Consider the following 56,167-nt stretch of genomic DNA (forward strand, 5'->3'; position numbering starts at 1 on the left):
CAGAACTGGCTCAAGCACACGCTGTTCTACAGCGAAGGCAACCGCCTCGACTACAAGCCGGTGAAGATGGAACCGCTGACGGTGGAAAGCGTGCCGCCGAAGGCCCGTACCTTCTGAGCACCGCATCGTAGAGAAAACAGGACCCACAGAAATGAAGCGTATTTTCGAAGTCTACCGCTACGATCCGGACAAGGATGCGGCGCCGCGCATGCAGACCTACGAGGTCGAGCTCGACGGCCACGAGCGCATGCTGCTGGACGCGCTGGTCAAGCTCAAGAAGCTGGACGAGACCATCTCGTTCCGCCGTTCGTGCCGCGAAGGCGTGTGCGGCTCGGACGCGATGAACATCAACGGCAAGAACGGCCTGGCCTGCCTGACCAACATGCGCGAGCTGCCGGACCGCATCGTGCTGCGTCCGCTGCCCGGGCTGCCGGTGGTGCGCGACCTGATCGTCGACATGACGCAGTTCTTCAAGCAGTACAACTCGATCAAGCCGTTCCTGATCAACGACGAGCCGCCGCCCGAGAAAGAGCGCCTGCAGTCGCCGGAAGAGCGCGACGAGCTGGATGGCCTGTACGAGTGCATCCTGTGCGCCAGCCCGAGAAAGAGCGCCTGCAGTCGCCGGAAGAGCGCGACGAGCTGGATGGCCTGTACGAGTGCATCCTGTGCGCCAGCTGCTCGACGTCGTGCCCGTCGTTCTGGTGGAACCCGGACAAGTTCGTCGGCCCGGCCGGCCTGCTGCAGGCTTACCGCTTCATCGCGGACAGCCGCGACCAGGCCACCAATGAGCGCCTGGACAACCTGAACGACCCGTACCGCCTGTTCCGCTGCCACAGCATCATGAACTGCGTCGACGTGTGCCCGAAGGGTCTGAACCCGACCAAGGCCATCGGCAAGATCAAGGAACTGATGGTTCGCCGCGCGGTGTGATCCTGCGGCTGTCTAAGTAGTAAGCGGTGCGTCAGCCAGAGCGGCTATATCTGGCGGGCGCACCGAAAGTAGGAAGCCATGACCGAGAGTCCTGCCACCACCTTCTCCCATCAGGCCGATCCGCACAAGCGCGCACGGTTGCGCTGGCGCGCCCGCCGCGGCCTCCTGGAGAACGACATCATCGTCGAACGTTTTTTCAACCGTTACGAGGAGAGCCTGTCCGACGAGGATGTGGCTGCGCTGAGCCAGCTGTTCGAGCTCAGCGACAACGAGTTGATGGACCTGCTCCTTGCCCGCAAGGAACTGGACGGTGAGCTCGACACGCCCCCGATGCAGCGCGTAGTGAACCTGCTGCGTTCGGTCTGAGTTTTGGTCAACATTATTATTCACAGCATTTGAAGGATCCGACATGACGCCGTCCGATGTGAAAGCCACGCTATCGTTCTCCGATGGTTCCCCCAGCGTTGAGCTGCCGATTTATACGGGCACCGTTGGCCCGGACGTGATCGACATTCGCAAGCTGTACGGACAAACCGGTAAGTTCACCTACGACCCCGGTTTCATGTCGACGGCTTCGTGTAATTCCAAGATCACCTATATCGACGGTGACAAGGGCGAGCTGCTGTATCGCGGCTACCCGATCGAGCAGCTGGCGCAGAAGTGCGACCACCTCGAGACCAGCTACCTGCTGCTCAAGGGTGAACTGCCCAACGCCAAGCAGAAGGAAGAATTCGTCGGCCACGTGATGAACCACACGATGGTCCACGAGCAGCTGCAGTTCTTCATGCGCGGTTTCCGCCGCGATGCCCACCCGATGGCAGTCCTGACCGGCCTGGTGGGTGCCATGAGCGCGTTCTACCACGACGCGATGGACATCGATGATCCGCACCAGCGCGAGATCTCGGCCATCCGCCTGATCGCCAAGATGCCGACCATGGTCGCCATGGCGTACAAGTACAACATCGGCCAGCCGTACATCTATCCGCAGAACGACCTGTCCTACTCGGGCAACTTCCTGCGCATGCTGTTCGCCACGCCGTGCGCCCCGTACACCGTGAACCCGGTGCTGGAGCGCGCGCTGGACCGCATCTTCATCCTGCACGCCGACCACGAGCAGAACGCGTCGACCTCGACCGTGCGCCTGGCCGGCTCGTCGGGCACCAACCCGTTTGCAGCTATCGCCGCGGGCGTGGCCTGCCTGTGGGGCCCGGCCCACGGCGGCGCCAACGAAGCCGCGCTGAAGATGCTGGAAGAGATCGGCAGCGTCGACAACATCCCCGAGTTCATCAAGCAGGTCAAGGACAAGAACTCGGGCGTGCGCCTGATGGGCTTTGGCCACCGCGTGTACAAGAACTACGATCCGCGCGCCAAGCTGATGCGCGAAACCTGCCATGAGGTGCTGAACGAGCTGGGCCTGCACAACGACCCGCTGTTCAAGCTGGCCATGGAGCTGGAAAAGATCGCGCTGGAAGACGAGTACTTCGTCAGCCGCAAGCTGTACCCGAACGTCGACTTCTACTCGGGCATCGTCCAGCGCGCGCTGGGCATCCCGACCTCGCTGTTCACCTGCATCTTCGCGCTGGCCCGCACCCCGGGCTGGATCTCGCAGTGGGAAGAGATGATCACCGATCCGGAATACAAGATCGGCCGTCCGCGCCAGCTGTTTGTCGGCGCCGCCACCCGCGACGTGCCGGACGTGTCCAAGCGCTGAGCGCAAGCTCATCCGATTCGCTGCGCAGTGCAGCAATTGCAAACGCCCCGGCCCGCCGGGGCGTTTGTCTTTTCTGGGGCGGCTCGCGTTGTGCGGTGCAGCGCGGGAAAGGGCAGGAAATCGCACCTCGAATGGTCCGGAGGGCAATTCGTGGAAAATTGTGTCGCGTTTTCCCAATGTGGTTCCGCATTTATTGTGCGATTGTCGCGTAGCGCAGGAAATTTGACCCTATAATGCGGGCTGCTTTGCCGACGGCAGCCGGGCCATCCCTCCGGCATGCGGTGCGGCAAGCGGGGCAGGCGAATCGCTTGCGCAATAGAGAACGCATCAAACGTTGTCTTTCCGAACCTTGGTCCCACACCACAGCGGGACTGACACATGCCGGGCCCCGCATCTCTTGAGCTTTTCCGCAGGCCCGTCTTCCGCGTCTCGGGCCGCTTTTCTGCCGTTCCGATCTCTGTAGTCCGCGGGTGTTGTTCGATTGCGCAGGTCATTCCGCTTCTGCCCGGATGACCCAAACATAAATCGAGGAGCTCCTGATGACGCTGTCCCGTCTTACCACCATTTCGCTGGCTGCCATGCTGGCCACCTTTGGCGCCGCCGCCAACGCCGAAACCGTGAAGATCGCCATTGCCGGCCCGATGAGCGGCTCGGTGGCGCAGTACGGTGACATGGTCAAGGCCGGTGCGCTGACCGCCGTCGAACAGATCAACGCAGCCGGCGGCGCCGGCGGCAACAAGTTGGAAGTGGTGATGATGGACGACGCCTGCGAACCGAAGCAGGCCGTCGCGGTGGCTAACAAGGTCGTCAGCCAGAACATCAAGTACGTGATCGGCCACGTGTGCTCGGGCTCGACCATCCCGGCCTCGGACATCTACGAGAACGAAGGCATCGTGATGGTCACGCCGTCGGCCACCGCGCCGCAGCTGACCGAGACCAGGAAGCGCAAGTTCATCTTCCGCACCATCGGCCGCGACGACCAGCAGGGCCCGGCCGCCGCCCAGTACATCATCGGCAAGGTCAAGCCGAAGAAGGTCGCCGTGCTGCACGACAAGCAGTCGTATGGCCAGGGCATCGCCAGCTCGGTGAAGAAGGACCTGGAAGCGGCCAAGATCCCGGTCGCCGTGTTCGAGGGCATCAACGCCGGCGATTCGGACTACTCCGCCGTCATCACCAAGCTGAAGTCGCAGGGCGTGGACTTCGTCTACTTCGGCGGCTACCACCCGGAAATGGGCCTGCTGCTGCGCCAGGCGCGCGAGCAGGGCGTGAAGGCCACCTTCATGGGCCCCGAGGGCGTGGGCAACAAGGACGTGACCGCGATCGCCGGCCCGTCGTCGGAAGGCATGCTGGTGACGCTGCCGGCCGACTTCTCGGCCGACCCGGCCAACGCGGGCCTGGTGAAGGCATTCGCCGACAAGAAGCGTGACGCCAACGGTCCGTTCCAGATGCCGTCCTACGCCGCCGTCAAGATCATCGGCGACGCCATCGCCGGCGCCAAGAGCACCGATCCGGCCAAGGTCGCGGCGTACATGCACAAGAACGCCTTCACCACCCCGATCGGCAAGGTCGAGTACGACGACAAGGGCGACCTGAAGTCCTTCAAGTTCGTGGTCTACACCTGGCACAAGGACGCCAGCAAGACCGCCGCAAACTAAGCAGGCGCTCCTTCCCGCACACGCCCCGCCCGGCCTCCGGGCGGGGCGTTCTGGTATCGGGCTTCAAGTTCCTGAGGCTTCCCCTATGAATGAATTCCTTCCACAGTTCACCCAGCAGCTGGTCAACGGCCTGACGCTGGGTGCGATCTATGCGCTGATCGCCATCGGCTACACAATGGTCTACGGCATCATCGGCATGATCAATTTCGCGCACGGCGAGATTTACATGATCGGTGCCTACGTCGGCCTGGTCACGCTCACCGCGATCGGCGCCCAGGCAGGCTACCCCCTGCCGCTGGTGCTGGGCGCCGCCCTGCTGGTCTCGGTGCTGGTCACCGGCGTCTACGGCTTTGCGGTCGAGCGGGTGGCATACCGGCCCCTGCGCGGCGGTCCGCGGCTGGTGCCGCTGATCTCCGCCATCGGCATGTCGATCTTCCTGCAGAACTATGTCCAGATCGGGCAGGGCGCGCGCGACGTGTCCGTGCCGGTGCTGATCTCGGGCGCCATCGAGTTCCAGATGGGCGGCGATTTCACCGTGACCGTGCCGTATTCGCGCCTGCTGATCGTCGGCGTAACGCTGGTGATGATGATCGCGCTGACGCTGTTCATCGGCCGCTCGCGCATGGGCCGTGCCTGCCGCGCCTGCGCCGAAGACATGCGCATGGCCAATCTGCTCGGCATCGACACCAACAAGGTAATCTCGTTCACCTTCGTGCTGGGCGCGATGCTGGCCGCCGTCGGCGGCGTGCTGATCGGGCTGAGCATCGGCAAGCTCAATCCCTTTATCGGCTTTATCGCCGGCATCAAGGCCTTTACCGCGGCGGTGCTGGGCGGCATCGGCAGCATCCCGGGCGCAATGCTCGGCGGCGTGCTGCTGGGCCTGGCGGAAACCTTCGCCTCGGGCTACATGCCGGCGGAATACAAGGACGTGGTCGCATTCAGCCTGCTGGTGCTGGTGCTGCTGTTCCGTCCGACCGGGCTGCTGGGCAAGCCTGATGTCGAGAAGGTGTGAGGGAGGGCGAGACAATGACTAACCAAACTTTCGCAATGTCCGCCGGGCAGGTAGCGCGCGGCGGCGCCACGCCGGGCCAGTCGCTCAAGAACGCGATCACGGCGGCCGTGATGACGGCAATCCTGACCATTCCCATCCTGGGCCTGCAGCTCAGGCTGGAAGGCTACAAGGTGGTGCTCGAGCCGCACTGGCGTCCGGTATGGATTGCCGTGGCGGCAGTGTTCCTGTTCCAGCTGTTCAAGCCGTTGCTGTCGCGTGCCGGCAGTGCCGTGCGCCTGCCGTCGGTGCCGCAGCTCGGCGCGCGCCAGCAGCGCGTGGCGATATGGGTGCTGCTGGCGGTCGGGCTGGTGTGGCCATTCTTCGGCTCGCGCGGCGCGGTCGACGTGGCCACGCTGGCGCTGATCTACGTGATCCTGGGGCTGGGCCTGAATATCGTGGTGGGCTATGCCGGCCTGCTCGACCTGGGCTACGTCGGCTTCTATGCGATCGGCGGCTATACCTATGCGCTGCTGAACCAGCACTTCGGGCTAGGCTTCTGGGAATGCCTGCCGATCGCCGCGGCGATGTCGGCAACCTTCGGCTTCCTGCTCGGCTTCCCGGTGCTGCGGCTGCGCGGCGACTACCTCGCCATCGTGACGCTGGGCTTCGGCGAGATCATCCGCCTGCTGGCCAACAACCTGACCAGCCTGACCGGCGGCCCGGATGGTGTCTCGGGCATTCCCAAGCCGTCCGTATTCGGCATCGAAATGGCGCGCAGCGCCAGCGTGGAGGGCACGAAGACCTTCCATGACCTGATCGGCCTGGACTACAGCGGCCAGCACATGGTGATCTTCCTGTACCTGCTGGCGCTGCTGCTGGTGGGCTTCACGCTGTTCGTCACCAGCCGCCTGATCCGCATGCCGATGGGCCGTGCCTGGGAAGCGCTGCGCGACGACGAGATCGCGTGCCGCTCGCTGGGCCTGAACCCGACCCGCATCAAGCTGTCGGCGTTCACGCTGGGCGCATCGTTCGCCGGCATCGGCGGCGCGTTCTTCGCGGCGCGCCAGGGGCTGGTCAATCCGGAATCGTTCACCTTCATCGAGTCGGCGCTGATCCTTGCCGTGGTGGTGCTGGGCGGCATGGGTTCGCAGCTGGGCGTGATCCTGGCGGCGATCCTGTTGACGGTGCTGCCTGAAGTGGCGCGCGGCTTTGCCGAATATCGCATGCTGATCTTCGGCCTGGTGATGGTGCTGATGATGATGTGGCGTCCGCAGGGCCTGCTGCCCGCGAGCCGTCCGCACGTGGAGCTTCCCCGATGAACGCGCCGATGACTAGTTTGCAACAAGCCGAATTGTTGAAAGTATCCGGCCTGCAGATGCGCTTCGGCGGCCTGCTCGCCGTGGACGGCATCGATTTCGATGTCCGCAAGGATGAGGTCTTCGCCATCATCGGCCCCAACGGCGCCGGCAAGACCACGGTGTTCAACTGCGTCGGCGGCTTCTACAAGCCGACCGCGGGCGAGGTCACGCTGGATGGCCACGACATCGCCGGCCTGCCCAGCCACAAGGTGGCGCGCCAGGGCCTGGTGCGGACCTTCCAGAACATCCGCCTGTTCAAGTCGCTGACGGTGGTGGAAAACCTGCTGGTGGCGCAACACCTGCAGGTGCAGTCCGGCATCCTGCGCGGCCTGTTTGCCACCCCGGCCTATCGCCGTGCCGAGCGCGAGGCGCTGGAACGCGCCGCGGTCTGGCTGGAGCGGATGGGCCTGACCAAGGTGGCCAACCGCGAGGCCGGCACGCTGTCGTACGGCCACCAGCGCCGGCTGGAGATCGCACGCTGCATGATCACCAAGCCGCGCCTGCTGATGCTGGACGAGCCCGCCGCAGGCCTGAACCCGCAGGAGAAGGTCGAGCTGCAGCAGCTGATCGACCAACTGCGCCGCGAATTCGGCATTGCCGTGCTGCTGATCGAGCACGACATGAGCCTGGTGATGGGCGTGTCCGACCGCATCCTGGTGATGGAGCACGGCAAGCCTATCGTGATCGGCAAGCCCGACGAAGTGCGCAATGACCCGCGCGTGATCAAGGCCTACCTGGGAGAGGACTGATGCTGAAGCTGGAACAGGTCCATACCCACTACGGCGCCGTCGAGGCGCTGTCGGGCGTATCGATCGAAGTCAACAAGGGGGAGATCGTCACCCTGATCGGCAGCAACGGTGCCGGCAAGACGACGCTGATGATGACCGTGTGCGGCACGCCGCGTGCGTCCAGAGGGCGCGTGCTGTTCGAGGGCGAGGACATCACCAACCGCTCGACGCACGAGATCATGCGGTTGGGGCTCGCGATCTCGCCCGAGGGCCGGCGCGTGTTCCCGAGCCTGACCGTGCTGGAAAACCTGAAGATGGGCGGCTTCTTTGCCAGGCGCGACGAGATCGAGGCCGGCATCGAGCACGTGTTCAAGCTGTTCCCGCGGCTGAACCAGCGCGCCAGCCAGCGTGCCGGCACCATGTCGGGCGGCGAGCAGCAGATGCTGGCGATCGGCCGCGCGCTGATGAGCCGGCCCCGGCTGCTGCTGCTGGACGAGCCCACGCTCGGCCTCGCGCCGCTGATCATCGCGCAGATCTTCGACATCATCCGGACCATTCGTGACGAGGGCGTCACCGTGTTCCTGGTCGAGCAGAACGCCAACAAGGCGCTGCAGGTCGCGGACCGGGGCTATGTGCTGGAGACCGGCAAGGTGGTGCTGGCCGATACCGGTGCTAACCTGCTGGCCAATGACCGGATCAAGGCTGCCTACCTGGGCGGCTGATGCCGGCGGCCGTCGCCCTGCAACGGGGCGACGGCTCTTTACCGATTCGTTTTCGTGATCGGCGAAAGCCCCCTTTCGCCAATCACATTACATTCCAGGCGCCGTCCCGGCCGGGCAGGGCGCTGATCCCCATATCCCCTGTGGCATAATCGATTGCCAAGTCAAGCATTGCAGCAACGCTTGAAATAACGCTCGCTTCAGGCGGCTTCCGGCGCGATCATCGCAATCACGCTATCGACGCCCGTGTTCGCCACCGCGACCGAAGCGAACAAAAACCCCTGCAAACTACTGCGCGGTCACCGCGGCCTCTCCTGCAAGGGAGCGGTCATTCGGTCCGCCATCGCATCATGGCCAAGACGCTCTACGACAAACTCTGGGATGACCACACCGTCCACGTCGAGGAAGACGGCACCACGCTGCTCTACATCGACCGCCACCTGCTGCATGAAGTGACCAGCCCGCAGGCGTTCGAAGGCCTGAAGATGGCGGAGCGTCCGGTATGGCGCATCAGCGCGAACCTGGCCGTCTCGGACCATAACGTGCCGACCACCGACCGCAGCCAGGGGATCGCCGACCCGGTGTCGAAGCTGCAGGTCGATACGCTGGATGCCAACTGCGACAGCTTCGGCATCACCCAGTTCAAGATGACCGACCACCGCCAGGGCATCGTGCACGTGATCGGGCCGGAGCAGGGCGCGACGCTGCCGGGCATGACGGTGGTGTGCGGCGACTCGCATACCAGCACGCACGGCGCCTTCGGCGCGCTGGCGCACGGCATCGGCACCTCTGAAGTCGAGCACGTGCTGGCCACGCAGACGCTGCTGGGCAAGAAGGCAAAGAACATGCTGGTCAGGGTGGAAGGCAAGCTGCCGCGCGGCTGCACCGCCAAGGACATCGTGCTCGCCATCATCGGCAAGATCGGTACCGCCGGCGGCACCGGCTACACCATCGAGTTTGCCGGCTCGGCCATCCGCGACCTGACCATGGAAGGCCGCATGACGGTCTGCAACATGGCCATCGAAGCGGGCGCGCGCGCCGGCCTGGTGGCGGTGGACGACGTCACGCTGGAATACGTCAAGGGCCGCCCGTACGCGCCGCAGGGTGTGGAGTGGGAGCAGGCCGTGGCCTACTGGCGCACGCTGCATTCGGATGCGGGCGCCAAATTCGACCAGGTGGTCGAGCTGCGTGCCGAAGAGATCCGCCCGCAGGTGACCTGGGGCACCTCGCCGGAAATGGTCATCAGCATCGAAGACCGCGTGCCGGATCCCGAGAAGGAAAAGGACTCGACCAAGCGCAACGCCATGGAGCGCGCGCTGGAATACATGGGCCTGCAGCCCAACGTGCCGGTGGAGAGCATCAGTATCGACAAGGTCTTCATCGGCTCGTGCACCAACAGCCGTATCGAAGACATGCGCGCCGCCGCGTGGGTGGTGCAGAAGCTGGGCCGCAAGATCGCATCCAACGTCAAGCTGGCGCTGGTGGTGCCGGGTTCGGGCCTGGTCAAGGAACAGGCCGAGCGCGAAGGCCTGGACAAGATCTTCAAGGCCGCCGGCTTTGAATGGCGCGAGCCGGGCTGCTCGATGTGCCTGGCCATGAACGCCGACCGCCTTGATCCGGGCGAGCGCTGCGCGTCGACCTCGAACCGCAACTTCGAAGGCCGTCAGGGCGCCGGTGGCCGTACCCACCTGGTGAGCCCGGCGATGGCAGCGGCTGCCGCCATCGAAGGCCATTTCGTCGACATCCGCAAGCTGGGCTGAGCGGAGCGCGGCAGATGAAAAGGACCCTGATCGCATGGCTGGCATGCCTGGGCATGCTGCAGCTGGCTGGCTGCAACACCATGGCCGGCCTGGGCAAGGACACGCAGGCCGCCGGCAGCTCGCTCGAGCGCGCGGCCAAGAAGTAAGGAAAGAGACATGGACAAGTTCACTGTACACAGCGGCCTCGTGGCTCCGCTCGACCGCGAGAACGTCGACACCGACGCCATCATCCCGAAGCAGTTCCTGAAGTCGATCAAGCGCACCGGCTTTGGTCCCAACCTGTTCGACGAGTGGCGCTACAAGGATGTCGGCGAGCCCGGCATGGACAACAGCAAGCGTCCGCTGAACCCGGATTTCGTGCTGAACCAGCAGCGCTACCAGGGCGCATCGATCCTGCTGGCGCGCCGCAACTTCGGCTGCGGCAGTTCGCGCGAGCACGCGCCGTGGGCGCTGACGCAATACGGCTTCCGCGCCGTGATCGCGCCCAGCTTTGCCGATATCTTCTTCAACAACTGCTACAAGAACGGCTTGCTGCCGGTGGTGTTGAGCGAGCAGCAGGTCGACCACCTGTTCAACGAGACCAACGCGTTCAACGGCTACCAGCTGACCATCGACCTGGACAAGCAGGCCGTGATCACACCGTCGGGCCAGGGCTATGAATTCGACATCGCCCCGTTCCGCAAGTACTGCATGCTGAATGGCTTCGACGATATCGGCCTGACCCTGCGCCATGCCGACAAGATCAAGGCCTACGAGGCCGAGCGCGTGGCGAAAATGCCGTGGCTGAACAACCGCCTGGTCGGATAAGACTCAACCGAGGAAGACAACAATGAAGATCGCAGTCCTGCCGGGTGACGGCATCGGTCCCGAAATCGTTGCAGAGGCCGTCAAGGTCCTGAACGCGCTCGACGAGAAGTTCGAACTCGAAACCGCGCCCGTGGGCGGCGCCGGCTACGAGGCCGAAGGCCATCCGCTGCCGGAGAACACGCTGAAGCTGGCCAAGGAGGCCGACGCCATCCTGTTCGGCGCCGTCGGCGACTGGAAGTACGACAGCCTGGAGCGCCCGCTGCGCCCCGAGCAGGCCATCCTGGGCCTGCGCAAGCACCTGCAGCTGTTCGCCAACTTCCGTCCGGCGATCTGCTACCCGGAACTGACCGGTGCCTCGAGCCTGAAGCCCGAGCTGGTGGCCGGCCTGGACATCCTGATCGTCCGTGAGCTGAACGGCGACATCTACTTCGGCCAGCCGCGCGGCCTGCGCGAAGCGCCGGACGGCCTGTTCAAGGGCGCGCGCGAAGCCTTCGACACCATGCGCTACAGCGAGCCGGAAATCCGCCGCATCGCGCATGTGGCGTTCCAGGCCGCAGCCAAGCGCGGCAAGAAGCTGTGCAGCGTCGACAAGGCCAACGTGCTCGAGACCTTCCAGTTCTGGAAGGACATCGTGATCGATGTCAGCAAGGAATATCCGGAAGTCGAGCTGTCGCACATGTATGTCGACAACGCGGCCATGCAGCTGGTCAAGGCGCCCAAGAGCTTCGACGTGATCGTCACCGGCAACATGTTCGGCGACATCCTGTCGGACGAGGCCGCCATGCTGACCGGCTCGATCGGCATGCTGCCGTCGGCGTCGCTGGATGCGAACAACAAAGGCCTGTATGAGCCTTCGCACGGCTCGGCGCCGGACATCGCCGGCAAGGGCGTGGCCAATCCGCTGGCCACCATCCTGTCGGCGGCGATGATGCTGCGGTACTCGCTGAACCGCGCCGAGCAGGCCGACCGCATCGAGAACGCCGTCAAGAAGGTGCTGGCTCAGGGCTATCGCACCGGCGACATCCTGACGCCGGGCTGCAAGCAGGTCGGCACCCGCGAGATGGGAGAGGCCGTTCTGGCCGCACTGTAAGTCACACGCAAAAGGGCACCGCCGGCGCGGTGCCCTTTGTTTTATTTGTCCCTAATTTGCACGCTGCGGCGGCGCCGCAAAATCGTGTAGACTCTGCGAATGGCCCGATTTTCCCAGTCCACCCTGACTGCTGCTGTCGCCCTGACCGCCACCCGCGGCCCGGTCGGCACGATTTCGCTCGGCCAGACCGCAACGACGATTAAAACCATTATTAAAACCGCGATCGCCTAGATCCGTTCGTCGTGCCTGCCCGTCTTCCCCGCGCAGCCACGCCGGGCGAGGAAAATGGCGGGGAAGTAAAAATCACATCCGAGGTAAATCATGATTGTAGGTCTCGTCGGTTGGCGGGGTATGGTCGGCAGCGTCCTGATGCAGCGCATGCAGGAAGAGCGTGATTTCGACCACATCGAGCCCGTCTTCTTCAGCACGTCCAACGCCGGCGGCAAGGCGCCCGCCATGGCCAAGAACGAAACCACGCTCAAGGATGCCAACGACATCGAGGCACTGAAGAAGTGCGACGTGGTGCTGACCGCCCAGGGCGGCGACTACACCAACGAGGTCTTCCCCAAGCTGCGCGCGGCTGGCTGGAAGGGCTACTGGATCGACGCGGCCTCGTCGCTGCGCATGAAGGACGATGCCATCATCGTGCTGGATCCGGTCAACCAGGGTGTGATCAAGGACGCGCTGTCCAAGGGCGTCAAGAATTTCATCGGCGGCAACTGCACGGTCAGCTGCATGCTGATTGGCCTGGGCGGCCTGTTCCAGGCCGACATGGTCGAATGGATGACCTCGATGACCTACCAGGCCGCTTCGGGCGGCGGCGCCCAGCACATGCGCGAGTTGCTGACGCAGTTCGGCACGCTGAACGCGTCGGTCAAGCCGCTGCTGGATGACCCGGCGTCGGCCATCCTGGAAATCGACCGCCAGATCCTGGCGACCCAGCATGGCCTGTCCGCCGAGGAAACCAAGCAGTTCGGCGTGCCGCTGGCCGGCAACCTGATCCCCTGGATCGACAAGGACCTGGGCAACGGCCAGTCCAAGGAAGAATGGAAGGGCGGCGCCGAGACCAACAAGATCCTGGGCCGTGGCGAGGGCTTCCTGGGTGCGACCGGCGCCACGCCGATCGCCGTCGACGGCCTGTGCGTCCGCATCGGCGCGATGCGCTGCCACTCGCAGGCGCTGACCATCAAGCTGCGCCGCGACGTGCCGCTGGACGAGATCGAAGGCATGCTGGCGGCCCACAACCAGTGGGCCAAGGTGGTGCCAAACACGCGTGAAGCCAGCATGACCGACCTGACCCCGGCGGCCGTGACCGGCACGCTGACGATCCCGGTCGGCCGCCTGCGCAAGATGCAGATGGGCGGCGAGTACCTGTCGGCCTTCACGGTCGGCGACCAGCTGCTGTGGGGCGCGGCCGAGCCGCTGCGCCGCATGCTGCGTATCCTGATCGAATCCTGATGGGTGGCTGATAGCTGCGTGCCTGGTTGCGTCCGTTGCAGCGAGGCAACAGAAAAGACCGCTTTGCCGACAACGCCGCGCCCACGCGCGGCGTTGTTGTATCCAGACGCCTATTTTCCCGGGCGATGCGTCACAATACGGCGGCATGCGCCCCGGCCCGCAGGGGTCGGCGCCTGTTGGTCAAGGGGTGCAATCAGAATGCCCCGCCAGCTTGACGGACCTGTCTATGGGGTCGGTTTGTCGATGTATATCGCTACTAAAACATAACGGAGCATAAGGTGAGTGTGAGCCAACATCGCCGGAAAGATGCGCCTACTGCCCGTCAGCGCTGGTCAACGCTGGCCGTCACGGCACTGGGTCTGCTGCTTGCGCAGCCGGCCGCATATGCCGCGGGGTTCGGGCAATTGCGGGTTCAGTCGAATCTGGGGCAGCCGCTGCAGGCTGAGATCGACATCAGCGGGGTCACACCCGATGAGGCCGCCGCGCTGAACGTCAAGCTGGCGTCGCCTGGGGCGTACGCCGCGGCCGGGCTGATCTACCAGCCCGCGGTCAGCACGCTGCGGCTGGAGATCGAGCGCCGCCCGAACGGCAGCTATGTCGCCAAGGTCCGTTCGACGCAGCCGATCAGCGAGCCGTTCGTCGATATCCTGGTCGACATGAGCTGGGCCAGCGGCAAGGTTTCGCGCGCCTACACATTCCTGCTTGATCCCGCCGGGGTCAAGCCTTCCAACGAGAGCTATTCGCCTTCGACGGTGGTGCAGGCTGCAACGCCCGACGCTTCGCCCGCCACCGCGCAACAGCCCGCGGCTGCGGCGGCGCCGCAGGCGGCCGCACCGGGAGCCGCACAGGGGGCCGCGCCCGCCGCAGAATCCGCCCGTCCGGCAGCGCCGGTGCGTCCCGCACGGCAGGCCAGGCGCGCGCCGTCCGCGCCCGCCGCCAGCGCCGACACGGCGCCGGGCAGTGGCTATACCGTCAAGCGCGGCGATACGCTGTACGGGATTGCCGGCGAAGCCGTACAGGGCGCCGAATCGGTGTCGCTGGACCAGATGCTGGTCGCGCTCTACCGCAACAATCCCAACGCCTTTATCGGCGGCAACATGAACCGGCTGCGCAGCGGCGCGGTGCTGCAGGTGCCGACCCAGCAACAGGCGCAGTCCGTCACGCCGAAGGAGGCGCGCCGCGAGGTGGTGGCGCGCACGCAGGGCTTCGACGCCTATCGCAGCCGCCTGGCGAGTGCCGCCGCGGCCAAGTCGGTCGTACCCGACAGCGGCCGCCAGCAGTCCGGCAACGTGACGGCGCGCGTGCAGGAACAGGCCGCCCCGACCGATGGCCCACGCGACGAGCTGAAGCTGAGCAAGGGCGAGCGGGGCGCGCAGGCCGATGCTGCCGCCAAGGCCGAAGCCAACGTCGCGCGCGAGCGCCAGGTCAAGGAAGCCGAGGCGCGCCTGGCGCAGCTGGAAAAGAATATCGGCGACATGCAGAAGCTGCTCGAGCTGAAGAACGCCGAGATCGCCAAGCTGAGCCAGACCAACCAGGCTGCGCTGGCTGACAAGGAAAAGGAGAAGGAAAAGGCGGCCGCGGTGGCCAAGCCGGAAGCAGCCGCACCGAACGTGGTGGCTGCCCAGGCGCCAAAGGCCGATGCCGCTGAACCGGCAGCGGCAGCGGCAGCAGCCACTGCCGCCGCCGTGCCGGATGCCGCCGCCAGTGCCGCTGCTGCCGCAGCGCCGGCGGTGGCAGCCGCCGGGGCTTCGGCGCCGCAGGCCGCAGCAGCGGCTGCCGCGCCGGCATCGGCCCCGGCAGCCAAGCCGGCGCCGCCCGTGGTGGCCCCGCCCGCACCGGTGCAGGAGCCGTCGTTCCTTGACGGCCTGCTGGCCAACCCGCTGCTGCTGCCCGGCGGCGGCCTGGTGGTGGCGCTGCTCGGCGTCTACGCGATCTATCGCCGCCGCCGCCAGCAGAAGGAAGGCGAGGCGACCGGCTTCGGCGACAGCATCCTGTCGCAGGAAAGCACGGTGATGGCCGGCACCAATTCGCTGTTCGGTGCCGCCGGCGGCCAGAGTGTCGATACCTCGCAGCACAGCGTGTTCGGTGCCGACTTCCGCATCGGCAACAACACGCCGGAAGCCAACGAGGTCGACCCGATCGCCGAGGCCGAGGTCTATATCGCCTACGGGCGCGATGTGCAGGCGGAGGAAATCCTGCGCGAAGCCCTGGAGAAAAGCCCGGAGCAGCAGTCGGTGCGGCTCAAGCTCCTGGAGATTTACAGCAACAGACAGGATGTGGAAGGTTTCCGCGTGATAGCAGAAGAAATGTTCGCCCAGACCGGCGGGCACGGTGCGGAATGGCTGAAGGCAGCGGAAATGGGGCGCGCGCTCGAGCCGGGCAACGCGATGTACCTGGCGGTGACGCCGGAGGCCGCGGGTCAGGATACGGCCTCGCCGGCGACGGACCAGTGGCGCACACAGGACCCGTCGCAGGATCCGGCTTCGATCCCGCGCCTGGAGCCCTCGCTGGGCGACCTGGCGTTGCCGCTGGACGCCTTCCCGGCGCCCGCGGCGGGCGACCCGATCGTGGCGCCGGCGTCGGCGGCAATGATGTTCGGTGCGGATTCGGACCCGACCGAGCCGGCGGTGCGCCTGGACGGCGGACTGGACCTGGACTTCCCGGCCCGTGCCAGCGACCCGCTGGCGGACGAGCACGCGCACGACGTGCCGCGCCTGGACACGCCGACGCGCTCGCGGCCGCTGGAGTTCGACATGTCGGCCCTTTCGCTGGACCTGGGCAGTGGGCCGTCGGCCAACAGTGATGCGCCGGTCGCGGCGGACGAGGCTTTCGCGCCGCTGCCAGCGACCACCCTGCTGCGCGACGGCAAGCTGGCTGCGCCGATCGACCTGTCGCGTGTACCGGACGAAACCAATCCCGACACGGCCCGCGGCGTTTCGCCCAGCACGCTGTCGACCGATGGCTTCGACGGCGGGCGCGACATGCAGATCAAGCTCGACCTGGCACGCGCCTATATCGAGATCGGCGACAAGGAAGGGGCCCGCGAGCTGCTGCAGGAAGTGGTCGAGCAGTCGCAGGACCCGCTGCAGGCCGAGGCCCGTTCGCTGCTGCTGGAAGTGGCCTGAGCTATCATTGACGGTCCGCCGCGGCACGCGCTGCCGCGGCCTGAAGCGATGCGCCGGAAGCGTCCCTTCCGGCGCATTTGCTTTTCCGGCGCGCATCGCCTGCTCGCCGCCATGCTTTTTCCCCTGACATGAACCGCATCGCACTTGGCCTGCACTACGACGGCGCCGCCTTTTCCGGGTGGCAGTCGCAGCCGCACCGCAATACCGTGCAGGATCACCTCGAAGACGCCATCGAGCGCTTTGCCGGCGTGCGCCTGCTGACCACCGTGGCGGGGCGCACCGATGCCGGCGTGCACGCGCTGGGGCAGGTGATCCACCTGGATACCGGGCTGGAACGCGAGCCCTTCTCCTGGGTGCGTGGCGTCAATGCCTTCCTGCCGCGGTCGATCGCGCTGCAGTGGGCGCTGCCGGTCGACGAAGGCTTCCATGCCCGCTTCCTGGCCTATGAGCGCATGTACTACTACGCGCTCTACACCGGTCCGCACCGGGTGCCAATGGTTCATGGCCGCGCCGGCTACCAGATGCTGCCGCCCGGACAACGCCTCGACGTGGACGCCATGCGCGAAGCCGCGGCGCACCTGATCGGCGAACACGACTTTTCCGCGTTCCGCGCCGCCGAATGCCAGGCCAAGTCGCCGGTCAAGACCATGTACGACGTCACCATCCGCGACGACGGCAACTGGGTGTTCCTGCGCTTTCGCGCCAGCGCCTTCCTGCACCATATGGTGCGCAACCTGATGGGCTGCCTGGTGGCGGTGGGCCGGCGCCGCTACCCGCCGCAGTGGCTCGCGCAGGTGCTCGCCGGGCGCGACCGCAAGCTGGCGGCGCCCACGTTCATGCCGGATGGCCTCTACCTGGTCGGGGTCAAGTATCCTGATGCTTACCCGATCCCCGCGGCCGACCCGTCCGCGAGCCTGTTCCATGGAGTGTTCGATGACGCAGCCTGAGGGCAGTGCGGCGCACCTGCCGCAGCGCACCCGCATCAAGATCTGCGGCCTGACCCGCGAAGACGACGTGCGCGCCGCCGTCGACGCCGGCGCGGACGCGATCGGGCTGGTGTTCTACCCGAAGAGCCCCCGCTACGTCGACGTGGCGCAAGCCGCGGCGCTGGCCGAGGCCGCCGGGCCGTTCGTCGCGGTGACGGGACTGTTCGTCAACGCCGAACTGGAAGACATCGCCCACGTGGCCGAGCGCGTGCCGCTGACGCTGCTGCAGCTGCACGGCGACGAAACCCCGCAGTTCTGCACCCAGGCCGCCCAGCGCTGCCGGCTGCCGTTCCTGCGCGCCGCCCGTGTCCGTCCGGGGCTCGATTTGGTAGAATTTGCCGACCAATACCGTGATGCCGCTGCCTTGCTGCTCGATGCCTTCGTCGAAGGCTACGGCGGTGGCGGCCACGTCTTCGACTGGACCCTGATTCCTCCGGCATGGCTTCCGCCCAATCCTCCGGTCCCGGCAACCGGCAACCCGAACGCAAGCGGCGCTCCTCGCATCGTTTTGAGTGGTGGGTTGAACGCGCAAAACGTCGCTGGCGCGATTGAACGCGTGCGGCCCTACGCTGTGGACGTCAGCAGCGGGGTAGAGGCCGCCAAGGGCGTGAAAGACCACGCCCGCATTGCCGAATTCGTGCGCGCTGTCCGCAGCGCCAGCGCAGGATGAGCCGGGTCGAAGCCCGATCCCTTCCCCATACCGCGCCCGCCGCTATGACCAGAACCATTGCTGGCATCGCGCACCCAGTCAACCAGGCGAGCCCTGCCGAGCGAGGCAAGGCCGCTGTTCCGAAGAGCCTAGACATGTACGACCTGCCCGATTCCCGTGGCCATTTCGGCCCCTATGGCGGCACCTTCGTTTCCGAGACGCTGGTCCACGCGCTGGACGAACTGCGCGAAGCCTATGCGCACTACCAGAAGGATCCGGAGTTCGATGCCGAATTCCGCCGCGAGCTGAAGCACTTCGTCGGCCGCCCGTCGCCGATCTACCACGCGCAGCGCTGGAGCGAGACCCTCGGCGGCGCGCAGATCTACTTCAAGCGCGAAGACCTGAACCACACCGGCGCGCACAAGATCAACAACGTCATCGGCCAGGCGCTGCTGGCCAAGCGCATGGGCAAGCCGCGCGTGATCGCCGAGACCGGGGCAGGGCAGCATGGCGTGGCCACGGCCACCATCGCCGCCCGCTTCGGCATGGAATGCGTGGTCTACATGGGCGCCGAGGACGTCAAGCGCCAGGCCGCGAACGTCTACCGCATGAAACTGCTGGGCGCGACCGTGGTGCCGGTGGAAAGCGGCTCGCGCACGCTCAAGGACGCGCTCAATGAAGCCATGCGCGACTGGGTCACCAACGTCGAGAACACCTTCTACATCATCGGCACCGTGGCCGGCCCGCACCCGTACCCGATGATGGTGCGCGACTTCCAGTGCGTGATCGGCGAGGAGGCCAAGGTGCAGATGCCCGAGCTGGCCGGCCGCCAGCCGGATGCCGTGATCGCGTGCGTGGGCGGCGGCTCCAATGCCATGGGCATCTTCTATCCGTACATCGAGCACCAGGACGTGCAGCTGATCGGCGTGGAAGCCGCCGGCGATGGCCTGGACACCGGCCGCCACGCGGCTTCGCTGACCGGCGGCACGCCTGGCGTGCTGCACGGCAACCGCACCTACCTGCTGCAGGACGACAACGGCCAGATCATCGAGACGCATTCGGTCTCGGCCGGCCTGGACTACCCCGGCGTCGGCCCCGAGCATGCCTGGCTCAAGGACAGTGGCCGCGCGCAGTACGTGCCGATCACCGACGAGGAAGCGCTCAAGGCCTTCCACGACTGCTGCCGCATCGAGGGCATCATCCCGGCGCTGGAATCGAGCCATGCGATCGCCTACGCGTGCAAGCTGGCGCCCACGCTGCCCAAGGACAAGCTGCTGCTGGTGAACCTGTCCGGACGCGGCGACAAGGACATGCATACCGTGGCCGAGCGCGCGGGGCTCAAGCTCTGATGCGCGCGCTGCCCCACCCCCAGGGCCTTGCCGTCGGCGGGCCCGACTGCTTGCCTGGCGCGATTGACGCGCCGCCGCTGCACTTGTTCAAGGAAGACATGTTCGAGGGCATTGCCCGCCTGCCGGACGGCTCGGTCGACCTGATCGTCGCCGATCCGCCGTACGGCCTGGGCAAGGACTACGGCAACGATTCCGACCTGCTGTCGGGCCAGGCCTACCTGGACTGGTCCGAGCGCTGGATGGACGCGGTCGTGCCCAAGCTCGCGCCCAAGGGCACGCTCTACCTGTTCTGCACCTGGCAGTACTCGCCGGAGCTGTTCGTGATGCTCAAGCGGCGCCTGACGATGATCAACGAGATCATCTGGGACCGCCGCGTGCCCAGCATGGGCGGCACCACGCGCAAGTTCTCGTCGGTGCACGACAACATCGGCTTCTTTGCCAAGGCGCGCGACTACTACTTCGATCTCGACCCGGTCCGCATCCCGTACGACCCCGAGACCAAGAAGGCGCGCAGCCGTCCGCGCTTCGAGGGCAAGAAGTGGCTGGAGGTGGGCTACAACCCCAAGGACCTGTGGAGCATCTCGCGCATCCACCGGCAGGACCCCGAACGCGCCAACCACCCGACGCAGAAGCCGCTGGAGATCGTCGAGCGCATGGTGCTGTCGAGTTGCCCGCCGGGCGGCCTGGTGCTGGACCCGTTCGCGGGCAGCGGCACCACCGCGGTGGCGTGCCTGCGCCACGGCCGCCGCTTTGTCGGCTACGAGATCAACCCGGAGTACGTGCAGGTGGCGTGCGGGCGCGTGGCTGCGGCCGCGCAAGCCATGCCCGCGATCGAGCCTGACGTCACCCCAACCCCGGCCGCCGCCAACGACGACGCCTCGCCGGCGCCGCGGCCTCACCTGATTCCCTGATATGTCCCGTATCCAGAAGACGTTCGCGGCACTGGCCGCGCAGCAGAAAAAGGGCCTGATTCCGTTCATCACCGCCGGCGATCCCGAGCCCGGCCTGACCGTGGCGCTGATGCACGCGCTGGTGGCGGGCGGCGCCGACGTGATCGAGCTGGGCGTGCCGTTCTCCGACCCGATGGCCGACGGCCCGGTGATCCAGCGCGCCTCCGAGCGCGCGCTGGCGCAGGGCGTGTCGCTGACCCAGGTGCTGCAGTGGGTGCGCGAGTTCCGCCAGGCCAATGCCGAGACCCCGGTGGTGCTGATGGGCTACGCCAACCCGATCGAGCGCATGGGCGAAGAGGCCTTTGCCAAGGCCGCGAGCGCGGCCGGCGTGGATGGCGTGCTGGTGGTCGACTATCCGCCCGAGGAGTGCGAGTCGTTCGCCGCGCTGATGCGCGACCATGGCATGGACCCGATCTTCCTGCTAGCGCCGACCTCCACCGATGCGCGCATCGAGGCGGTGGCCAAGGTCGCCAGCGGCTATCTTTACTATGTCTCGCTCAAGGGCGTGACCGGCTCCGCATCGATCGACCTGGACAGCGTGGCGTCACGCCTGCCGCTGATCAAGCAGCACGCCAACCTGCCGGTGGGCGTGGGCTTCGGCATCCGCGACGCGCAGACCGCGCGCGCGATCGGCAGCGTGTCCGACGCGGTGGTGATCGGCAGCCGCCTGGTGCAGTTGCTGGAAGACACGCCGCGCGAGCAGGCGGTGGCAACGCTGCAGGCGTTTATCGCGGAGATCCGCCAGGCGCTGGACGCCAAGTGACCTAATCACTGCCTGGCAGGAATCAAGAAGTGACGCAGCGTGCCCAATACGCGCGCCGCGCTTCGAGGTCACGGGCCCGCCGTGGTAAATTCGCGGGTTGATTCCCTGCCACCTGCCGAAGTTCGCCCTGACACAGGGTTTGCCGGCGGCGCGCAGCTATCCGAAAGGAGCTTTCATGAGCTGGTTGGATAAACTCCTGCCCCCCAAGATTCAACAGACCGACCCCCGTACCCGCAAGGGCATCCCGGAGGGGTTGTGGGTCAAGTGCCCGTCGTGCGAGTCCACCCTGTACCGGACCGACGTCGAGGCCAACCTGCACGTCTGCCCCAAGTGCGACCACCACATGCGCATCAACGCGCGTGCGCGGCTGGACGCGCTGCTGGACGCCGAAGGCCGCTATGAGATCGGCCAGGAGATCGTGCCGGTCGACGCCCTCAAGTTCAAGGATTCGAAGAAGTACCCGGACCGCATCAAGGCGGCCATGGAAGAAACTGGCGAAACCGACGCCATGGTGGTGATGGGCGGTGCCATCCACACCATCCCGGTGGTGGCGAGCTGCTTCGAGTTCGAGTTCATGGGCGGCTCGATGGGCTCGGTGGTGGGCGAGCGCTTCGTGCGCGGCGCGCAGGCCGCGCTCGAGCAGAAGGTGCCGTTCATCTGCTTTACCGCCACCGGCGGCGCGCGCATGCAGGAAAGCCTGCTGTCGCTGCTGCAGATGGCCAAGACCACGGCCATGCTGAACCAGCTGAGCGCGAGCAAGCTGCCGTTCATCAGCGTGCTGACCGACCCGACCATGGGCGGCGTGTCGGCCTCGTTCGCCTTCCTGGGCGACGTGGTGATCGCCGAGCCCAAGGCGCTGATCGGCTTTGCCGGCCCGCGCGTGATCGAGCAGACCGTGCGCGAGAAGCTGCCGGAAGGCTTCCAGCGCTCGGAGTTCCTGCTGCAGAAGGGCGCCATCGACATGATCGTCGACCGCCGCAAGATGCGTGCCGAACTGGCGCAGCTGCTGGCGCTGCTGCAGAAGCAGCCGGCCGACGCGGTGGCATAACGCCGCAAATATCGCTGTACCGAAGGCGCGGGTGGTTGACGCGCCTTTCGCCTTTTCTGGACGCCAGCGGCGCCGGCACTTGACTTTGCGCCCGCCTGCCCGAATCTGGTAGCAAACGCTTTCCTCGCACACCTGAAATGCCTGTCTTCCATACGCTGCCCGAATGGCTTACCCATCTCGAAACCGCCCACCCCGTGGGCATCGACATGGGCCTGACGCGCATCACGCGCGTCAAGGAAGCCCTCGGGCTGCGCATCGACGCCACGGTCTTCACCGTGGGTGGCACCAACGGCAAGGGTTCGACCTGCGCCATGCTTGAGCGCATCCTGCTGGAGGCGGGCTACAAGGTGGGCTGCCATACCTCGCCGCACCTGATCTCGTTCAACGAGCGGGCGCGCCTCAATGGCGAGATGGCGACCGACGCGCAGCTGCTGCCGCACTTCGAGGCGGTCGAGCGCGCGCGCAACAGCTTTGCCGACCCGGTCAGCCTGACCTACTTCGAGTTCACCACGCTGGCGATCATCCATTTCTTCGCGGCTTCCGGCCTGGACGCGATCATCCTCGAAGTCGGGCTGGGCGGCCGCCTGGATGCGACCAATGTGATCGATACCGACTGCGCCATCGTCACCAGCGTCGATATCGACCACACCCAGTACCTGGGCAACACGCGCGAGGAAATCGGCTTTGAAAAGGCCGGCATCTTCCGCCCGGGCGTGCCGGCGGTCTGCGGCGACCCGGTGCCGCCCAAGTCGCTGGTGGCGCATGCCGAGGCCATCGGCGCCGAGCTGTGGCTGGTGGGCCGCGATTTCCACTTCCACGCGGCCAAGGGCCAGGAACGCCAGCAATGGGACTGGAGCGGTGGCGGGCGCAAGCTCAACGGCCTGGGCTACCCCGCGCTGCGCGGCGCCAACCAGCTGCTGAACGCCGCCGCCGTGCTGGCCGCGCTGCAGGCCATGCGCCCGCAATTGCCGGTGAGCGCGCAGGAAGTGCGCAACGGGTTGGCGTTCGTCGAGCTGCCGGGACGCTTCCAGGTGCTGCCGGGACGGCCCGCGGTGATCCTCGATGTGGCGCATAATCCGCATGCGGCCGCCACGCTGGGGCAGAACCTGGAGAACATGGGCTTCTTCCGCTACACCTATGCGGTGTTCGGCGCGATGCAGGACAAGGATATTGCCGGCGTGCTGCAGCATGTGGCCGACAAGGTCGACCACTGGTGCCTGTGCGACCTGCCGACCGAGCGCGCCGCCAGCGCCGCCGACGTGCTGGCGACACTTGAGGGGGGCGGTTTCCGCGCCGGCCCCGACGCCACCGCCGCCTGCTTTTCCAGTCCGGAGGCGGCATTCCGCGACGCCATGGAGAGAGCGACCGAGAATGATAGAATTCTGGTCTTCGGATCGTTCTATACCGTCGCCGGCGTGATGGCCTATCGGGCCACCCAAGCCAACTGACCTGGCACTGAGCGGCAAACGCAACGACCGGCCCCTGCCTGAGGGGGCTGTCGCACCGAACCAATCTATGGGCCTGCTTTCGCTGTTTTCTTCCCGCAAGGGCAACGACCCGGCACCGGAGCGTGCGCGCCGCCAGCGCAACGACCCCGGTGCAGGCATCGCCTCGTCGCGCCGTCTCGCCGACGAATATGCCGACGACACGCTGGACCCTGAATTCCCGCAGAAGCAGCGCGCGCGCCGCCGCCTGATCGGCGCCGTGGTGCTGGTGGTGGCCGCGGTGATCGTGTTGCCGATCGTGTTCGAGACCAAGCCGCGCCCGGTGGCCGACGATGTCGCGGTCAAGGTGAGCGGCGGGCAGGGCAGCAGCAAGCCCCGCGTCGAGCCGCGCAAGGCCGACCCGCTGCCGCCGGCGCCGGCGGCCCGCAGCGACGCGGCGGCGCTCGATGCCGGCGAGGAAATCGTCAATACGGCGGACAAGCCCGCCGACAAGCCCATCCAGCGCGCCGAGGCCAAGCCCGACGCTAAGCCCGAAGCCAAGCCTGAGGCCAAGCCCCAGGGCAGCGGCAAGTACCTGATCCTGATCGGCGCGTTCTCGTCGGAAGAGAAGGCGAAGACCTGGCTGGCCAAGCTCAAGGCGAGCAAGGTGCCGGCCTATGTGGAAAAGAAAGTGCTGGCCGACGGCGAGCGCATCCTGCTGCGCGCCGGTCCCTTCAGCGACCGCGACGCCGCCGATGCCGCCGACAAGCGCGTGCGCGCGGCGGGCCTGACCTCGAAGGTAATCGAACAGTAAGGGCTAGCGCTGCCTGGCGCATGGGCGCGGCAGCGAGCAACGATGCAGCCGACTTTCTTCGATTACGCCGTGGTCTTCATCCTGCTGGCCTCGGGCGCGCTGGGCGTGCTGCGCGGCCTGGTGCGCGAGGTGCTGTCGTTGATCGGCTGGGTGGTGGCGTTCTGGGTCGCGTTCCGCTACGGCGCGGTGGCCGCGGGCTGGATGCCCGAGTCGCTGCCCGGCGGCGAGCTGGCACGCCACGCGCTGGGTTTCGTGGTGCTGCTGATCGGCACCGTGCTCGGGGCGTCGCTGGCCGGCATGGTGGTCGGGCAGTTGCTGGAGAGCACGGGCCTCAAGCCGGCGGACCGCGGGCTCGGGCTGGTGTTCGGATTGCTGCGCGGCGCGCTGCTGGTGATGGTGATGGTGACGCTCGCCAGCCTGACGAAATTGCCGGAAGAACCGTTCTGGCGCGATGCGGTGAGCCGTCCCTATGTGATGCAGGCCATGGAATCGGTAAAGCCATGGCTGCCGCCGGAGCTGGCGAAGTACGTCAAGACATGACATGAAGCCGGGCATGGTGCCCGGCCAGTAGTACGCAGGCCTTGCGGTCCGGAAGGTTAGCCGGACCAGGCTGCGCCCCCTGATTCAAAGCCTTTCCTGGGAGCTTGGCATGTGCGGTATCGTCGGTGTGGTTTCAGCCACGCCTGTCAACCAACTGATTTACGACAGCCTGCTGTTGTTGCAACACCGCGGACAGGATGCTGCCGGCATCGCCACCGCCAACGGCAGTACTTTCCACATGTACAAGGCCAACGGCCTGGTGCGCGACGTCTTCCGTACCCGCAACATGCGCGGCCTGCCGGGCACCGCGGGCATCGGCCAGGTGCGCTACCCGACCGCCGGCTCGGCCTCGAGCGAGGAAGAGGCGCAGCCGTTCTACGTCAATGCCCCGTACGGCATCATCCTGGCGCATAACGGCAACCTGACCAACTGGCAACAGCTGCGCGAGGAAATGTTCCGCCGCGATCGTCGCCATATCAACACCCACTCCGACACCGAAGTGCTGCTGAACGTGCTGGCCGACGAGCTGCAGCGCGCCAGCAACGGCATGGCGCTGGACCCGGAAACCATCTTCAAGGCCGTTGCGGGCATGCACCGCCGCGTGCGCGGCTCGTACGCCATCGCGGCGCAGATCGCCGGCTACGGCATGCTGGCGGTGCGCGATCCGTTCGGCATCCGCCCGCTGTGCCTGGGCAGCGTCGAGACGCCGTCGGGCAAGGAGTGGATGGTTGCCTCCGAATCGGTGGCGCTGGAAGGCATCGGCTACAAGTTCGAGCGCGACGTGGCTGCGGGCGAGGCCATCTTCATCGACCTGGACGGCAAGCTCTACAGCAAGCAGTGCGCCGACAACCCGGCGCTGACGTCCTGCATTTTCGAGTACGTCTACCTGGCCCGCCCGGATTCGTGCATCGATGGCGTACCGGTCTACGACGCGCGCCTGCGCATGGGCGACTACCTGGCCGAGAAGATCCGCCAGGAAGTGTCGGCCGGCGACATCGACGTGGTGATGCCGATCCCCGACTCCAGCCGCCCGGCCGCGATGCAGGTGGCCAACCGCCTGGGCGTGAACTACCGCGAAGGTTTCTTCAAGAACCGCTACGTCGGCCGTACCTTCATCATGCCCGGCCAGGCAGTGCGCAAGAAGTCGGTGCGCCAGAAGCTCAACGCCATGGGCGTCGAGTTCAAGGGCAAGAACGTGCTGATCGTCGATGACTCGATCGTGCGCGGCACCACCTCGTTCGAGATCGTGCAGATGGCGCGCGACGCCGGGGCCAACAAGGTGATCTTCGCCTCGGCCGCGCCGCCGGTGAAGTTCCCCAACGTGTACGGCATCGACATGCCGACCCGCAGTGAACTGGTGGCGCACGGCCGCACGCACGAAGAGATCGCAAAGATCATCGGCGCGGACAAGCTCGTGTACCAGGAGGTGGAAGCGATGAAGCAGGCGGTGCGCGACATCAATCCGGCGCTGAAGGACTTCGATGCATCGTGCTTCGATGGCCGCTACGTCACCGGCGATATCGACGAGGCCTACTTGGACCGCCTGGAAACCGCGCGCAGCCAGGCCGACCGCGACGGCACCGCGGCCGACACCGAGCGCTCGGCGCTGCACCTGCAGCGCTCGGGCAACAACGAGTAAGCCGCAAGCCTGTCCCGCGGCATGTCCGTTCGTTGACGGATGCGACGCCCGGCCGTAACATGGCCGGGCGTCGATTTGATAGTCAGCTTGCGGACGCGGGTCCAGCCCGAAACAGCTAAAGAGATGGTGGCCGGCAAGATTCGCCAATGCGCACAGTGCTGCGCAACGCGTCCACCCATCGCCACAGCCTGCCGAAGGCCGCCGCAGAACAGCAAGCCCGTCGATCCGACCATCCGATCGCACGGGCTTTTTTCATGGCCGGCCGCCTTGCCGCGGCGGGCCGCAACCATTGCATTCGCGCGGGTACGACCGCGCCACCAGCATGAACGAACCGCTCAATCCTGAATCGCTCGGCATCGATACCCTTGGCGTGCGCGCCGGCACGCTGCGCAGCGAGTTCATGGAGCATTCCGAGGCCATTTACCTGACCTCGAGCTTCTGCTTCAACAGCGCCGCCGAGGCCGCCGAACGCTTTGCCAACTCGGAAGAGGGCTTCACCTATTCACGCTTCACCAACCCGACCGTGTCGATGTTCCAGTCGCGGCTGGCCGCGCTGGAAGGGGCGCAGGCCTGCATGGCCACGGCGTCGGGCATGAGCGCGATCCTGTCGGTGGTGCTGTCGTCGATGCAGGCGGGCGATCACCTGGTCAGCTCGCGCGCAATCTTCGGTTCGACCATGACGCTGTTCAACAATATCTTCGGCAAGTTCGGCGTGGAGACGACCTTTGTCGATCCGACCGACCTCGAGGCGTGGCGCGTGGCGGTGCGGCCGAACACGAAGCTGTTCTTCCTGGAGACGCCGTCGAATCCGCTGACCGAAGTGGCCGACATCGCGGCCGTGGCGGACATTGCCCACAACGCCAATGCGCTGCTGGTGGTCGACAACTGCTTCTGCTCGCCCGCGCTGCAGCAGCCGATGAAGTTCGGCGCCGACATCGTGGTGCATTCCGCCACCAAGCATATCGATGGCCAGGGCCGCGTGCTGGGCGGCGCGGTGCTGGGCTCGCACGATTTCATCATGGGCAAGGTGTTCCCGTTTGTGCGCACCGCCGGCCCGACGCTGTCGGCGTTCAACGCGTGGGTACTGCTCAAGGGCATGGAGACGCTGGCGATCCGCATGGAGCGCCATTCGTCCAGCGCGCTGGCGCTGGCGCAGTTCCTGGAGTCGCATCCGGCCGTGGCGCGCGTGTTCCACCCGGCGCTGCAGTCGCACCCGCAGCACGAGATTGCCATGCGTCAGCAGAGCGGTGGCGGCGCGATCGTTTCGTTCGAGCTGAAGGGCGCCACGCCCGAGCAGCAGCGCGCCAACGCCTGGCGCGTGATCGACAACACGCGTCTGTGCTCGATCACCGGAAACCTGGGCGATACCCGCACCACCATCACGCACCCGTACACCACCACGCATGCACGCGTGAGCCCGGAGGCCAAGGCGGCCGCAGGCGTGGGCGAAGGGCTGATCCGGCTGGCGGTGGGGCTGGAATCGGTCGAGGACCTGAAGGCCGACCTGCTGCGCGGCCTGGGCGAGTAAGACAGCCTGCGAGGCTGCCCGCGCTTACGGTGCTTCCTGCGCCGGCGGCGGATCGTCGCTGCCGGCCACCGCTTTCACGCCGGCAGCGGTGATGTCGTAAGTAGTACCTACTGCGGTCGAGGCCACGCTGACCGCGGCGGAACCGACGGTTGCCACGGTCGAAACCGCGGCACTGCCCACGGCCATCACCATGCAGCCGCCCAGCGAAAAGGTAGCCAACGCGGCCCCCAACGCCAAGGCAACGCGCTGCAAGGTGGCGGGTTCTCCGCTATCGTTGCGCACGGTACGCTGCAACGGGAAATTTCGGTATGGCATGGACACTGCTGGCCCTGGCAGGGCTGTTCGAAGTGGTGTGGGCAATCGGGCTCAAGCTGGTGGGCAGCGCCTGAGCCCGCGCGTGCAACCTCAGCGCAACATCCGCCGGCGCAGCAGCACCAGCGAAACCACCAGCGCGGCCACCGCATAGGCTGCGAGCACGGCAAGATGCAGGCTGGCGCCTTCCACGGGCCGGCCCAGCATCAGCGGCCGGATCAGATCGACCGCGTGCGCCAGCGGCAGCAGCCTGGTGGCCGCCTGCACGCCTTCGGGCAATTGCTCCACCGGAAAGAACACGCCCGACAGCAGCAGCATCGGCGTCATCGCCAGCGTCTGGTAGAACATAAAGAAGTCGTAGCTGGGCGCCAGCGCGGTGACGATCATCGCCAGCGCGGCGAAGGCAATGCCGGCCAGCACGATCACCGGCAGCGCCAGCAGCGCGCCCGGCATTTGCGCATAGCCCAGCGCGGCCGCCACCAGCATGATCGCCAGGCCCGACAGCACCGCCTTGCTGGCCGCCCAGAAGATCTCGCCCAGCACCACGTCGCCCAATGTCAGCGGCGCGTGCATGATCGCTTCCCAGGTGCGCTGCACGTGCATGCGCGAGAAGGCGGAGTACATCGACTCGAAGCTGGCCGACATCATCACGCTCGATGCGGTGGTGCCGGCGGCGAGGAAGGCGATGTACGACACGCCGTTGACCTGGCCCACCATCAGCCCCAGCCCGAGGCCGAGGCCGAACAGGTAGATCATCGGATCGGCCAGGTTGCCGATCATCGACGGGATGGCCAGCTTCCTCCACACCAGGTAGTTGCGGTACCAGACCATCATCCAGTTGCGCATGTTGCGTGGCAGCAGCGGCTGTGGATAGGTCTGGCGCGCGGCCGGGCCAGCGCTCCGGGTGGCGATGGCGGGCGTGTCGGAGGTGTCGGAGGTGTCGGTGCGGGGATCCTGTTCGCTCATGTCAGTCCCTGGTTCAGTCCCGCATCTCGCGGCCGGTCAGCTTGAGGAACACGTCCTCCAGGTTGGCCGGGCGGTGCAGGTAGCGCACGCCGTTCTTGCCGTGCAGCGCCGCCAGCAGCGGGGCGGGCTCGCGCACGTAGCAGAACAGCGTCTCGCCGCTCATTTCGGTGCGCTGCGCCAGCGGTGTCAGCGTGCCGCGCAGCGTGCCCAGTTCATCGCCGTAGACCTCGACCACATCGCAGCCGATCTGGCTGTCGATCAGCTCGTGCGGCTTGCCTTCGGCGATCTTGCGCCCGCCGTCGATCACGCACAGGTAGTTGCACAGCCGTTCGGCTTCTTCCATGAAGTGCGTGGTCAGCAGGATGGTCTTGCCACTCGCCATCAGCGACTTCAGGCGCTCCCAGATCAGGTGGCGCGCCTGCGGGTCCAGTCCGGTGGTGGGCTCGTCCATCACCAGCAGGTCGGGATCGTTGATCAGCGCGCGCGCCACCGTCAGGCGCCGGCGCATGCCGCCGGAGAGGTCGCGTACCTGCGCGTCGGCACGGTTTTCCAGCCGGGCGAATTCCAGCAGCTTCGGCACCCGGCGCTCGATCTCGGTCGATGACAGCCCGAAGTAGCGCCCGAAGATGCGCAGGTTCTCGATCACCGAGAAATCCGGGTCGAGGTTGTCGAACTGCGGCACCACGCCCACGCGCATGCGCGCCTGCGGCGCGCGCTCGGGGATGGGCTCGCCGCATAGCATCAGCGTGCCGGCCATCGGCGTGGTCAGGCCCAGCAGCAGGCGCAGCGTGGTGGTCTTGCCGGCGCCGTTGGGGCCGAGCAGGCCAAAGCACTGGCCGCGAAACACCTGGAGATCGAGGTCATCGACGACGACCGTATCGCCGTATTGCTTGCGCACCTTGCGCAACTCGAGGATGGCAGTCAAGGCAGGGTCCGGTGGGCGCCCAAAAGGGGGCGCAATATCCGCCATTATGCCGGGCATCGGCGCAACGCTCAGGTGGCGCAGTGCAGCAAAGGCCGCCAGCCTGGGGCGCGACCCGGACGCACGTTTCGTGCAGGCATAAAAAAACCGCCAGCGAACTGGCGGTTTTTTTACGAAGCTTGCCCGAATCAGTACATCTTCTTCGGCAGCATTTGCATGCGCAGGCGCTTGCGCAGGCGTGCTTCGGCGGCCTTCTTCTTGCGCTTGCGCTCGGTCGTCGGCTTCTCGTAAGCGGTACGGCTCTTGAGTTCAACGATCAGGCCAGTCTGCAGAATGGCACGACGGAAACGCCGCATTGCAACTTCAACGGGCTCACCGGGTTTCAAGACGATCTTAGTCAATTCAGTCCTTTAGGGGATTGCCGCGGTAGCGGCTGGTTCACACGGGGGGAAACTGCTGTCGCCGGAGCGACTGGTATTGCACGCTGGGCTTGTGCCCGGTGCGCCCCCGCGAACCTGAAAGATGTGGACGTTTCAGTCCGTGCAACCAGTGTCAGGGGTGATAGCGCCAGGCCCGGATATAACTTGGAGCCTGACAGTACCGGTTTCCATGAATGCTATACGCCCGTAACTATGGCACGTATACGACGCACCTGTCAAGAATGGCGTTCGATCGGCGCCGTAGGAAAGGCCGGCAAGCCGCGAATTATCCGCATTTTTTCGCTTGTCCACCAGCCCACCCGGAATCGCGGGTGATGGCCCAAGCGCTGCCTACCGGTAAACCCGCAAGATGCCTGAAATTGTTTGACGATTAAATTCATATGTATAAACTAAGATTCATAGATATGAATTACTCGCCCAGTACCGCGAGATCCACACAGGAGAGCAGCGTGCCGCAACCCCCGGTTTATTTCATCTCGACCGAAGAGGTCGAGGGCTACCACCCCGCCAACCACGTCGGCACGCTGAACCGCCGGCTGATCGGCCCCGAGACCGTGGGTTCGCGCCACCTGGAAGTGATTCACGGCACCATCGAGAAAGGCAAGGGCGCGCTGCCTCACGCGCACCCCGGCATCGAGCAGGTGTGCTACGTGCTGGAAGGCCGGGCCGTCGCAGAAGTCGGCGGCCAGCGCAAGGAAGTGGGACCGGGCGATTGCTGCTTCTTCCCGCCGGACGAGATGCATGTGTTCACGGTGGTAAGCGAAGAGCCGGCCAGGATCCTGGTGATCTATTCCCCACCGTACGAGGAATCGCCCGAGCGTGTGACACGGCCCGCCTGAGACGCGGCCGGCCACGGCAAGAATTCATATAACGACAGGAGACAGACCGTGAAGTGCTTCAAGACCGCTTTCGCCAGCCTGGTGGTGGGATGTGCCGCCGCGCTGCTTGCAACACCGGCGCCGGCCGCCGATGAATTCCCGTCCAGGCCGCTGCGCCTGGTGGTCCCGTTCGCAGCCGGCAGCGGCACCGATGCGGTGGCCCGGCTGACCGCCAAGTACCTGGGCGAAGCGCTGCAGCAGCCGGTGGTGGTCGACAACAAGCCGGGCGCCAACGGCACTATCGCCGCCGAGTTCGTCGCCAAGGCGCCGGCCGACGGCTATACGCTGTTCATGACCACCAACACCACGCATTCGGCCAACCCGTCGCTGATGAAACAGCTGCGCTACGACCCGGTCAAGGACTTCACGCCGGTCTCGCGCATGGGCAACCTGCCATTCATGCTGGTGGTCAACCCGCAATTGCCGGTGAAGACGCTGCGCGAATTCATCGACTACGCCAGGGCGCATCCTGGCATGAGCTACGCGAGCGGCAACAGCACCGGCATCGTCGCCGGCGCGACGCTGTCGAAGATGGCGGGCCTGAAGATGCTGCACGTGCCGTACAAGAGCACGCCGCCGGCGATGACCGACGTGATGGGCGGCCAGGTGCAGGCGATGTTCGTCGACTTTGCCGCGGGCATCGCCAATGTGCGCGCCGGCAAGCTGCGCGCGCTGGCGGTGACCACCGTGCAACGCAGTGCGCTGCTGCCGGACCTGCCGCCGGTCGGCAGCGCGCCCGAGCTTAAGGGTTTCGACATCACGTCCTGGAATGGCGTATTCGCACCCGCCGGCGTGCCGGCGCCCGTGGTGGAGCGCCTCAACCGCGAGCTGGTTGCCATCGCCACCAGCAAGCAGCATGCCGCACAGTTCCACGCGCTGGGCTTCGAGCCCTTCGGCAGCACGCCCGCCGAGCTGAACCAGTTTGTCGTGGCCGAACTGCAGAAGTGGTCGCGGCTGGTGAAGGACGCGGGCATCCAGCCGGAATAAACAACCTGACAGGCAATCTCATGAATTTCGATTTCTCCGAAGAACAGGCATCGATCGTCGAAGCCGTGCAGCAGGTCTGCACGCAGTTCGACATGGAGTACTGGGACCGCCTCGACAAGTCCGGCACCTATCCGCACGAGTTCTACAAGACCCTGTGCGAGGGCGGCTGGCTGGGCGTGGCGATGCCCGAGGCATTCGGCGGCGCCGGTCTCGGCATCCTGGAAGCGGCGCTGGTGATGCAGACCATCTCGCAGTCGGGCGCGGGCATGACCGGCGCGTCGGCGGTGCATATGAACGTGTTCGGCCTGAACCCGGTGGTGGTGTTCGGCACCGAAGAGCAGAAGGGCCGCTTCCTGCCGCCGCTGATCGCCGGCGAGGAAAAGGCCTGCTTTGGCGTGACCGAGCCCGATGCGGGCCTGGACACCACCAAGCTCAAGACTTTCGCGCGCAAGGTGCCGGGCGGCTATTCGGTGAGCGGGCGCAAGATCTGGATCTCGACCGCGCAGGTGGCCGACCGCATGCTGTTGCTGGCGCGCACGACGCCGCTGGAGCAGGTGAAGAAATCGACCGAAGGCCTGTCGCTGTTCTACACGAAGGTGGACCGCAGCCGCATCGAGATCCGCGAGATCGACAAGATGGGCCGCGCCGCCGTCGATACCAACATGCTGTTCATCGACGACCTGTACATCCCGGAAGAAGACCGGATCGGCGAAGAGGGCAAGGGCTTCGAATACATCCTGCATGGCCTGAACCCCGAGCGCATCCTGATCGCCGCCGAAGCCATCGGACTGGGCCGCGCCGCGCTGGCAATCGCCACGCAGTACGCCAAGGAGCGCGTGGTCTTCGGCCGCCCGATCGGCATGAACCAGGGCGTCCAGCACCCGCTGGCGCAGGCGTGGATGCAGCTGGAATCGGCCAACCTGATGATGCTGAAGGCCGCCGCGCGCTACGACGCGGGGCAGTCCTGCGGGGCCGAGGCCAACGCCGCCAAGTACCTCGCCGCCGAGGCTGGCCACAACGCCTGCCAGACCGCGATCCTGACGCTGGGCGGCATGGGCTATTCGCGCGAATACCGCGTCGAGCGCCTGCTGCGCGAATCGTATATCCCGCGCATCGCGCCGGTCAGCCCGCAGCTGATCATGTGCTTTATCGCCGAGCGTGTGCTGGGTTTGCCCAAGTCGTACTGAACGGGAGGTGACGATGCAAGACAAAGCGCCTCCCGCGACCGGGCCACTGGCGGGCGTGCGGGTGATCGACATGACCTCGGTCGCGATGGGGCCGTACGCCACGCAGATCCTCGGCGACATGGGCGCCGAGGTGATCAAGGTCGAAGCGCCCGCCGGCGATGTGTTCCGCCATGCCGAGCCGGCGCGCCACGCCGCGATGGGCGCCAGCTTCCTCAACCTGAACCGCAACAAGCAGTTTGTCGTGCTCGACGTCAAGCAGCCGGAGGACCTGGCCGAGCTGAAGTCGCTGATCGCCACGGCCGATGTCTTCGTCTCCAACGTGAGGCCGCAGTCGTTGCGCAAGCTCGGCCTGGACTATGCCTCGCTGCGTGCGGATCATCCGCGGCTGATCTATTGCGGCGCCTATGGCTATTCGGAGGAGGGCCCGTATGCCGGCGCGCCGGCCTTCGACGACATCATCCAGGCGCGCAGCGGGATGGCGCAGTTCCAGGGCGCCAACTCGAACGAGGGGCCGCAGTACGTGAACACCATCCTGGCGGACAAGGTCGCCGGCCTCACCGTCGCCTATGCGATCCCGATGGCGCTGTATGAGCGCGAGCGGTCGGGGCAGGGGCAGGCCATCGAGGTGCCGATGTTCGAAACGCTGGTGTCCTTCCTCGCCACCGAGCAGCTGGCCGGGCAGACCTTCGTGCCGCCGCTCGGCCCTGCCGGCTATCCGCGCGTGATGTCGGCCCACCGCAAGCCGTACCGCACCAGCGACGGCCATCTCGCGCTGCTGCCCTATACCAGCGCGCAATGGCTGCGCTTTTTCGACCTGTCAGGCCATGCCGGACTGGCGCGCGACCCGCGCTATGCGACCCCAGCCGCGCGCAGCGCCAATATCGACGCGCTCTACGCCACGCTGGCCGAGATCGTCGCGCAGCGCACCACCGCGGAGTGGCTGGCGTTGCTGCGCGATGCCGATATCCCGCACAGCGAGCTGCCGCATTTCGACACCCTGGTGGATGACCCGCACCTGCGCGCCACCGGCATGATGTTCGAATACGACCATCCGAGCGAAGGGCGACTGCGGGGTGTCGGCATCCCCACACGGTTCTCGCGCACGCCGGGCAATATCCGTAGCTGGCCGGAAGGTCTGCCACAGGCGCAGGACGGCACCGGTACCTGATCCGGCCGCACCGGGATCCGCGGGTGCCGTTCCCACGCCGCGTACAATTCCGGCCAAAGCACACGGAAGTCGAGGAAGCCCACGATGGCAGAAAACGAAGCGGCGGAAAAATCGGGCTACGGCAGCGTCAAGACGGCGCTGCGCGTGATCGAGATCATGGAGATCTATGCGCGCGAAGGGCGCTCGCTGACGCTGACCGAACTGGCGAAGCTGCTGGGCGCGCCGATGTCGAGCTGCCTGGGGCTGATCCGCACGCTGGCGTCGCTGGGCTACCTGTACGAAACCGGCCGCCGCCAGGGTTATTACCCCACGCGGCGGTTACTCGATATCGCCCAGCGCATCGCGCGCAACGACCCGCTGCTCGAACGGGTGCAGCCGGTGCTGGAGTCGCTGCGCGATGACACCGGCGAAACCGTGATCTTTGGCAAGCTGCAGGACGACGGCCGCGTGCTCTACCTGGAGGTGCGCGAGTCCGCCAACCCGGTGCGCTATATCGCCGCGCCGGGCGAACTGCGCGACGCGCATGTCAATTCCATCGGCCGCGCCATCCTTGGCACCATGGCCGCGGAGAGCCGCGCGGAACTGCTGGCCGGCGTTTCCTTTGCGTCGCGCACCGGGCGCACGGTGGACTCGCTGCGGGTATTCGAGGCAGCGATGCAGCAATGGCAGGCGCAGGGGTGGTATCCGAACTTCGGCGAGTCGTTCCCGGACCTGGGGGCCATCGCGATTCCGGTGTCGCTCGGCGGCGTCGTCTACGGGATGTCGGTGGCGGGGCCGCTGCATCGGGTCGAAGCCAATGCGGAGGCTATCGTCGTGGCGCTGAAGGCCGCGGGCAACACGCTGCAGGGATAAACGGAGGGAAGAGGGCAGGGGCGGCGAAGGGCAGGGGCGCTGCGGCAGCCCCGGGCGCAAGCCTCAACGAGCTACAAACGAAAAAGCCCGGTGCGTTTGCACCGGGCTTCCGTATCGGTTGGCTCCCCGACCTGGGCTCGAACCAGGGACCTGCGGATTAACAGTCCGTCGCTCTACCGACTGAGCTATCGGGGAACAGCTGAGAAGGAAATTATAGCCAGTTTCTCTTTTTGCCGTCAACACCTTGCCAACATTTTGTTTGTTTTCAGGTGCTTCGGAGCGGCTGGCTGGCTGCGTCCCACGTTGGTGGTCAACAGCGAGGCCGCATTATAGCGACGGTTTTTCGTTTGTGCCAGAAAAAAACCGCCTTGCGGCGGTTTTTTCTGCGGCACCGTGCAGCGCCGTTCAGTCGAACACCGGCGATTCCACGCCCAGGACCTTGTGCAGCTTCGGCGAAGTCGTGGTGTACTGCATGTGGATCTTCTTCTCGGGGAAGATATACGGCGCAGCCCCGAACGCAGCCAGCGCGGCCTCGTGGAAGCCCGACAGGATCAGCTTCTTCTTGCCGGGGTAGGTGTTGATGTCGCCCACCGCGAAGATGCCCGGGATATTGGTCTGGAACTTCTCGGTATCCACCTTGATCTGCTTGCGCTCCAGGTCCAGGCCCCACTCGGCGATCGGGCCGAGCTTGGGCGACAGGCCGAAGAACACCAGCAGGTCGTCCAGCGGCAGGCGGCGGGTCACGCCGTCGGCACCGGTCACCTTGATCTCGGTGAGCACGCCGTCTTTCTCTTCATAGCCGCCGATCTGGCCGACCAGGAACTGCATCTCCATCTGTTCGCACAGTTCCTTCATCTTGGCCACCGAGGCCGGCGCGGCACGGAAGCCGTCGCGGCGGTGGATCATCACCACCGACTCGGCCTTGCCGACCAGGTCCAGCGTCCAGTCCAGCGCCGAGTCGCCGCCGCCGACGATGACCAGGTTGCGGCCGTGGAAGCGGCTCGGATCCTTGACGCGGTAGAACAGCTGCTTGCCGTCGAACTTGTCGAGGCCCTCGACCTTCAGCGTACGCGGCTGGAACGAGCCCACGCCGGCGGCGATGAAGATGGTCTTGGTGATAAAGCGGGTTCCGAGCGAGGTCTCGACGAAGAAGCGGCCGTCTTCACGGCGCTCCACCACGGAGACTTCCTGGCCCAGGTGGAAGGTGGGCTCGAACGGCTCGATCTGCTTGAGCAGGTTGTCGGTCAGTTCCTGGCCGGTGCAGCTGGGCACGGCCGGGATGTCGTAGATGGGCTTGTCGGGATACAGCTCCACGCACTGGCCGCCAACGACTTTCAGGGAATCGATCACGTGGGCCTTGATTTCGAGCAGGCCCAGTTCAAACACCTGGAACAGGCCCACCGGACCGGCACCGACGATCAGCGCGTCGATTTCGAGCGGCTGGCCGCCTGCGGGGCTGCCGCCCTCGACCTGCTTGGTCGTGTCGGCAACGGGATTTGGAATGCTCAAGTCCATATTCGTCCTGATACGTTGGTTGGGCACGCGGGTGCCCGGCATTGCGGAAAGCGCGTGGGGACGGCCTTCTTTGCAGCCTGGCGCGCTCAGCGCTCCAGGTACTGCAGCTTGTCGGTGGTGTCCTTCCAGTCCTCGGCCTCGGCCAGCGGGGCCTTGGTCTTGGTGATGGAAGGCCAGGCGCGCGCCAGTTCGGCGTTCAGTTCAATGAACTGCTGCTGGTCGCCCGGCACGTCTTCCTCGGCGTAAATGGCGTTCACCGGGCACTCGGCCACGCATACGGCGCAGTCGATGCACTCATCCGGGTCGATGGCCAGGAAGTTCGGGCCTTCGCGGAAACAATCCACCGGACATACGTCAACGCAGTCTGTATAGCGGCAACGGATGCAGGATTCGGTGACAACGTGAGTCATTTCGGTTCCAGGAAAACGGGTCGGCTTTTAATGGGAAACTGTTGGGCCGCTTCTTGCCGGCGGACGCCTCCATCTGCCTTGGCGGGCAGGTATGGCGGGACGAGCGCCGGCCGTGGCCTTTCGGGAACCGGTATTGTAGCCGAGCCTTCTGGCAAGGATAGCGGGTCTATATAGCTGGATCAGATAGTTTTCTTATTTCTTTATGTACTTTTGATCCAAGACATGGCGGCCCGCTGGCGTGCTTGCGCAACCGCAGGCATGATGAGGCCGCCTGAGTGCCACATGCCTCGACGCCGGGAGATTCGTATGCCACGCCAGCTTCGTGATTGCCGCCGCGCCGCCTTGCTATCCCTGCTTGTGATGCTGGCGGCATTTCCGGCGATGACACCGACCGCCGCTGCGCAAGCCCTGGTCCAGCCGGGCATGGCGGACAGCGTGGTGTCCCGGCTGGTGGCATGGCGCGCGCGATCGGAGGCGCCGGTTGCCTTGCCCGCATTGACCGGCTTCGACTGGGACTACTTCACCGTGACCGATTCCCCCGCGGGCGATGCCATCGCCCATTGCGGCCGTGCCGGCCTGATGCCTTGCGGACCCGAGTTGAACCCGAAACCGGGGGACCGGATGCAGGTGCTGCGCTTCGAGCGCGCGGGCGCGGCGGTCTACACCGAGCGCATCCTTGCCGAGGACGGCGCCTTTGCCGAGCCGCTGCCGCAACGCGTGCCGCGCAGTGCCGCCACGCTGGTGTCGTGCCCCGGGAGCGACGGCCGGACGCTGTGGTGCCTGCAGGGCAGGACGGCCGGCAAGCCGGTCCTGCGCGCGCCGCAGCCGTTCCTCGACGGCGCTTGAACGCCTGTCAGCGCCCCGGACGCGTGCCGTCTCGGTTAGCATGTCAGCCTGACCCGGCACATTGCCTTCTGGCTAGCCATGATTATCCAGTCTCTGCTCGACACCGACCTGTACAAGTTCACGATGATGCAGGTGGTCCTGCACCAGTTTCCGCAGGCGCAGGTCGAATATCGCTTCAAGTGCCGCAACGCCGGCGTCGACCTGACGCCGTATATCGACGAGATCCGTGCCGAGATCGCGCACCTGTGCCAGTTGCGCTTTACCGATGACGAACTCGCCTACCTGCGCGGCCTGCGCTTCATCAAGAGCGATTTCATCGACTTCCTCGGCCTGTTCCACCTGAACGAGAAGTACGTGTCGGTGCGCGAGGCGCCGCAGGGCAACGGCGAGATCGAGATCTCGATCATCGGCCCCTGGCTGCATACCATCCTGTTCGAAGTGCCGGTGCTGGCGATCGTCAACGAGGTCTACTTCCGTCGCACCCAGCCGCGGCCTGACCTGGCCGTCGGGCGCAGCCGGCTGGAGAACAAGCTGGCGCTGCTGCAGCCGCCGGAATTCGCCGATTGCGTCATCGCCGACTATGGCACGCGCCGGCGCTTCTCGCGCGACTGGCAGGAAGAGGTGCTGCTGACCATGCGGCGCGAGCTCGGTTCGCAGCTGGCCGGCACCAGCAACGTCCATTTCGCCCGCCTGCACAACATGGTGCCGCTCGGCACGATGGCGCACGAATACCTGCAGGCCTGCCAGGCGCTGGGGCCGCGCCTGCGCGATTCGCAGGTGTACGCGCTCGAACGCTGGGCGCGCGAGTACCGTGGCGACCTTGGCATCGCGCTGTCAGATACCTATGGCTTCGATGCCTTCCTGCGCGACTTCGACCTGTACTTCTGCAAGCTGTTCGACGGCGTGCGCCATGATTCGGGCGACCCGATCGTTTGGGGCGAGCGCATGGTGGCGCATTACGCCGCCAACCGCGTCGACCCGCGCACCAAGACGCTGATCTTCAGCGACAGCCTGGACGTGCCGCGCGTGATCGAGCTGTTCCAGCGCTTCCACGGCCGCTGCCGGCTGGCCTTCGGCGTCGGCACCAACCTGACCAACGATCTCGGCTACACGCCGCTGCAGATCGTGATCAAGATGGTGCGCTGCAATGGCCAGCCCGTGGCCAAGCTGTCGGACACGCCGGAAAAGACCATGTGCGACGATGTCGGCTACCTGTCCTACCTGCGGCAGGTGTTCTCGGCGCAGTAGGCATTGCGGGATTCCGGTGCGCCGTGCCATGCCGCGGCAACTATAATCGGCGCATCCTTGCCAACCGCACTGCCAGGCCCTATGGAAACCAACGACGCCCGCGACCGCATCTTTGCCCGCATCCGTGCCGCACAGGGCAGGCCGCGCCAGCCCACGCAGGGCGAACGCGCCGCGGTGGCCGATTACCTCGCGCGCCATCCGCAAGGCCCGCGCCCGATGCCGGCCGCCGATCTCGTCGAAGCCTTCGTGCAGCAGGCCCAGCGCATGGCGTCTACGGTCGACCGTGTCGCCACCATGGACGAAGTGCCGGCGGCAGCGCGACGTTATCTGGACAGCCTGAACCTGGTGCAGCGCGCCGTGGCATGGGATGCGCTGGGCACGCTGCCATGGCAGGCCGCCGGCATCGCGGTCGAATGCCGGCCGCCGCTGCGCGAGGTCGAGGCCGACCGCGACCATGGCGACCTGGTCGGCATCACCGGCTGCTTCTGTGCGATCGCCGAGACCGGCTCGCTGATGCTGCTATCGGGGCCGGCGACTTTCGCCTCCGCGGCGCTGCTGCCGGAAACGCATATCGCGGTGGTGCCGCGCTCGCGCGTGGTCGCCGGTCTGGAAGACGCCTTTGCGCTGGTGCGCAGCGAACGCGGCGAGCTGCCGCGCGCGACCAATATCATCAGCGGCCCGTCGCGCACCGGTGATATCGAACAGACCATCGTGCTGGGCGCGCATGGCCCGTATCGCGTGCATGTGATCGTGGTCGAGCAGGCTTGATCCATGGGGCAGAACGGACATAAGAATCGCCTGTAAACGCGCAGCAAACGCGCGACGCAGCACGATCGCGCGAGGAGTCTGGATTACACTTGCAGGCTTGCCGTGCGAGCCCGCACGCCGTTCGTTGCGGGGGCTCGATGCACCATGAACGCTGCATTCCCGAGGAGATCCTGCCTGATGCGACGTGCTTTCGTACCGTTGCCGATGCTGACCATGCTGGCAGCTGTCTTTGCTGTCTTCCCTGTGGCCGCGCATGCCGCGGACATAGAGGGGGCCGCACTGTCGCCGCTATGGGGCCTGCCGTTTGCCGGCATCCTGCTGTCAGTCGCGCTGTGGCCTCTGCTCGCGCCCAAGTTCTGGCACCACCACTATGGCAAGATCTCTGCGGGCTGGGGGCTGCTGTTCCTGCTGCCGTTCGCCGCGGTGTTCGGCACGCATGCGGCCGCCGCCAGCGCGGTGCATGCGCTGCTCGCCGAGTACATCCCCTTCATCTCGCTGATCGCTTCGCTCTATATCGTCGCGGGCGGCATCTGCGTGCGCGGCAACCTGCACGGGACACCGCGGCTCAATACGGGCATCCTGGCGCTGGGTACCCTGCTGGCAAGCTTCATGGGGACTACCGGCGCGGCCATGCTGCTGATCCGTCCGTTGCTGCGCGCCAATGACAACCGCCGGCATGTGGCGCACGTGGTCGTGTTCTTTATCTTCCTGGTGGCAAATGCCGGCGGCTCGCTGACGCCGCTGGGCGATCCGCCGCTGTTCCTTGGCTTCCTGAAGGGCGTGGACTTCTTCTGGACCATGCGCAACATCTACCTGGAGACGTTGTTTATCTGCGCGGTGCTGCTGGTGGTGTTCTACCTGGTCGACCGCCATTACTACCGCAACAAGGAGGAAGAACTGCCGCAGCGGAACGATCCCACGCCGGACTCCCACGGCATCACGATCGACGGCAAGATCAACTTCGTGCTGCTGCTGGCCCTGATCGGCCTGGTGCTGATGAGCGGGCTGTGGCAGCCGGCCATCTCGTTCAACGTCTTCGGCACCGACGTGCCGCTGCAGGCGGCGGTGCGCGATGCGCTGCTGATCGTGGTGGCGGTGGTGTCGCTGCTGGTCACGCCGCACACCGCGCGCGCGGGCAACGAGTTCAACTGGGAGCCGATCCTGGAGGTCGGCAAGCTGTTCGCAGGGATCTTCCTGACCATCATCCCGGTGATCGCCATGCTCAAGTCCGGCACAGACGGCGCCTTTGCCGGCGTAATTCGCGCGGTCAGCGACGGCAACGGGCAGCCGGTCGACAGCATGTATTTCTGGGCGACCGGGCTGCTGTCGTCGTTCCTGGACAATGCGCCGACCTACCTGGTGTTCTTCAACACCGCCGGCGGCGATGCCGCCACGCTGATGACGCGCGACGCCTCGACTCTGGCCGCGATTTCCGCCGGCGCGGTGTTCATGGGCGCCAATACCTATATCGGCAACGCGCCCAACCTGATGGTCAAGGCCATTGCCGAGAACCGCGGCGTGCGCATGCCGAGCTTCTTCGGCTACATGCTGTACTCGGGCATTTTCCTGATGCCGCTGTTCGTCATCATGACCTTCCTCTTCTTCCATGTGTGATGCCATGAAGCCGTCCGTCCTTGTCACCCGCGCCATCTATCCCGAAGTGATCGACCGCCTGGCGCAGTATTTCGATGTCGACGACAACCAGCAGGACGCGGTGCTTGATGCCGCCGCGCTGAAGGCCCGGCTGGCCGGCAAGGCCGGCGTGCTGGCCAACGCCGCCGACCGCATCGACGCGGACCTGGTTGCCGCGCTGCCGTCGCTGCGCGCGGTGTGCAACATGGCCGTCGGCTACAACAACCTCGACGTGCCGGCACTGACCGCCGCGGGCATCGTCGCCACCAACACGCCCGACGTGCTGACCGAGACCACCGCCGACTTCGGCTGGGCGCTGCTGATGGCCACCGCGCGCCGCGTCACCGAGTCCGAGCACTACCTGCGCGCCGGCAAGTGGCAGCGCTGGAGCTACGACATGCTCGTCGGCATGGATTTATACGGCAGCACGCTCGGCATCCTTGGCATGGGCCGCATCGGCCAGGCGCTGGCGCGCCGTGCCAGCGGGTTTGGCATGAGCGTGCTGTACCACAACCGCAGCCAGCTGCCGGCGGACACCGAGCGCACGCTCAACGCCCGCTATGTCAGCAAGGAGGAACTGTTGCGCCAATCCGACCACCTGCTGCTGGTGCTGCCTTATGGCCCGCAGAGCCACCATGCCATCGGCGCCGCCGAGCTGGCGCTGATGAAGCCGACGGCGACGCTGGTCAACCTCGCGCGCGGCGGCATCGTCGACGACGCAGCGCTGGCGCAGGCGCTGCGCGACAAGCGCATCTTCGGCGCCGGGCTGGATGTGTTCGAGGGCGAGCCCAGTGTCCATCCGGACCTGCTGACGGTGCCCAACGTCGTGCTGACGCCGCATATCGCCAGCGCCTCGGAAAAGACCCGCCGCGCCATGGCGACGCTGGCCGCCGACAACCTGATCGCCGCGCTCGACCAGGGCCCGCAGGCCGGCCATCCGCCCACCGTGATCAACCCTGAAGTCATGCCGGGCCGCCGCTGAGGCGCGCCCGCTTGTCCGTCGCTTAACCTGTTGCTGCATGTCCTTGATTCCGTACCTGACGCTGGCCGTGGCGCTGCTCGCGGTCGTCCTGCTGGTGATCGTGCTGTTGCGCCAGCAGGCCGCCTCGCCCGGCGCCGAACTGGCCCGCCAGCTTGCCGAATTACGCGTCGAAGGGGCGCGCGGCATGGAGCGCGTGGAGCGTGAGGTCCGTACCGATGTAGCCGAGGCCGCGCGCGGCAACCGCGACGAGTCGGCCCAGCAGATGCTGCGCTTCCAGCAGGCGCTGTCGTCGCAGCTGACCGGCATTGCCACGCTGCAGAACAACCAGATCGACACCTTCGCGCAGCAGCTCGCCAAGCTGACCGGGTCCAACACGCAGCAGCTCGAGCACGTACGCCAGCACCTGATGCTGCAAGGCCAGCAGGCGCGCGACGAACAGGCGGGAGCGCTGCGCCGCTTCGGCGACGGCCTGCAGCAGCAGCTGGCGCAGATGTCCGAAGCCAACGAGCGCCGCCTGGCGGAGGTGCGCGCCACGCTGGAGCAGAAGCTGCGCGACATCGAGGCCAATAACGCGGCCAAGCTGGAGGAGATGCGCCGTACCGTCGACGAGAAACTGCATGCGACGCTGGAGCAGCGCCTGGGCGAGTCGTTCCGGCTGGTCTCGGATCGCCTCGAGCAGGTGCATCGCGGGCTGGGCGAAATGCAGGCGCTGGCGCAGGGCGTGGGCGACCTGAAGAAGGTGCTGACCAACGTGAAGTCGCGCGGCACCTGGGGCGAAGTCCAGCTTGAGATGCTGCTGGAGCAGATGCTGACGCCGGACCAGTACGGCAAGAACGTCGAAACGGTGCGCAACTCTGGCGCGCGGGTGGAATTTGCCATTCGTCTGCCCGGCAAGGCCGCGGGCGGCGATGGCGACGGCGGCACGCCGGTGTGGCTACCGGTCGATGCCAAGTTTCCCAAGGAACAGTACGAGCGGCTGGTCGACGCGCAGGAGCGCGGTGACCCGGACGGCGTCATCGCCTTCGGCCGCGAACTGGAAGTTGCCTTGCGCCGAGAGGCGCAGACCATTGCCGAAAAATACCTGGCGCCGCCACAGACTACCGATTTCGCAATCCTGTTCCTGCCGACCGAAGGGCTGTATGCCGAAGTGTTGCGGCGACCAGGCCTGACCGACCTGCTGCAGCGCGACTATCGCGTTACCGTGGCGGGCCCGACCACGCTGACCGCGCTGCTGAACAGCTTGCAGATGGGCTTCCGCACGCTGGCGCTAGAGAAGCGCTCGAGCGAAGTGTGGGAGGTGCTGGGCGCGGTCAAGACCGAGTTCGGCAAGTTCGGCGACGTGCTGGCCAAGACCCGCGACACGCTCGAGCGCGCGGCGCGCAATATCGAGCAGGCCGAGGTGCGCACGCGCCAGATGGCGCGCAAGCTGCGGACGGTGGAAGCGCTGCCGGGCGATGCCGCGCAGCAGTTGCTGGGACTGAACGGGGTGGAGACGGTGGAGGCGGCGCAGACGCCGGATGACAGCGGCGGTTGAGCGCCTGCCGGTGCAGGGAACGCCCGCAACGCGGGCGAGGCGGCCGGCAGCCCGCCGGCCCGTGCATCAGCGAAGGTTCAGCGGTCGTCTTCGGGCGCCAGCTCGCGCACGTGGACTTCGATGCCGCCAAAGCGGGCAGCCACCCAGTTGTAAGCCTTGCACGCCAGCCACAGCAGGCCGAAGCCGATCAGCGCATTCAGGATGATCGCGCTGAAGACCGTGATCGCAGGCAGGTCGCCGTAGCGGATAAAGGTAACGAACAGCCCCAGCGAGACGATCGGCAGGGAGAAGCACAGGTAGACCAGCACCAGCGCGCGGGCGGTCTTCACGGGGTGGAGGTAAGCGATCTCCTGATTCATGACTGGGGATAACTTGATTGTTGCTGAAGCGTGCGCCAAGTGTAGCGACTGCCCGACCCCAAGCATAGTCCGCTGCCCACGGCAAGGCTGAAAGCCAAGCGCCGGACGCGTCACGGCGGCAAATGTGCAGCACAAATACGACACATTGCCGCCGCAGCGATGCGGCCGACCTTCTTGCCATGCTCAGATCAACCTCCGAGCAACCCTCAGATCAGCCCGTCGAACAGCATGACCTCGACCGGATCGCCGGCCTTGACCGAGTCATGCTCGTGGCCGAGCACGATAAAGCAGTTGGCTTCGCTCATCGAGCGCAGCACGCCTGAGCCCTGCTGGCCGGTGATGCGCACTTCCCACTGCCCGTCAGCCGCCCGGCCCAGGATACCGCGCTGGTATTCGGTGCGGCCGGGCTTCTTGCGGATCGCCTGCGCGCTGCGCACTTGCAGCAGCGGCAGCGGCGGCACGCTGGCACCCATCAATCGGTGCAGCGCCGACCGCACGAAGTGGTAGAAGGTGACCATCACCGCGACGGGGTTGCCCGGAAGGCCGAACAGCAGCGCCGAATCGCAGCCCTCGCTGCTGCCAATACGCCCGAACGCCATTGGCCGGCCCGGGCGCATGGCGATCTTCCAGAAGGTGACATCCCCCAGGCGTGCCATGATCTGCTTGGTGTAGTCGGCCTCGCCGACCGAGACGCCGCCCGAGGTGATGACCGCGTCGGCGCTTTCGCAGGCAGTGCGGAAAGCCGTTTCCAGCGCCTCGGGGTCGTCGCGCACCACGCCCATGTCGAGCAGTTCGACGTTCATCCGGCGCAGCATGCCGTGCAGCGTATAGCGGTTCGAGTCGTAGACGCAGCCAGCGTCCAGCGGTTCGCCGATCGAGCGCAGTTCATCGCCGGTGGAGAAGAAGGCCACGCGCAGCCTCCGGCGCACGCGCACTTCGGCAATGCCCAGCGAGGCCAGCAGGCCCAGGTCGGCGGGCTGGACGATGCGGCCGGCCGGCAGCGCGGCCTGGCCGCGGGCCAGGTCTTCGCCGCGCAGGCGGCGGTTGTCGCCGGCGCGCACGCAGTCGGCGGCAAAGCGGATGCGGGCGCCGTCGGCCACCATTTCGACGAATTCCTGCGGCACCACCGTGTCGCAGCCGGCCGGCATTACCGCGCCGGTCATGATACGTACCGCCTGCACGGCCGTGGGCGCGAGCGCACCGGCGCCGCCGGCGAAGGCGCTGCCGATCACTTCAAGCTCGACCATGTCAGTCTGCGCGGCGGCGAGCGCTTCGCTGCAGAAGGCGTAGCCATCCATGGCCGAATTGTCATGGGCCGGCACGTCGATGGTCGAGACGATGTCCTCGGCCAGCACGCGGTCGAGCGCGCTGCGGATCGGCAGCTGTTCGATGCCGCGCACCGGCTCCACCACCTCGCCGATGATGCGGTTGGCCTGGTCCACCGGCAGCGCGGTGGGATCGTAGTCGGACAGGCAGGAAATGACGGATTGCAGGGAAGGCATGGTGGCTCGGCGGCGGGTGATTGCGGCGACTAGCGGCTTTCGTGCGTGCGCAGTTCGTCCAGCGTGTTGATATTGGCGAAGGCCGCGGCGTCGTCGAACATCACCTCGGCCAGCCGGTGCGAGGCGGCCCAGGTCTCGATCTTGCGGCCGCCGCCGGAAAGATACGCGACCAGGCTGTCCAGCGCGCTGACCGGCATCAGGCAGAACACGGGTTGGGTCTGGCGCTTGCCGGTTTCATCCAGCGTCACCGGGATCGCCAGTTCCGCGCCCTCGGACTCGATGGCCTGCGCCAGCCGCGCCACGAGGTCGGTGGGGAGAAAAGGCGAGTCGCATGGCGCCGTCACCATCCAGGATGTGCCGCACTGTTCCAGTCCCGCAAGCATGCCGGCCAGCGGCCCGGCGAAATCGGGCACGGTGTCGGTGTAGACCGGCACGCCGAACGATTCATAGGCAGCCAGGTTGCGGTTGGCGTTGATGATCAGGCCGCCGACCTGCGGGCCAAGGCGCATCATCGTATGCATCGCCATGGGCGTTCCGTGCAGCGGCTGCAGCCCCTTGTCGGTGCCGCCCATGCGGCTGCCCCTGCCGCCTGCGAGAATCAGGCCGGTGATGTCGTCGCGTGCAATCATGAAGGTGCGGCGGCGGGTTCAGCCGCCGATATAGGACATCTCGATCTTGCGCTCGGCGCGTGCCTGGCGCACCGCCGGGTCGCCGCGCTGCTCGGAATAGTTGTCGGTGCGCCCCTGCCATACCTGCGCGATCGCGTTCGAGATCTCCAGGTCGCTGTAGCCGCCGCGCAGCAGCGCGCGCAGGTCATAGCCCTCGGTGGCGAACAGGCACAGGTAGAGCCGGCCCTCGGTGGACAGCCGGATGCGGCTGCAATCGCCGCAGAACGCATGGGTAACGCTGGAGATCACGCCGATTTCACCGCTGCCGTCGCGATAGCGCCAGCGTTCGGCGGTCTCGCCGCTGTAGTTGGCCTGCACGGGTTCCAGCGGGAACTCGGCATCGATGCGGCGCACGACCTCGGCCGAGGGCAGCACCTCGTCCATCTGCCAGTGGTTGCTGGCGCCGACATCCATGAATTCGATATAGCGGACGATGATGCCGCTGTGGCGGAAATGGCGCGCCATCGGCACGATTTCCTGGTCGTTGGTGCCGCGCTTGACCACCATGTTGACCTTGATCGGCGCCAGTCCAACGGCCTGCGCGGTCTCGATGCCGTGCAGCACGTCGGCGACGGCGAAGTCGACGTCGTTCATGCGGCGGAAGGTGGCGTCGTCGATCGCGTCGAGGCTGACGCTGACGCGCGTCAGGCCGGCGTCGCGCAGCGAGCGCGCCTTGCGCGCCAGCAGCGAGGCATTGGTGGTCAGCGTCAGGTCGAGTGGCTTGCCGGAGACGGTCTCGATCTTTGCCAGCATCTCGACCAGGTGCTCGATATTCTTGCGCAGCAGTGGCTCGCCGCCGGTCAGGCGGATCTTCTCGACGCCGTGCGCGACGAACAGGCGCGCGGTGCGCTCGATCTCTTCAAAGCTGAGCAGTTCTGAGTGCGGCAGGAAGGTGTAGTCCTTATCGAACACTTCCTTCGGCATGCAGTAGACGCAGCGGAAGTTGCAGCGGTCTGTCACCGAGATGCGCAGGTCATGCAGCGGCCGGCCGCGGGTATCGGCCACCAGGCCGGAGGGCGGTTCCAGCTTGCCGGGGATGCGCGGCGTCATCGAGTGGTAGCGATGGTCGCGCAGGTCGAAGATCGGAATGACGGATTCGGTCATGGCCTGTGGGTGGGCGCTGCTGCTCCGGCGAGTGGCCTGCCAAGGCCGGGCCGGGGGACTTCGGAAGCCCGGATGCATTTGCTGCCATTCTAGCCGAGTGGGCGCCCGGGGAGCCGCATTCCCGCGAATCTCGGGGATTTGGCGCGCATGAAAAAGGGACAGCCAAGGCTGTCCCCTCTGCAGCGAACGCGGGTGCCAGCGGCGGCACCCGGGCAGGCTTACTGCTGCGACGCCATGTCCACTTCGCGACGGCTGGTTTCGACCAGGATCATCGGACCCTGAGGCAGTGGCGGCAGCGGTTTGCGCTCGCGCGGCACGCGCGGCGCCGGCACGATGCGTGCAGCCGCTTCCTGGGCGGAGCGCAGCTTGTCGGCATCGGTGTGGACCCACTGCAGGCCGGCGCCGGCGAGCATCGGCTCGAGGCTTTCCATCGCGACCGGCGCGGCGGCCGGTTCCGCGGCGGGCGCGGCCACGGCAGGGGCGGGTTCCACGGCTGCGGCCACGACCGGCTCGGCCACGGCTTCGGCGGCGATCGCCTCGGTCACGGCTGCGGCGGCTTCCGCTTGCGCGGCCACGGCGGCCGGGGCGGGTTCGGCCACGGGTGCGGCTACCGGGGCCGGTGCCGCTACCGGTTCAGTGGCGGGGGCAGGGGTCACGCCTTCCGGCACAGCGATGCGGATCGCTTCGACGCTTTCCGCCGCGGCAACAGCAACAGCTGCCTGCGGTGCCGGCTCGGCTTGCGGTGCGGCCTGGGAAGCGGCTTGCGGAGCCGCCTCGGCGGCCTCGGCGGTCACCGGAGCGATGCCTTCGGCGGTCTCGGCAGCGCCTTCCTGAGCGGCTTCGCCTTCACCTTGCGTGCCCTGGCCGGCTTCGTCGCGCTCGCGGCGATAGCGGTTGCGGCCACGACGGTTACGGCGGCGGCGCTCTTCGCCCTCGGCGGTTTCGGCGAATCCTTCGGCACCTTCCGGCAGTTCGGCGCGCACGGCTGGCACTTCGTCCGCGGCGGCCTGCGGCAGCACGCCCAGCGCCTGGGCGGCGGCTACGGCTTCCGGCTGCGGCGCTTCGCCGGCTTCGGTTTCACGCAGGTCGCTGCGCTCGCGCTGGCGATCGCGCTGACGCTCGCGGCGTTCCTGGCCGCGTTCCTGGCCACGTTCGCGGCGGCCTTCCTGGCGGGCTTCGGCGCGCTCGCCCTGGGCACGTTCGCCCTGGGCGCCTTCAGCCTGGCGGGCGACGGCCGGAGTGGCCTGGCCTTCCTGCTGGCGCGGCTGGCGGCCCTGGCGCTCGCCACGGCCTTCGCGTTGTTCGCCGCGCTCGCCTTGCTGGCGCTCGCCACGCTCGGCACGCTCACCGCGCTCTGCACGCTGACCGCGAGGCTGGCGGTCACCGCGTTCCTGGCGCTCGCCACGTTCGCCGCGCTCGGCACGTTCGGTACGTTCACCGCGCTCGCCACGTTCGGCCCGCTCGCCGCGCTGGCCACGGCCTTCGCCGCGCTGGCCGCGCTCGCGGCGGCCTTCGCCACCGCGGCTTTCGGCGGCCGCCACCGGCTTGGCCGGCTCAACCACCGGCGCAGGCGCCGGGCGCGCGCCGAACAGGCCCTTCAGCCAGGCGATGAAGCCGCCGGCTTCCACCGGCTTGGTGGCAGGGACGGGCGGAGCTGCCGGGGCGGCTTCCGGACGCGGGGCGCGCTCCGGACGCGGCACGGAAACCGGAGCCGGCTGTTCCGGCGTGATCCCCTTGACCGCCGCTTCCTGGCGCGGCTTGGCTTCTTCCTTGCGGCGGCTGCTGTAGCTGGTGTCGGCTTCCAGCTCCTTGGCCGCAGCCTCAGCCATCTTGTAGCTGGCGGTGCTGTCTTCCAGGCGCGGGTCGTCGTGGCGCAGGCGCTCCAGCTTGTAGTGCGGCGTTTCCAGGTGCTTGTTCGGGATCAGCAGCACGTTGACCTTGAAGCGCAGCTCGATCAGGTTGATTTCCTGGCGCTTCTCGTTCAGCAGGAAGGCGGCAACCTCCACCGGCACCTGGCAGTGGATGGCGGCGGTGTTTTCCTTCATCGCCTCTTCCTGGATGATGCGCAGGACCTGCAAGGCGGACGATTCGGTATCGCGGATGTGGCCCGTGCCGTTGCAGCGCGGGCAAGTGATGTGCGAGCCCTCCGACAGCGACGGGCGCAGGCGCTGGCGCGACAGCTCCATCAGGCCGAAGCGGCTGATCTTGCCCATCTGCACGCGCGCGCGGTCGTGGCGCAGCGCGTCCTTCAGGCGCGTTTCCACGTCCTTCTGGGCCTTGCCCGATTCCATGTCGATGAAGTCGATCACGATCAGGCCGCCCAGGTCGCGCAGGCGCAGCTGGCGGGCAATTTCGTCAGCGGCCTCGAGGTTGGTGCGCAGCGCGGTTTCCTCGATGTCGGCGCCCTTGGTGGCGCGGGCCGAGTTCACGTCCACGGACACCAGTGCCTCGGTGTGGTCGATCACGATGGCGCCGCCGGACGGCAGCATGACCATGCGCGAGTAGGCCGACTCGATCTGGTGCTCGATCTGGAAACGCGAGAAGAGGGGCACGTCGTCCCGGTACTTCTTCACGCGGTTCATGTTGTCAGGCATCACCACGCTCATGAAGGCGCGGGCCTGTTCGTAGATCTCGTCGGTATCGATCAGGATCTCGCCGATATCCGGCTGGAAGTAATCGCGGATGGCGCGGATGACCAGGCTCGATTCCAGGTAAATCAGCAGCGGGGCCTTGTTGTCGCCGGCGGCGCCATCGATGGCCTTCCACAGCTGCAGAAGGTAGTTCAGGTCCCACTGCAGTTCCTCGGCCGAGCGGCCGATGCCCGCGGTCCGGGCGATGATGCTCATGCCTTCCGGCACGGTCAGCTGCGCCATGGTCTCGCGCAGCTCCTGGCGGTCTTCGCCCTCGATGCGGCGCGACACACCGCCGCCGCGCGGGTTGTTCGGCATCAGCACCAGGTAGCGGCCGGCCAGCGAGATAAAGGTGGTCAGGGCCGCGCCCTTGTTGCCGCGCTCTTCCTTCTCGACCTGGACGATCAGTTCCTGGCCTTCATGCAGGGCATCCTGGATGCGTGCGTTGCGCACGTCGATGCCTTCCTTGAAGAAGGCGCGGGCAACTTCCTTGAACGGCAGGAAGCCGTGGCGCTCTTCGCCGTAGTTGACGAAGCAGGCTTCCAGCGAGGGTTCAATGCGGGTGATGACACCCTTGTAGATATTGCCCTTGCGCTGTTCGCGCCCGGCAGTCTCGATGTCGATGTCGATCAGTTTCTGACCGTCGACGATGGCGACGCGCAATTCCTCCTGTTGCGTCGCGTTGAACAGCATGCGTTTCATCGCAATACCTCACTCCGGTGCCGCGGTTGCACCGTCTGGGCGGTGTCCGCGGCGATTCATGGAGCACGCGAGGGAGCGAGCGAAGGCGCGAGAATTGCCGGAAAGCGCCGTTTCGCGCAAAGGCGAGCGGCTGGGCGCGGGTGAAAGAGAGGCGATGACGTCGGGGTAACGTCCGTGGGGCGGGAGAGGGCGCCGGCGGCTGCTCTGGCAGACACTGGCGCGTTCCCGTTCCGGAGGCGATGCATTTCGCCGGCATGACCGGCACCGGCGCGGCGCCGGCGGCATCGCGGCCGGGCCGCGGAAGGCCTAGACGCGTCAAAGAGCAAATTTTTCGGACACGGCAAGGCTGCCGATGCTGCCTGACATCTCCTGGCGGGCGCACCTACTACTTCTTGGAGTTCTGCGACCGGGCGCCGGTATTTCCAGTCAGGCGGCAGGCTGGCCTGCCGGCCGGCACCGTTTCCCGGTGCAGGCGGGACTTCTCTCACCGAAGCGGATGCCGGCAGGGGCATCCACTCTTAAATTCTGTTTTACCTGAACACTCTGTTCCCACGTCATCGTTTGCTGCGCCGAAGCCTCCTATGGGCGACTTCCTGCGTGCCGGCGATATCGTGCGTGCTGCTATTACCGCCATTTGGCCGTCTGGCGCCCGCGCGGATCACGCAATGAAGCGGCGCAGGGCGGAAGACGTGCCGGGCTGGCGGCGACCCCAAGTGTAGAATGCGGTCAATCCAAGATTAATCACGGGATTGATCGCTTACACAGGTCTTGCGCTGCCGGCCCCCGGCCGGAACAGCGAGGAAATTATATTGAAAATGAATGAGTTACGCCATCAAATTGAAAAGCCTGCCGATGTAGCGCCGGCAAGCCCGGAGGTGGCGTATGTCACGATTGACGAAGGCTCCGAAGGCCAGCGCATCGACAACTTCCTGTTGAAGGTGGCCAAGGGCGTACCCAAGAGCCATATCTACCGGGTATTGCGGTCTGGCGAAGTGCGCGTCAACAAGGGCCGTATCGATGCCACTTATCGTCTGCAGTCGGGGGACGTGGTGCGGATCCCGCCGATGCGTGTGGCGACTCCGTCGCAATCCGGGGCGCAGCCGGTGCCGGCCAGCGAGTTTCCCGTGCTGTTCGAGGACGCGCAGCTGCTGGTGGTGAACAAGCCCGCCGGCGTGGCGGTCCATGGCGGCTCGGGTGTTGCCTTCGGCGTGATCGAGCAGCTGCGCCAGGCCCGGCCGCAGGCCAAGTTCCTCGAGCTGGTGCACCGGCTCGACCGGGAGACCTCCGGCATCCTGGTGCTGGCCAAGAAGCGCTCGGCGCTGGTCCACCTGCATGAGCAGATCCGCGGCAACAGCATGGACAAGCGGTATTTCGCCTGCGTGGCCGGGGAATTCCCGAACAACCGCCAGCACGTGAAGCTGCCTCTATATAAGTACACCACGCCCGACGGCGAGCGACGCGTGCGGGTACAGGCCGACGGGCTGGCGTCGCACACGGTATTCAACCGGATCGAGGCGTTTCCCGGCTTTACCTTGCTGGAAGCCGAGCTGAAGACCGGCCGGACGCACCAGATCCGCGTCCACCTGGCCCATTCGGGATTCCCGATCGTCGGCGACGAGAAGTACGGCGATTTCCCCCTGAACAAGTCACTGGCGCGTTCCGCCGCCAATCCCGGCATCAGGCGCATGTTCCTGCACGCCCACCGGCTGGTGTTCGTCCACCCGGCAACGGGGCAGACGCTGGCCGTCGAGGCGCCGCTGCCGGACGAATGCGTCGGATTCCTGCAACAATTGCGACAGCTGCGCGCCCCGGAGTAGGGCCGCGCAATCAATGCCACAAGGACAACCATGGCCAGGCAACAATTTGACCTGATCGTTTTCGACTGGGACGGGACGCTGATGGACTCGACCCCGACCATCGCCAAGTGCATCCAGCTTGCTAGCCGTGACCTGGGCCTGCCCGTGCCGGACGACAGCGCGGCCAGCCATGTGATCGGGCTGGGGCTGAAGGATGCATTGTCGTATGCCGTGCCGACGCTGGACCCGGTCGACTACCCGCGCCTGGCGGAACGCTACCGCTACCACTTCCTGACCCGCGACGCCGACCTGGTGCTGTTCGACGGCGTGCGCGAGATGCTGGAAGCGCTGCGCGCCGAGCACTATTTCCTCGGCGTCGCCACTGGCAAGACCCGCGTCGGCCTGCAGCGCGCGCTCGCCGCCAGCGGCCTGACGCAGCTTTTCGACGCCACCCGCTGTGCCGACGAAACCTTTTCCAAGCCGCATCCGGCCATGCTGCAAGAGCTGACGCGTGAGCTGGGACAGGACATGGAGCGCACCGTCATGGTGGGCGACACCACCCATGACCTGCAGATGGCGGTCAATGCCGGCGCTGCGGGCATTGGGGTGTGTTATGGCGCACATCCGGGCGACTCGCTGCGGGCGATGGCGCCGGTGCATTGCGCCACGTCGATCGCCGACCTGACCGACTGGCTGCTGACCCATGCCTGAGAGCGCGGCCGGCCAGGGGGCGGTGCGGCTGTGCGCCGCGGCAGACCTGGAAGAGGGCGGCCTGGGGGTGCGCTTCCCGGTGGTGCTGGACAGCCGCGAAATCGGCGCCTTCGTGGTGCGCTTCGACGGTGCCGCGCATGGCTACCTGAACCAGTGCGCGCACGTGCCGATGGAGCTCGACTGGCAGGAGGGGCGGTTCTTCGATAGCTCGGGCCTATACTTGATGTGCGCCACACATGGCGCGGTTTATGCGCCGGACAGCGGCGAGTGCGTCGGCGGTCCCTGCCGCGGCGCGGCGCTGGCCAAGCTGCGCATCGAAGAGCGCGATGGCCAGGTTTACTGGTTTCCCGAGGGTCCGTACCGGGCCGCCGCGCAAGCGGACGGCGCCTAATGACGGGCGGCCTGGCCGCCCGTTCTGTTTCCAAGCCTTCCACGAGCGAGTTGCATGACAGAAGAGCAGAAGCCGCCTATTGGTCAACCGGGAGCATCGGGCGAATCGCCTGAGCCCGGGCAGGACGATGCGAACCGGCCCGAGTCCGAACGCCTGGTCACCGCGAAGCAGGCCGACTATCCGCTGGAAAGCGAACTGCGCGCCGGCGACGATGCGGCGCGGCGAGAGCAGCGCCAACGCAAGGCCCGCATGGCTGGGGATGCCGGAGCGGCCGGGAGCGGTCCGGTGGGCGCGGCCGGCTGGGAGCGCGATGTCCTGGAAAAGGTGCTGACGGCATCGCTGCGCGAGCAGCGCGCCGCACGCCGCTGGCGCATCTTCTTCCGCTTCGTCGGACTGGGCCTGTTGGCGCTGATCTTCATCGCGCTGTTCGATTTCAAGGGCGACGGCATCAACACGTCCGGCCGCCATACCGCGATGGTCACGCTGGAGGGCGAGATCGCGGCCGGTACGCCGGCCGGCGCCGAGTCGATCAATGCCTCGCTGCAGGCGGCATTCGCCGACACCAATGCCGCCGGCGTGATCCTCAAGATCAACTCCCCAGGCGGCTCGCCGGTGCAGGCCGGCATCATCAACGATGAGATCCACCGGCTGCGCGGACTCTATCCATCCAAGCCGTTCTATGTCGTGGTCGAGGAAATCTGTGCCTCGGGTGGCTATTACGTGGCTGCGGCGGCCGACAAGATCTATGTCGACAAGGCCAGCATCGTGGGCTCGATCGGCGTGCTGATGGATGGTTTCGGCTTTACCGGCCTGATGGACAAGCTGGGCGTAGAGCGCCGGCTGTACACCGCGGGCGCCAACAAGGGCATGCTCGACCCGTTCTCGCCGCAGATGCCCAGGCAGAAGGCCTACGCCGAGACCATGCTCAAGGAAATCCACGAGCAGTTCATCGACGTGGTGAAGGAGGGCCGGGGCGACCGGCTCAAGGATGACCCGGAGCTGTTCTCCGGCCTGTTCTGGTCGGGCGAGCGCAGCATCGAACTAGGCCTGGCCGACGCGCTGGGGACCGCCGATTCGGTCGCGCGCGACGTGCTCAAGGCCGAGGATATCGTCGACTATACGGTCAAGGAAAACATCGCCGAGCGCGTGGCCAAGCGCTTTGGCGCCGCGGTCGGCACCGCGGCGATGAAGACCATGCTGTGGAGCACGCGCCCGCAGGGCATGCACTGAGGCGGCGCGAGTCGCCAGATGAAAGGAAGGGGCGCCGTTGCGCCCCTTTCTGCATTTTCCGGCGTCTTCAGGCCGCCAGCAGCGAGAAGATCGCAGGCCGCTTGTGCAACGCAAGCCGGTCTGCCTTCCACGCCGACAGCGGCAGCGTGACGATGGTTTCGGTCGGCAGCGTCAGGTCAACCGCCACCGACAGCAGCGTGGTGCCGGCGCAATGCTCGCGCATGGCTTCGAGCAGCGCCGCGTTGCGGTACGGCGTTTCGATGAACACCTGCGTCTGGCTGGCCTTGCGCGAACGCTGTTCCAGCTCGCGCAGCCGCTGCGCGCGTTCGCCGGCATCGACCGGCAGGTAGCCGTTGAAGGCAAAGCTCTGGCCGTTCAGGCCCGAGCCCATCACCGCCAGCAGGA

At 66.4% G+C, this 56,167-nt stretch carries 53 protein-coding genes, 1 tRNA gene and 1 pseudogene (1 of these 55 only partly in view); 42 read left to right on the forward strand and 13 right to left on the reverse strand.

Features of this window, described 5'->3' with window-relative positions; translation table 11 throughout:
• From ACAD63_RS05440 to ACAD63_RS05570, 27 genes and pseudogenes are all read left to right on the forward strand, one after another.
• A partial coding sequence (locus tag ACAD63_RS05440; RefSeq protein ID WP_434033965.1) for a hypothetical protein occupies positions 1–117 on the forward strand: 117 nt, incomplete at its 5' end.
• A gap of 34 nt (positions 118–151) precedes the next feature.
• A pseudogene (locus ACAD63_RS05445) lies at positions 152–930 on the forward strand (succinate dehydrogenase iron-sulfur subunit).
• A 78-nt stretch (positions 931–1,008) separates the two neighbouring features.
• Entirely contained in the window at positions 1,009–1,296 is a 288-nt protein-coding gene (locus ACAD63_RS05450) for a succinate dehydrogenase assembly factor 2 (protein ID WP_116322295.1), read from the forward strand.
• Positions 1,297–1,339: 43 nt separating this feature from the next.
• On the forward strand, positions 1,340–2,641 hold the full coding sequence (gene gltA / locus ACAD63_RS05455) for a citrate synthase (protein WP_133098523.1): 1,302 nt from the start codon (positions 1,340–1,342) through the stop codon (positions 2,639–2,641).
• A 539-nt stretch (positions 2,642–3,180) separates the two neighbouring features.
• On the forward strand, positions 3,181–4,296 hold the full coding sequence (locus tag ACAD63_RS05460; protein ID WP_133098522.1) for a branched-chain amino acid ABC transporter substrate-binding protein: 1,116 nt from the start codon (positions 3,181–3,183) through the stop codon (positions 4,294–4,296).
• Positions 4,297–4,381: 85 nt separating this feature from the next.
• Positions 4,382–5,308, forward strand: coding sequence for a high-affinity branched-chain amino acid ABC transporter permease LivH (gene livH, locus ACAD63_RS05465; protein ID WP_133098521.1), 927 nt, complete (start codon positions 4,382–4,384; stop codon positions 5,306–5,308).
• 14 nt (positions 5,309–5,322) lie between these two features.
• Positions 5,323–6,606, forward strand: a complete 1,284-nt coding sequence (locus ACAD63_RS05470) for a high-affinity branched-chain amino acid ABC transporter permease LivM (RefSeq protein WP_431189884.1) — start codon at positions 5,323–5,325, stop codon at positions 6,604–6,606.
• An 8-nt stretch (positions 6,607–6,614) separates the two neighbouring features.
• Positions 6,615–7,394, forward strand: coding sequence for a high-affinity branched-chain amino acid ABC transporter ATP-binding protein LivG (gene livG / locus ACAD63_RS05475; RefSeq protein WP_133098520.1), 780 nt, complete (start codon positions 6,615–6,617; stop codon positions 7,392–7,394).
• Entirely contained in the window at positions 7,394–8,095 is a 702-nt protein-coding gene (locus ACAD63_RS05480; protein WP_133098519.1) for an ABC transporter ATP-binding protein, read from the forward strand. The genes livG and ACAD63_RS05480 overlap by 1 nt, the downstream gene beginning before the upstream one ends.
• Positions 8,096–8,442: 347 nt before the next feature.
• Complete coding sequence (gene leuC, locus ACAD63_RS05485) at positions 8,443–9,852, forward strand: 3-isopropylmalate dehydratase large subunit (protein ID WP_133098518.1); 1,410 nt, start codon at positions 8,443–8,445, stop codon at positions 9,850–9,852.
• 14 nt (positions 9,853–9,866) lie between these two features.
• A complete protein-coding gene (locus ACAD63_RS05490) occupies positions 9,867–9,998 on the forward strand; it encodes an entericidin A/B family lipoprotein (RefSeq protein WP_116322288.1) in 132 nt (43 codons plus the stop codon).
• 10 nt (positions 9,999–10,008) lie between these two features.
• Positions 10,009–10,659, forward strand: a complete 651-nt coding sequence (leuD, locus tag ACAD63_RS05495) for a 3-isopropylmalate dehydratase small subunit (protein ID WP_133098517.1) — start codon at positions 10,009–10,011, stop codon at positions 10,657–10,659.
• A 22-nt stretch (positions 10,660–10,681) separates the two neighbouring features.
• Entirely contained in the window at positions 10,682–11,749 is a 1,068-nt protein-coding gene (gene leuB / locus ACAD63_RS05500; RefSeq protein ID WP_133098516.1) for a 3-isopropylmalate dehydrogenase, read from the forward strand.
• Between the two features lie 99 nt (positions 11,750–11,848).
• Positions 11,849–11,980 (forward strand): hypothetical protein, encoded by a 132-nt coding sequence (locus ACAD63_RS05505; protein ID WP_434033529.1) that lies wholly within the window; start codon positions 11,849–11,851, stop codon positions 11,978–11,980.
• Between the two features lie 90 nt (positions 11,981–12,070).
• Positions 12,071–13,207, forward strand: coding sequence for an aspartate-semialdehyde dehydrogenase (gene asd / locus ACAD63_RS05510; RefSeq protein WP_133098515.1), 1,137 nt, complete (start codon positions 12,071–12,073; stop codon positions 13,205–13,207).
• Between the two features lie 278 nt (positions 13,208–13,485).
• A complete protein-coding gene (locus tag ACAD63_RS05515; protein WP_434033530.1) occupies positions 13,486–16,332 on the forward strand; it encodes a FimV/HubP family polar landmark protein in 2,847 nt (948 codons plus the stop codon).
• 128 nt (positions 16,333–16,460) lie between these two features.
• Complete coding sequence (truA, locus tag ACAD63_RS05520) at positions 16,461–17,279, forward strand: tRNA pseudouridine(38-40) synthase TruA (protein WP_133095493.1); 819 nt, start codon at positions 16,461–16,463, stop codon at positions 17,277–17,279.
• Positions 17,266–17,988: a phosphoribosylanthranilate isomerase gene (locus ACAD63_RS05525; RefSeq protein WP_135705582.1), complete on the forward strand. Its 723-nt coding sequence runs from the start codon at positions 17,266–17,268 to the stop codon at positions 17,986–17,988. The genes truA and ACAD63_RS05525 overlap by 14 nt, the downstream gene beginning before the upstream one ends.
• Positions 17,989–18,122: 134 nt before the next feature.
• Positions 18,123–19,316, forward strand: a complete 1,194-nt coding sequence (trpB, locus tag ACAD63_RS05530) for a tryptophan synthase subunit beta (protein ID WP_116346157.1) — start codon at positions 18,123–18,125, stop codon at positions 19,314–19,316.
• A complete protein-coding gene (locus ACAD63_RS05535; protein ID WP_434033531.1) occupies positions 19,316–20,227 on the forward strand; it encodes a DNA-methyltransferase in 912 nt (303 codons plus the stop codon). Before trpB ends, ACAD63_RS05535 begins: the two co-directional genes overlap by 1 nt.
• 1 nt (position 20,228) lies before the next feature.
• The gene (gene trpA / locus ACAD63_RS05540; protein ID WP_133095496.1) at positions 20,229–21,029 is read left to right on the forward strand and encodes a tryptophan synthase subunit alpha; all 801 of its coding nucleotides are present in this window, start codon (positions 20,229–20,231) and stop codon (positions 21,027–21,029) included.
• Between the two features lie 175 nt (positions 21,030–21,204).
• Positions 21,205–22,077 carry an acetyl-CoA carboxylase, carboxyltransferase subunit beta gene (accD, locus tag ACAD63_RS05545; RefSeq protein ID WP_434033532.1) on the forward strand — a complete coding sequence of 291 codons (873 nt, stop codon included), beginning with the start codon at positions 21,205–21,207 and terminating at the stop codon, positions 22,075–22,077.
• A gap of 137 nt (positions 22,078–22,214) precedes the next feature.
• Positions 22,215–23,525, forward strand: a complete 1,311-nt coding sequence (gene folC, locus ACAD63_RS05550) for a bifunctional tetrahydrofolate synthase/dihydrofolate synthase (protein ID WP_133095498.1) — start codon at positions 22,215–22,217, stop codon at positions 23,523–23,525.
• Positions 23,526–23,592: 67 nt separating this feature from the next.
• Positions 23,593–24,315, forward strand: coding sequence for an SPOR domain-containing protein (locus ACAD63_RS05555; protein ID WP_133095499.1), 723 nt, complete (start codon positions 23,593–23,595; stop codon positions 24,313–24,315).
• Between the two features lie 42 nt (positions 24,316–24,357).
• The gene (locus ACAD63_RS05560) at positions 24,358–24,855 is read left to right on the forward strand and encodes a CvpA family protein (protein WP_029046270.1); all 498 of its coding nucleotides are present in this window, start codon (positions 24,358–24,360) and stop codon (positions 24,853–24,855) included.
• A 109-nt stretch (positions 24,856–24,964) separates the two neighbouring features.
• Positions 24,965–26,494 carry an amidophosphoribosyltransferase gene (purF, locus tag ACAD63_RS05565; protein ID WP_133095500.1) on the forward strand — a complete coding sequence of 510 codons (1,530 nt, stop codon included), beginning with the start codon at positions 24,965–24,967 and terminating at the stop codon, positions 26,492–26,494.
• Positions 26,495–26,816: 322 nt separating this feature from the next.
• Positions 26,817–28,022 (forward strand): O-succinylhomoserine sulfhydrylase, encoded by a 1,206-nt coding sequence (locus ACAD63_RS05570; RefSeq protein WP_434033533.1) that lies wholly within the window; start codon positions 26,817–26,819, stop codon positions 28,020–28,022.
• Positions 28,023–28,046: 24 nt separating this feature from the next.
• Here the strand turns inward: ACAD63_RS05570 and ACAD63_RS05575 are convergent, their stop codons facing one another.
• The 4 genes from ACAD63_RS05575 to rpsU all read right to left on the reverse strand — a co-directional run bounded on the left by ACAD63_RS05575 (position 28,047) and on the right by rpsU (position 30,623).
• The gene (locus tag ACAD63_RS05575) at positions 28,047–28,337 is read right to left on the reverse strand and encodes a hypothetical protein (RefSeq protein WP_240745887.1); all 291 of its coding nucleotides are present in this window, start codon (positions 28,335–28,337) and stop codon (positions 28,047–28,049) included.
• A gap of 90 nt (positions 28,338–28,427) precedes the next feature.
• Positions 28,428–29,300 (reverse strand): ABC transporter permease, encoded by an 873-nt coding sequence (locus ACAD63_RS05580; RefSeq protein ID WP_135705579.1) that lies wholly within the window; start codon positions 29,298–29,300, stop codon positions 28,428–28,430.
• 13 nt (positions 29,301–29,313) lie between these two features.
• A complete protein-coding gene (gene nodI / locus ACAD63_RS05585; protein ID WP_205751667.1) occupies positions 29,314–30,270 on the reverse strand; it encodes a nodulation factor ABC transporter ATP-binding protein NodI in 957 nt (318 codons plus the stop codon).
• 140 nt (positions 30,271–30,410) lie between these two features.
• Positions 30,411–30,623 carry a 30S ribosomal protein S21 gene (gene rpsU, locus ACAD63_RS05590; RefSeq protein ID WP_010814647.1) on the reverse strand — a complete coding sequence of 71 codons (213 nt, stop codon included), beginning with the start codon at positions 30,621–30,623 and terminating at the stop codon, positions 30,411–30,413.
• A gap of 488 nt (positions 30,624–31,111) precedes the next feature.
• On the opposite strand from rpsU, the gene ACAD63_RS05595 reads away from it, so the two are divergent.
• From ACAD63_RS05595 to ACAD63_RS05615, 5 genes are all read left to right on the forward strand, one after another.
• The gene (locus ACAD63_RS05595) at positions 31,112–31,501 is read left to right on the forward strand and encodes a cupin domain-containing protein (RefSeq protein ID WP_434033534.1); all 390 of its coding nucleotides are present in this window, start codon (positions 31,112–31,114) and stop codon (positions 31,499–31,501) included.
• 48 nt (positions 31,502–31,549) lie between these two features.
• A complete protein-coding gene (locus ACAD63_RS05600; protein ID WP_434033535.1) occupies positions 31,550–32,527 on the forward strand; it encodes a Bug family tripartite tricarboxylate transporter substrate binding protein in 978 nt (325 codons plus the stop codon).
• 20 nt (positions 32,528–32,547) lie between these two features.
• Positions 32,548–33,714: an acyl-CoA dehydrogenase family protein gene (locus tag ACAD63_RS05605; RefSeq protein ID WP_135705576.1), complete on the forward strand. Its 1,167-nt coding sequence runs from the start codon at positions 32,548–32,550 to the stop codon at positions 33,712–33,714.
• A gap of 13 nt (positions 33,715–33,727) precedes the next feature.
• Positions 33,728–34,882, forward strand: a complete 1,155-nt coding sequence (locus ACAD63_RS05610) for a CaiB/BaiF CoA transferase family protein (RefSeq protein WP_135705575.1) — start codon at positions 33,728–33,730, stop codon at positions 34,880–34,882.
• Positions 34,883–34,966: 84 nt separating this feature from the next.
• Positions 34,967–35,734 carry an IclR family transcriptional regulator gene (locus ACAD63_RS05615; protein ID WP_133095508.1) on the forward strand — a complete coding sequence of 256 codons (768 nt, stop codon included), beginning with the start codon at positions 34,967–34,969 and terminating at the stop codon, positions 35,732–35,734.
• Between the two features lie 119 nt (positions 35,735–35,853).
• Here ACAD63_RS05615 and ACAD63_RS05620 read toward each other — a convergent pair.
• The 3 genes from ACAD63_RS05620 to fdxA all read right to left on the reverse strand — a co-directional run bounded on the left by ACAD63_RS05620 (position 35,854) and on the right by fdxA (position 37,659).
• Positions 35,854–35,929: transfer RNA gene (locus ACAD63_RS05620), tRNA-Asn, on the reverse strand.
• Between the two features lie 210 nt (positions 35,930–36,139).
• Positions 36,140–37,249: an NAD(P)/FAD-dependent oxidoreductase gene (locus ACAD63_RS05625; protein WP_133095509.1), complete on the reverse strand. Its 1,110-nt coding sequence runs from the start codon at positions 37,247–37,249 to the stop codon at positions 36,140–36,142.
• Positions 37,250–37,335: 86 nt separating this feature from the next.
• Positions 37,336–37,659 carry a ferredoxin FdxA gene (gene fdxA / locus ACAD63_RS05630; RefSeq protein WP_133095510.1) on the reverse strand — a complete coding sequence of 108 codons (324 nt, stop codon included), beginning with the start codon at positions 37,657–37,659 and terminating at the stop codon, positions 37,336–37,338.
• Between the two features lie 306 nt (positions 37,660–37,965).
• On the opposite strand from fdxA, the gene ACAD63_RS05635 reads away from it, so the two are divergent.
• From ACAD63_RS05635 to rmuC, 6 genes are all read left to right on the forward strand, one after another.
• Positions 37,966–38,505, forward strand: a complete 540-nt coding sequence (locus ACAD63_RS05635; RefSeq protein ID WP_434033536.1) for a hypothetical protein — start codon at positions 37,966–37,968, stop codon at positions 38,503–38,505.
• 78 nt (positions 38,506–38,583) lie between these two features.
• Positions 38,584–39,753, forward strand: coding sequence for a nicotinate phosphoribosyltransferase (pncB, locus tag ACAD63_RS05640; protein WP_133095512.1), 1,170 nt, complete (start codon positions 38,584–38,586; stop codon positions 39,751–39,753).
• 81 nt (positions 39,754–39,834) lie between these two features.
• Complete coding sequence (locus tag ACAD63_RS05645; protein WP_133095513.1) at positions 39,835–40,521, forward strand: LutC/YkgG family protein; 687 nt, start codon at positions 39,835–39,837, stop codon at positions 40,519–40,521.
• 177 nt (positions 40,522–40,698) lie between these two features.
• Positions 40,699–42,135 (forward strand): sodium:proton antiporter, encoded by a 1,437-nt coding sequence (locus ACAD63_RS05650; protein ID WP_133095514.1) that lies wholly within the window; start codon positions 40,699–40,701, stop codon positions 42,133–42,135.
• A 4-nt stretch (positions 42,136–42,139) separates the two neighbouring features.
• The gene (locus ACAD63_RS05655) at positions 42,140–43,135 is read left to right on the forward strand and encodes a 2-hydroxyacid dehydrogenase (RefSeq protein WP_133095515.1); all 996 of its coding nucleotides are present in this window, start codon (positions 42,140–42,142) and stop codon (positions 43,133–43,135) included.
• A gap of 37 nt (positions 43,136–43,172) precedes the next feature.
• A complete protein-coding gene (gene rmuC / locus ACAD63_RS05660; RefSeq protein WP_135705572.1) occupies positions 43,173–44,669 on the forward strand; it encodes a DNA recombination protein RmuC in 1,497 nt (498 codons plus the stop codon).
• Between the two features lie 77 nt (positions 44,670–44,746).
• On the opposite strand, the gene ACAD63_RS05665 is transcribed toward rmuC, so the two are convergent.
• The 5 genes from ACAD63_RS05665 to ACAD63_RS05685 all read right to left on the reverse strand — a co-directional run bounded on the left by ACAD63_RS05665 (position 44,747) and on the right by ACAD63_RS05685 (position 51,634).
• Positions 44,747–45,028 (reverse strand): hypothetical protein, encoded by a 282-nt coding sequence (locus tag ACAD63_RS05665; protein WP_029046288.1) that lies wholly within the window; start codon positions 45,026–45,028, stop codon positions 44,747–44,749.
• A gap of 206 nt (positions 45,029–45,234) precedes the next feature.
• Entirely contained in the window at positions 45,235–46,530 is a 1,296-nt protein-coding gene (moeA, locus tag ACAD63_RS05670; protein WP_434033537.1) for a molybdopterin molybdotransferase MoeA, read from the reverse strand.
• Positions 46,531–46,559: 29 nt separating this feature from the next.
• Positions 46,560–47,159, reverse strand: coding sequence for a molybdenum cofactor guanylyltransferase MobA (gene mobA / locus ACAD63_RS05675; protein ID WP_133095518.1), 600 nt, complete (start codon positions 47,157–47,159; stop codon positions 46,560–46,562).
• A gap of 18 nt (positions 47,160–47,177) precedes the next feature.
• The gene (moaA, locus tag ACAD63_RS05680) at positions 47,178–48,302 is read right to left on the reverse strand and encodes a GTP 3',8-cyclase MoaA (protein WP_195432111.1); all 1,125 of its coding nucleotides are present in this window, start codon (positions 48,300–48,302) and stop codon (positions 47,178–47,180) included.
• Between the two features lie 218 nt (positions 48,303–48,520).
• Positions 48,521–51,634 carry an Rne/Rng family ribonuclease gene (locus ACAD63_RS05685; protein WP_434033538.1) on the reverse strand — a complete coding sequence of 1,038 codons (3,114 nt, stop codon included), beginning with the start codon at positions 51,632–51,634 and terminating at the stop codon, positions 48,521–48,523.
• 815 nt (positions 51,635–52,449) lie between these two features.
• Between ACAD63_RS05685 and ACAD63_RS05690 the strand changes: the two genes are divergently transcribed.
• The 4 genes from ACAD63_RS05690 to ACAD63_RS05705 are packed head-to-tail and all read left to right on the forward strand — an operon-like array spanning position 52,450 to position 55,762.
• A complete protein-coding gene (locus tag ACAD63_RS05690; RefSeq protein WP_434033539.1) occupies positions 52,450–53,451 on the forward strand; it encodes an RluA family pseudouridine synthase in 1,002 nt (333 codons plus the stop codon).
• A 30-nt stretch (positions 53,452–53,481) separates the two neighbouring features.
• Entirely contained in the window at positions 53,482–54,141 is a 660-nt protein-coding gene (locus tag ACAD63_RS05695) for an HAD-IA family hydrolase (protein ID WP_135705568.1), read from the forward strand.
• Complete coding sequence (locus ACAD63_RS05700) at positions 54,134–54,532, forward strand: Rieske (2Fe-2S) protein (RefSeq protein ID WP_135705567.1); 399 nt, start codon at positions 54,134–54,136, stop codon at positions 54,530–54,532. Before ACAD63_RS05695 ends, ACAD63_RS05700 begins: the two co-directional genes overlap by 8 nt.
• 54 nt (positions 54,533–54,586) lie before the next feature.
• The gene (locus ACAD63_RS05705; RefSeq protein WP_133095524.1) at positions 54,587–55,762 is read left to right on the forward strand and encodes a S49 family peptidase; all 1,176 of its coding nucleotides are present in this window, start codon (positions 54,587–54,589) and stop codon (positions 55,760–55,762) included.
• 67 nt (positions 55,763–55,829) lie between these two features.
• On the opposite strand, the gene ACAD63_RS05710 is transcribed toward ACAD63_RS05705, so the two are convergent.
• Positions 55,830–56,167 carry the 3' end of an SAM-dependent methyltransferase gene (locus ACAD63_RS05710; protein ID WP_133095525.1) on the reverse strand. The gene runs 394 nt beyond the window's last position, so the window shows 338 of its 732 coding nt (coding positions 395–732); its start codon lies beyond the right edge, outside the window — the gene reads right to left on this strand; the stop codon is at positions 55,830–55,832.

The organism is Cupriavidus sp. a3 (assembly GCF_051015765.1).
Lineage (GTDB): Bacteria > Pseudomonadota > Gammaproteobacteria > Burkholderiales > Burkholderiaceae > Cupriavidus > Cupriavidus oxalaticus_A.

Excerpts from the sequence above, each read along its gene's own strand:
- ACAD63_RS05490 (WP_116322288.1), top strand. The coding sequence starts at position 9,867 with ATGAAAAGGACCCTGATCGCATGGCTGGCATGCCTGGGCATGCTGCAG.
- ACAD63_RS05525 (WP_135705582.1), top strand. The coding sequence starts at position 17,266 with ATGACGCAGCCTGAGGGCAGTGCGGCGCACCTGCCGCAGCGCACCCGC.
- ACAD63_RS05625 (WP_133095509.1), bottom strand. The coding sequence starts at position 37,249 with ATGGACTTGAGCATTCCAAATCCCGTTGCCGACACGACCAAGCAGGTC.
- trpB (WP_116346157.1), top strand. The coding sequence starts at position 18,123 with ATGTACGACCTGCCCGATTCCCGTGGCCATTTCGGCCCCTATGGCGGC.
- ACAD63_RS05470 (WP_431189884.1), top strand. The coding sequence starts at position 5,323 with ATGACTAACCAAACTTTCGCAATGTCCGCCGGGCAGGTAGCGCGCGGC.
- ACAD63_RS05705 (WP_133095524.1), top strand. The coding sequence starts at position 54,587 with ATGACAGAAGAGCAGAAGCCGCCTATTGGTCAACCGGGAGCATCGGGC.
- accD (WP_434033532.1), top strand. The coding sequence starts at position 21,205 with ATGAGCTGGTTGGATAAACTCCTGCCCCCCAAGATTCAACAGACCGAC.
- ACAD63_RS05700 (WP_135705567.1), top strand. The coding sequence starts at position 54,134 with ATGCCTGAGAGCGCGGCCGGCCAGGGGGCGGTGCGGCTGTGCGCCGCG.
- ACAD63_RS05635 (WP_434033536.1), top strand. The coding sequence starts at position 37,966 with ATGCCACGCCAGCTTCGTGATTGCCGCCGCGCCGCCTTGCTATCCCTG.
- ACAD63_RS05560 (WP_029046270.1), top strand. The coding sequence starts at position 24,358 with ATGCAGCCGACTTTCTTCGATTACGCCGTGGTCTTCATCCTGCTGGCC.
- gltA (WP_133098523.1), top strand. The coding sequence starts at position 1,340 with ATGACGCCGTCCGATGTGAAAGCCACGCTATCGTTCTCCGATGGTTCC.
- ACAD63_RS05480 (WP_133098519.1), top strand. The coding sequence starts at position 7,394 with ATGCTGAAGCTGGAACAGGTCCATACCCACTACGGCGCCGTCGAGGCG.
- mobA (WP_133095518.1), bottom strand. The coding sequence starts at position 47,159 with ATGATTGCACGCGACGACATCACCGGCCTGATTCTCGCAGGCGGCAGG.
- livH (WP_133098521.1), top strand. The coding sequence starts at position 4,382 with ATGAATGAATTCCTTCCACAGTTCACCCAGCAGCTGGTCAACGGCCTG.
- ACAD63_RS05665 (WP_029046288.1), bottom strand. The coding sequence starts at position 45,028 with ATGAATCAGGAGATCGCTTACCTCCACCCCGTGAAGACCGCCCGCGCG.
- ACAD63_RS05575 (WP_240745887.1), bottom strand. The coding sequence starts at position 28,337 with ATGCCATACCGAAATTTCCCGTTGCAGCGTACCGTGCGCAACGATAGC.
- asd (WP_133098515.1), top strand. The coding sequence starts at position 12,071 with ATGATTGTAGGTCTCGTCGGTTGGCGGGGTATGGTCGGCAGCGTCCTG.
- fdxA (WP_133095510.1), bottom strand. The coding sequence starts at position 37,659 with ATGACTCACGTTGTCACCGAATCCTGCATCCGTTGCCGCTATACAGAC.
- ACAD63_RS05605 (WP_135705576.1), top strand. The coding sequence starts at position 32,548 with ATGAATTTCGATTTCTCCGAAGAACAGGCATCGATCGTCGAAGCCGTG.
- ACAD63_RS05505 (WP_434033529.1), top strand. The coding sequence starts at position 11,849 with ATGGCCCGATTTTCCCAGTCCACCCTGACTGCTGCTGTCGCCCTGACC.
- ACAD63_RS05460 (WP_133098522.1), top strand. The coding sequence starts at position 3,181 with ATGACGCTGTCCCGTCTTACCACCATTTCGCTGGCTGCCATGCTGGCC.
- ACAD63_RS05610 (WP_135705575.1), top strand. The coding sequence starts at position 33,728 with ATGCAAGACAAAGCGCCTCCCGCGACCGGGCCACTGGCGGGCGTGCGG.
- leuD (WP_133098517.1), top strand. The coding sequence starts at position 10,009 with ATGGACAAGTTCACTGTACACAGCGGCCTCGTGGCTCCGCTCGACCGC.
- livG (WP_133098520.1), top strand. The coding sequence starts at position 6,615 with ATGACTAGTTTGCAACAAGCCGAATTGTTGAAAGTATCCGGCCTGCAG.
- folC (WP_133095498.1), top strand. The coding sequence starts at position 22,215 with ATGCCTGTCTTCCATACGCTGCCCGAATGGCTTACCCATCTCGAAACC.
- trpA (WP_133095496.1), top strand. The coding sequence starts at position 20,229 with ATGTCCCGTATCCAGAAGACGTTCGCGGCACTGGCCGCGCAGCAGAAA.
- moaA (WP_195432111.1), bottom strand. The coding sequence starts at position 48,302 with ATGACCGAATCCGTCATTCCGATCTTCGACCTGCGCGACCATCGCTAC.
- truA (WP_133095493.1), top strand. The coding sequence starts at position 16,461 with ATGAACCGCATCGCACTTGGCCTGCACTACGACGGCGCCGCCTTTTCC.
- leuC (WP_133098518.1), top strand. The coding sequence starts at position 8,443 with ATGGCCAAGACGCTCTACGACAAACTCTGGGATGACCACACCGTCCAC.
- leuB (WP_133098516.1), top strand. The coding sequence starts at position 10,682 with ATGAAGATCGCAGTCCTGCCGGGTGACGGCATCGGTCCCGAAATCGTT.
- ACAD63_RS05685 (WP_434033538.1), bottom strand. The coding sequence starts at position 51,634 with ATGAAACGCATGCTGTTCAACGCGACGCAACAGGAGGAATTGCGCGTC.
- rmuC (WP_135705572.1), top strand. The coding sequence starts at position 43,173 with ATGTCCTTGATTCCGTACCTGACGCTGGCCGTGGCGCTGCTCGCGGTC.
- moeA (WP_434033537.1), bottom strand. The coding sequence starts at position 46,530 with ATGCCTTCCCTGCAATCCGTCATTTCCTGCCTGTCCGACTACGATCCC.
- ACAD63_RS05655 (WP_133095515.1), top strand. The coding sequence starts at position 42,140 with ATGAAGCCGTCCGTCCTTGTCACCCGCGCCATCTATCCCGAAGTGATC.
- purF (WP_133095500.1), top strand. The coding sequence starts at position 24,965 with ATGTGCGGTATCGTCGGTGTGGTTTCAGCCACGCCTGTCAACCAACTG.
- ACAD63_RS05450 (WP_116322295.1), top strand. The coding sequence starts at position 1,009 with ATGACCGAGAGTCCTGCCACCACCTTCTCCCATCAGGCCGATCCGCAC.
- ACAD63_RS05650 (WP_133095514.1), top strand. The coding sequence starts at position 40,699 with ATGCGACGTGCTTTCGTACCGTTGCCGATGCTGACCATGCTGGCAGCT.
- ACAD63_RS05690 (WP_434033539.1), top strand. The coding sequence starts at position 52,450 with ATGAATGAGTTACGCCATCAAATTGAAAAGCCTGCCGATGTAGCGCCG.
- ACAD63_RS05695 (WP_135705568.1), top strand. The coding sequence starts at position 53,482 with ATGGCCAGGCAACAATTTGACCTGATCGTTTTCGACTGGGACGGGACG.
- ACAD63_RS05615 (WP_133095508.1), top strand. The coding sequence starts at position 34,967 with ATGGCAGAAAACGAAGCGGCGGAAAAATCGGGCTACGGCAGCGTCAAG.
- ACAD63_RS05535 (WP_434033531.1), top strand. The coding sequence starts at position 19,316 with ATGCGCGCGCTGCCCCACCCCCAGGGCCTTGCCGTCGGCGGGCCCGAC.
- ACAD63_RS05645 (WP_133095513.1), top strand. The coding sequence starts at position 39,835 with ATGGAAACCAACGACGCCCGCGACCGCATCTTTGCCCGCATCCGTGCC.
- pncB (WP_133095512.1), top strand. The coding sequence starts at position 38,584 with ATGATTATCCAGTCTCTGCTCGACACCGACCTGTACAAGTTCACGATG.
- nodI (WP_205751667.1), bottom strand. The coding sequence starts at position 30,270 with ATGGCGGATATTGCGCCCCCTTTTGGGCGCCCACCGGACCCTGCCTTG.
- ACAD63_RS05570 (WP_434033533.1), top strand. The coding sequence starts at position 26,817 with ATGAACGAACCGCTCAATCCTGAATCGCTCGGCATCGATACCCTTGGC.
- ACAD63_RS05580 (WP_135705579.1), bottom strand. The coding sequence starts at position 29,300 with ATGAGCGAACAGGATCCCCGCACCGACACCTCCGACACCTCCGACACG.
- ACAD63_RS05555 (WP_133095499.1), top strand. The coding sequence starts at position 23,593 with ATGGGCCTGCTTTCGCTGTTTTCTTCCCGCAAGGGCAACGACCCGGCA.